56 protein-coding genes, 16 tRNA genes and 2 rRNA genes are annotated in these 54,861 nt (G+C 44.8%); 53 read left to right on the top strand and 21 right to left on the bottom strand.

Annotated features, from left to right (window positions below):
- From M3191_RS17220 to M3191_RS17135, 18 genes are all read left to right on the top strand, one after another.
- Positions 1-125 (top strand): 23S ribosomal RNA (locus M3191_RS17220); the annotation flags it as partial.
- A gap of 147 nt (positions 126-272) precedes the next feature.
- Positions 273-388 (top strand): 5S ribosomal RNA (gene rrf / locus M3191_RS17215).
- Positions 389-441: 53 nt separating this feature from the next.
- Positions 442-516 (top strand) — tRNA-Asn (locus M3191_RS17210).
- 3 nt (positions 517-519) lie between these two features.
- Positions 520-610, top strand: a tRNA-Ser gene (locus M3191_RS17205).
- An 18-nt stretch (positions 611-628) separates the two neighbouring features.
- A tRNA-Glu gene (locus tag M3191_RS17200) sits at positions 629-703 on the top strand.
- A 157-nt stretch (positions 704-860) separates the two neighbouring features.
- Positions 861-936, top strand: a tRNA-Val gene (locus tag M3191_RS17195).
- A gap of 136 nt (positions 937-1,072) precedes the next feature.
- Positions 1,073-1,147, top strand: a tRNA-Met gene (locus M3191_RS17190).
- A 3-nt stretch (positions 1,148-1,150) separates the two neighbouring features.
- Positions 1,151-1,226, top strand: a tRNA-Asp gene (locus tag M3191_RS17185).
- Positions 1,227-1,235: 9 nt separating this feature from the next.
- Positions 1,236-1,311, top strand: a tRNA-Phe gene (locus M3191_RS17180).
- A gap of 13 nt (positions 1,312-1,324) precedes the next feature.
- Positions 1,325-1,397, top strand: a tRNA-Thr gene (locus tag M3191_RS17175).
- Positions 1,398-1,409: 12 nt separating this feature from the next.
- Positions 1,410-1,494: transfer RNA gene (locus tag M3191_RS17170), tRNA-Tyr, on the top strand.
- A 6-nt stretch (positions 1,495-1,500) separates the two neighbouring features.
- Positions 1,501-1,574 (top strand) — tRNA-Trp (locus M3191_RS17165).
- A gap of 24 nt (positions 1,575-1,598) precedes the next feature.
- Positions 1,599-1,674 (top strand) — tRNA-His (locus M3191_RS17160).
- 42 nt (positions 1,675-1,716) lie between these two features.
- Positions 1,717-1,792: transfer RNA gene (locus M3191_RS17155), tRNA-His, on the top strand.
- 9 nt (positions 1,793-1,801) lie between these two features.
- Positions 1,802-1,873, top strand: a tRNA-Gln gene (locus M3191_RS17150).
- 3 nt (positions 1,874-1,876) lie between these two features.
- Positions 1,877-1,951, top strand: a tRNA-Gly gene (locus tag M3191_RS17145).
- Positions 1,952-1,961: 10 nt separating this feature from the next.
- Positions 1,962-2,035 (top strand) — tRNA-Cys (locus M3191_RS17140).
- A gap of 34 nt (positions 2,036-2,069) precedes the next feature.
- Positions 2,070-2,150 (top strand) — tRNA-Leu (locus M3191_RS17135).
- 147 nt (positions 2,151-2,297) lie between these two features.
- Here the strand turns inward: M3191_RS17135 and M3191_RS17130 are convergent.
- Positions 2,298-3,011, bottom strand: coding sequence for a B3/B4 domain-containing protein (locus tag M3191_RS17130; protein ID WP_251701570.1), 714 nt, complete (start codon positions 3,009-3,011; stop codon positions 2,298-2,300).
- 57 nt (positions 3,012-3,068) lie between these two features.
- Between M3191_RS17130 and queG the strand changes: the two genes are divergently transcribed.
- The 3 genes from queG (at position 3,069) to M3191_RS17115 (ending at position 5,834) form a co-directional block, all read left to right on the top strand.
- A complete protein-coding gene (gene queG, locus M3191_RS17125; RefSeq protein WP_251697015.1) occupies positions 3,069-4,196 on the top strand; it encodes a tRNA epoxyqueuosine(34) reductase QueG in 1,128 nt (375 codons plus the stop codon).
- A gap of 13 nt (positions 4,197-4,209) precedes the next feature.
- On the top strand, positions 4,210-4,683 hold the full coding sequence (gene trmL, locus M3191_RS17120; RefSeq protein WP_251701569.1) for a tRNA (uridine(34)/cytosine(34)/5-carboxymethylaminomethyluridine(34)-2'-O)-methyltransferase TrmL: 474 nt from the start codon (positions 4,210-4,212) through the stop codon (positions 4,681-4,683).
- A gap of 320 nt (positions 4,684-5,003) precedes the next feature.
- Positions 5,004-5,834 (top strand): aldo/keto reductase, encoded by an 831-nt coding sequence (locus M3191_RS17115; protein WP_251701568.1) that lies wholly within the window; start codon positions 5,004-5,006, stop codon positions 5,832-5,834.
- Between the two features lie 46 nt (positions 5,835-5,880).
- Here the strand turns inward: M3191_RS17115 and M3191_RS17110 are convergent, their stop codons facing one another.
- From M3191_RS17110 to M3191_RS17100, 3 genes are read right to left on the bottom strand one after another with little or no spacing between them, the layout of a single operon-like run.
- The gene (locus M3191_RS17110; RefSeq protein ID WP_251701567.1) at positions 5,881-6,735 is read right to left on the bottom strand and encodes an RluA family pseudouridine synthase; all 855 of its coding nucleotides are present in this window, start codon (positions 6,733-6,735) and stop codon (positions 5,881-5,883) included.
- Positions 6,735-7,214 carry a thioredoxin family protein gene (locus M3191_RS17105; RefSeq protein WP_251701566.1) on the bottom strand — a complete coding sequence of 160 codons (480 nt, stop codon included), beginning with the start codon at positions 7,212-7,214 and terminating at the stop codon, positions 6,735-6,737. Before M3191_RS17105 ends, M3191_RS17110 begins: the two co-directional genes overlap by 1 nt.
- Before the next feature lies 1 nt (position 7,215).
- Positions 7,216-7,641, bottom strand: a complete 426-nt coding sequence (locus M3191_RS17100) for a disulfide oxidoreductase (RefSeq protein ID WP_251701565.1) — start codon at positions 7,639-7,641, stop codon at positions 7,216-7,218.
- 131 nt (positions 7,642-7,772) lie between these two features.
- Between M3191_RS17100 and M3191_RS17095 the strand changes: the two genes are divergently transcribed.
- Positions 7,773-9,320, top strand: a complete 1,548-nt coding sequence (locus tag M3191_RS17095) for a carbon-nitrogen hydrolase family protein (protein WP_251701564.1) — start codon at positions 7,773-7,775, stop codon at positions 9,318-9,320.
- Between the two features lie 55 nt (positions 9,321-9,375).
- On the opposite strand, the gene M3191_RS17090 is transcribed toward M3191_RS17095, so the two are convergent.
- On the bottom strand, positions 9,376-10,710 hold the full coding sequence (locus tag M3191_RS17090; protein WP_251701563.1) for a hemolysin family protein: 1,335 nt from the start codon (positions 10,708-10,710) through the stop codon (positions 9,376-9,378).
- Between the two features lie 165 nt (positions 10,711-10,875).
- Between M3191_RS17090 and chrA the strand changes: the two genes are divergently transcribed.
- From chrA to M3191_RS17075, 3 genes are all read left to right on the top strand, one after another.
- Positions 10,876-12,057, top strand: a complete 1,182-nt coding sequence (chrA, locus tag M3191_RS17085) for a chromate efflux transporter (protein ID WP_251701562.1) — start codon at positions 10,876-10,878, stop codon at positions 12,055-12,057.
- 619 nt (positions 12,058-12,676) lie between these two features.
- On the top strand, positions 12,677-14,419 hold the full coding sequence (locus M3191_RS17080; RefSeq protein WP_251701561.1) for an ABC transporter ATP-binding protein: 1,743 nt from the start codon (positions 12,677-12,679) through the stop codon (positions 14,417-14,419).
- Positions 14,416-16,167, top strand: a complete 1,752-nt coding sequence (locus M3191_RS17075; protein ID WP_251701560.1) for an ABC transporter ATP-binding protein — start codon at positions 14,416-14,418, stop codon at positions 16,165-16,167. The genes M3191_RS17080 and M3191_RS17075 overlap by 4 nt, the downstream gene beginning before the upstream one ends.
- Before the next feature lies 1 nt (position 16,168).
- On the opposite strand, the gene M3191_RS17070 is transcribed toward M3191_RS17075, so the two are convergent.
- Positions 16,169-16,480, bottom strand: a complete 312-nt coding sequence (locus M3191_RS17070) for a hypothetical protein (protein WP_251701559.1) — start codon at positions 16,478-16,480, stop codon at positions 16,169-16,171.
- Positions 16,481-16,580: 100 nt separating this feature from the next.
- Here M3191_RS17070 and M3191_RS17065 point away from each other — a divergent pair, with 100 nt between their 5' ends.
- Both M3191_RS17065 and M3191_RS17060 read left to right on the top strand, forming a co-directional pair.
- Positions 16,581-16,802 (top strand): transcription initiation factor TFIIIB, encoded by a 222-nt coding sequence (locus M3191_RS17065; protein ID WP_251696993.1) that lies wholly within the window; start codon positions 16,581-16,583, stop codon positions 16,800-16,802.
- A 187-nt stretch (positions 16,803-16,989) separates the two neighbouring features.
- The gene (locus tag M3191_RS17060) at positions 16,990-18,246 is read left to right on the top strand and encodes an MFS transporter (protein ID WP_251701573.1); all 1,257 of its coding nucleotides are present in this window, start codon (positions 16,990-16,992) and stop codon (positions 18,244-18,246) included.
- A gap of 40 nt (positions 18,247-18,286) precedes the next feature.
- Here M3191_RS17060 and M3191_RS17055 read toward each other — a convergent pair whose 3' ends face one another.
- Both M3191_RS17055 and M3191_RS17050 read right to left on the bottom strand, forming a co-directional pair.
- Entirely contained in the window at positions 18,287-18,445 is a 159-nt protein-coding gene (locus M3191_RS17055; RefSeq protein WP_251696991.1) for a hypothetical protein, read from the bottom strand.
- A gap of 47 nt (positions 18,446-18,492) precedes the next feature.
- Complete coding sequence (locus tag M3191_RS17050; RefSeq protein ID WP_251696989.1) at positions 18,493-18,696, bottom strand: YheE family protein; 204 nt, start codon at positions 18,694-18,696, stop codon at positions 18,493-18,495.
- Positions 18,697-18,747: 51 nt separating this feature from the next.
- Here M3191_RS17050 and M3191_RS17045 point away from each other — a divergent pair, with 51 nt between their 5' ends.
- The 4 genes from M3191_RS17045 (at position 18,748) to M3191_RS17030 (ending at position 21,174) form a co-directional block, all read left to right on the top strand.
- Positions 18,748-19,158 carry a ferritin-like domain-containing protein gene (locus M3191_RS17045; RefSeq protein ID WP_251701558.1) on the top strand — a complete coding sequence of 137 codons (411 nt, stop codon included), beginning with the start codon at positions 18,748-18,750 and terminating at the stop codon, positions 19,156-19,158.
- Positions 19,159-19,307: 149 nt separating this feature from the next.
- A complete protein-coding gene (locus M3191_RS17040) occupies positions 19,308-19,535 on the top strand; it encodes a helix-turn-helix transcriptional regulator (RefSeq protein ID WP_251701557.1) in 228 nt (75 codons plus the stop codon).
- A 2-nt stretch (positions 19,536-19,537) separates the two neighbouring features.
- Positions 19,538-19,840: a hypothetical protein gene (locus tag M3191_RS17035; protein ID WP_251701556.1), complete on the top strand. Its 303-nt coding sequence runs from the start codon at positions 19,538-19,540 to the stop codon at positions 19,838-19,840.
- Positions 19,841-19,863: 23 nt separating this feature from the next.
- Positions 19,864-21,174 (top strand): serine hydrolase, encoded by a 1,311-nt coding sequence (locus tag M3191_RS17030; protein WP_251701555.1) that lies wholly within the window; start codon positions 19,864-19,866, stop codon positions 21,172-21,174.
- Between the two features lie 44 nt (positions 21,175-21,218).
- Here M3191_RS17030 and M3191_RS17025 read toward each other — a convergent pair whose 3' ends face one another.
- The 3 genes from M3191_RS17025 to M3191_RS17015 all read right to left on the bottom strand — a co-directional run bounded on the left by M3191_RS17025 (position 21,219) and on the right by M3191_RS17015 (position 24,133).
- A complete protein-coding gene (locus M3191_RS17025; protein WP_251701554.1) occupies positions 21,219-21,998 on the bottom strand; it encodes an ABC transporter substrate-binding protein in 780 nt (259 codons plus the stop codon).
- A 21-nt stretch (positions 21,999-22,019) separates the two neighbouring features.
- Positions 22,020-23,039 (bottom strand): hypothetical protein, encoded by a 1,020-nt coding sequence (locus M3191_RS17020; RefSeq protein ID WP_251701553.1) that lies wholly within the window; start codon positions 23,037-23,039, stop codon positions 22,020-22,022.
- A gap of 74 nt (positions 23,040-23,113) precedes the next feature.
- Positions 23,114-24,133 carry a S66 family peptidase gene (locus M3191_RS17015; RefSeq protein WP_251701552.1) on the bottom strand — a complete coding sequence of 340 codons (1,020 nt, stop codon included), beginning with the start codon at positions 24,131-24,133 and terminating at the stop codon, positions 23,114-23,116.
- Positions 24,134-24,240: 107 nt separating this feature from the next.
- Between M3191_RS17015 and M3191_RS17010 the strand changes: the two genes are divergently transcribed.
- The 7 genes from M3191_RS17010 (at position 24,241) to M3191_RS16980 (ending at position 30,225) form a co-directional block, all read left to right on the top strand.
- Complete coding sequence (locus tag M3191_RS17010; protein WP_251701551.1) at positions 24,241-24,531, top strand: hypothetical protein; 291 nt, start codon at positions 24,241-24,243, stop codon at positions 24,529-24,531.
- A 2-nt stretch (positions 24,532-24,533) separates the two neighbouring features.
- A complete protein-coding gene (locus M3191_RS17005) occupies positions 24,534-25,184 on the top strand; it encodes a glyoxalase (protein ID WP_251701550.1) in 651 nt (216 codons plus the stop codon).
- Between the two features lie 154 nt (positions 25,185-25,338).
- Positions 25,339-26,487: a DUF445 domain-containing protein gene (locus M3191_RS17000; RefSeq protein ID WP_251701549.1), complete on the top strand. Its 1,149-nt coding sequence runs from the start codon at positions 25,339-25,341 to the stop codon at positions 26,485-26,487.
- Between the two features lie 12 nt (positions 26,488-26,499).
- Entirely contained in the window at positions 26,500-26,850 is a 351-nt protein-coding gene (locus M3191_RS16995) for a YlbF family regulator (protein ID WP_251701548.1), read from the top strand.
- Between the two features lie 66 nt (positions 26,851-26,916).
- Positions 26,917-28,425 (top strand): coproporphyrinogen III oxidase, encoded by a 1,509-nt coding sequence (locus M3191_RS16990; protein WP_251701547.1) that lies wholly within the window; start codon positions 26,917-26,919, stop codon positions 28,423-28,425.
- Between the two features lie 127 nt (positions 28,426-28,552).
- Positions 28,553-29,332 (top strand): enoyl-CoA hydratase, encoded by a 780-nt coding sequence (locus tag M3191_RS16985; RefSeq protein WP_251701546.1) that lies wholly within the window; start codon positions 28,553-28,555, stop codon positions 29,330-29,332.
- An 80-nt stretch (positions 29,333-29,412) separates the two neighbouring features.
- Positions 29,413-30,225, top strand: coding sequence for an STAS domain-containing protein (locus tag M3191_RS16980; RefSeq protein WP_251701545.1), 813 nt, complete (start codon positions 29,413-29,415; stop codon positions 30,223-30,225).
- A 6-nt stretch (positions 30,226-30,231) separates the two neighbouring features.
- On the opposite strand, the gene mgsA is transcribed toward M3191_RS16980, so the two are convergent.
- Together mgsA and M3191_RS16970 are read right to left on the bottom strand one after the other, a co-directional pair.
- Positions 30,232-30,663, bottom strand: coding sequence for a methylglyoxal synthase (gene mgsA, locus M3191_RS16975; RefSeq protein ID WP_285853432.1), 432 nt, complete (start codon positions 30,661-30,663; stop codon positions 30,232-30,234).
- A gap of 70 nt (positions 30,664-30,733) precedes the next feature.
- Positions 30,734-30,919: a YhzD family protein gene (locus M3191_RS16970; protein WP_251629049.1), complete on the bottom strand. Its 186-nt coding sequence runs from the start codon at positions 30,917-30,919 to the stop codon at positions 30,734-30,736.
- A gap of 160 nt (positions 30,920-31,079) precedes the next feature.
- Between M3191_RS16970 and M3191_RS16965 the strand changes: the two genes are divergently transcribed.
- From M3191_RS16965 to yhaM, 7 genes are all read left to right on the top strand, one after another.
- Positions 31,080-31,277 (top strand): helix-turn-helix transcriptional regulator, encoded by a 198-nt coding sequence (locus M3191_RS16965; RefSeq protein ID WP_251701571.1) that lies wholly within the window; start codon positions 31,080-31,082, stop codon positions 31,275-31,277.
- Between the two features lie 2 nt (positions 31,278-31,279).
- A complete protein-coding gene (locus M3191_RS16960) occupies positions 31,280-31,591 on the top strand; it encodes a hypothetical protein (protein ID WP_251701544.1) in 312 nt (103 codons plus the stop codon).
- 128 nt (positions 31,592-31,719) lie between these two features.
- Complete coding sequence (locus M3191_RS16955; protein WP_251701543.1) at positions 31,720-32,619, top strand: ABC transporter ATP-binding protein; 900 nt, start codon at positions 31,720-31,722, stop codon at positions 32,617-32,619.
- The gene (locus tag M3191_RS16950) at positions 32,612-33,874 is read left to right on the top strand and encodes an ABC transporter permease (RefSeq protein WP_251701542.1); all 1,263 of its coding nucleotides are present in this window, start codon (positions 32,612-32,614) and stop codon (positions 33,872-33,874) included. The genes M3191_RS16955 and M3191_RS16950 overlap by 8 nt, the downstream gene beginning before the upstream one ends.
- Positions 33,875-33,988: 114 nt before the next feature.
- Entirely contained in the window at positions 33,989-35,218 is a 1,230-nt protein-coding gene (locus tag M3191_RS16945) for a DNA repair exonuclease (RefSeq protein ID WP_251701541.1), read from the top strand.
- Positions 35,215-38,103, top strand: coding sequence for an ATP-binding protein (locus M3191_RS16940; protein WP_251701540.1), 2,889 nt, complete (start codon positions 35,215-35,217; stop codon positions 38,101-38,103). The genes M3191_RS16945 and M3191_RS16940 overlap by 4 nt, the downstream gene beginning before the upstream one ends.
- Positions 38,100-39,038, top strand: coding sequence for a 3'-5' exoribonuclease YhaM (gene yhaM / locus M3191_RS16935; protein WP_251701539.1), 939 nt, complete (start codon positions 38,100-38,102; stop codon positions 39,036-39,038). Before M3191_RS16940 ends, yhaM begins: the two co-directional genes overlap by 4 nt.
- A 58-nt stretch (positions 39,039-39,096) precedes the next feature.
- Here yhaM and M3191_RS16930 read toward each other — a convergent pair whose 3' ends face one another.
- Positions 39,097-39,981 carry a peptidylprolyl isomerase gene (locus M3191_RS16930; protein ID WP_251701538.1) on the bottom strand — a complete coding sequence of 295 codons (885 nt, stop codon included), beginning with the start codon at positions 39,979-39,981 and terminating at the stop codon, positions 39,097-39,099.
- A 140-nt stretch (positions 39,982-40,121) separates the two neighbouring features.
- On the opposite strand from M3191_RS16930, the gene M3191_RS16925 reads away from it, so the two are divergent.
- Positions 40,122-40,214 carry a YjcZ family sporulation protein gene (locus tag M3191_RS16925; RefSeq protein ID WP_153010094.1) on the top strand — a complete coding sequence of 31 codons (93 nt, stop codon included), beginning with the start codon at positions 40,122-40,124 and terminating at the stop codon, positions 40,212-40,214.
- A gap of 46 nt (positions 40,215-40,260) precedes the next feature.
- Here the strand turns inward: M3191_RS16925 and M3191_RS16920 are convergent, their stop codons facing one another.
- The 3 genes from M3191_RS16920 to M3191_RS16910 form a co-directional block, all read right to left on the bottom strand.
- A complete protein-coding gene (locus tag M3191_RS16920) occupies positions 40,261-40,446 on the bottom strand; it encodes a hypothetical protein (protein WP_060210602.1) in 186 nt (61 codons plus the stop codon).
- 59 nt (positions 40,447-40,505) lie between these two features.
- Complete coding sequence (locus tag M3191_RS16915) at positions 40,506-41,105, bottom strand: HTH-type transcriptional regulator Hpr (protein WP_251701537.1); 600 nt, start codon at positions 41,103-41,105, stop codon at positions 40,506-40,508.
- Between the two features lie 395 nt (positions 41,106-41,500).
- A complete protein-coding gene (locus tag M3191_RS16910; protein WP_251701536.1) occupies positions 41,501-42,061 on the bottom strand; it encodes a hypothetical protein in 561 nt (186 codons plus the stop codon).
- Positions 42,062-42,274: 213 nt separating this feature from the next.
- On the opposite strand from M3191_RS16910, the gene M3191_RS16905 reads away from it, so the two are divergent.
- Complete coding sequence (locus M3191_RS16905; RefSeq protein WP_251701535.1) at positions 42,275-42,943, top strand: YybH family protein; 669 nt, start codon at positions 42,275-42,277, stop codon at positions 42,941-42,943.
- A gap of 87 nt (positions 42,944-43,030) precedes the next feature.
- Here M3191_RS16905 and M3191_RS16900 read toward each other — a convergent pair whose 3' ends face one another.
- The 3 genes from M3191_RS16900 to M3191_RS16890 all read right to left on the bottom strand — a co-directional run bounded on the left by M3191_RS16900 (position 43,031) and on the right by M3191_RS16890 (position 44,571).
- Positions 43,031-43,393: a YtxH domain-containing protein gene (locus tag M3191_RS16900; protein WP_251701534.1), complete on the bottom strand. Its 363-nt coding sequence runs from the start codon at positions 43,391-43,393 to the stop codon at positions 43,031-43,033.
- Positions 43,394-43,507: 114 nt separating this feature from the next.
- Positions 43,508-44,032, bottom strand: coding sequence for a tryptophan transporter (locus tag M3191_RS16895; protein ID WP_251701533.1), 525 nt, complete (start codon positions 44,030-44,032; stop codon positions 43,508-43,510).
- 113 nt (positions 44,033-44,145) lie between these two features.
- Positions 44,146-44,571 carry an HIT family protein gene (locus tag M3191_RS16890; RefSeq protein ID WP_251701532.1) on the bottom strand — a complete coding sequence of 142 codons (426 nt, stop codon included), beginning with the start codon at positions 44,569-44,571 and terminating at the stop codon, positions 44,146-44,148.
- A gap of 152 nt (positions 44,572-44,723) precedes the next feature.
- Here M3191_RS16890 and M3191_RS16885 point away from each other — a divergent pair, with 152 nt between their 5' ends.
- The 6 genes from M3191_RS16885 to M3191_RS16860 all read left to right on the top strand — a co-directional run bounded on the left by M3191_RS16885 (position 44,724) and on the right by M3191_RS16860 (position 53,415).
- On the top strand, positions 44,724-45,473 hold the full coding sequence (locus tag M3191_RS16885) for an ABC transporter ATP-binding protein (RefSeq protein ID WP_251701531.1): 750 nt from the start codon (positions 44,724-44,726) through the stop codon (positions 45,471-45,473).
- Positions 45,457-46,668, top strand: a complete 1,212-nt coding sequence (locus M3191_RS16880; protein WP_251701530.1) for an ABC transporter permease — start codon at positions 45,457-45,459, stop codon at positions 46,666-46,668. Before M3191_RS16885 ends, M3191_RS16880 begins: the two co-directional genes overlap by 17 nt.
- A gap of 101 nt (positions 46,669-46,769) precedes the next feature.
- Positions 46,770-47,003 carry an IDEAL domain-containing protein gene (locus M3191_RS16875; protein WP_251696942.1) on the top strand — a complete coding sequence of 78 codons (234 nt, stop codon included), beginning with the start codon at positions 46,770-46,772 and terminating at the stop codon, positions 47,001-47,003.
- A 274-nt stretch (positions 47,004-47,277) separates the two neighbouring features.
- Complete coding sequence (gene uvrB / locus M3191_RS16870; protein WP_251701529.1) at positions 47,278-49,260, top strand: excinuclease ABC subunit UvrB; 1,983 nt, start codon at positions 47,278-47,280, stop codon at positions 49,258-49,260.
- A 7-nt stretch (positions 49,261-49,267) separates the two neighbouring features.
- Positions 49,268-52,138 carry an excinuclease ABC subunit UvrA gene (gene uvrA / locus M3191_RS16865; RefSeq protein ID WP_251701528.1) on the top strand — a complete coding sequence of 957 codons (2,871 nt, stop codon included), beginning with the start codon at positions 49,268-49,270 and terminating at the stop codon, positions 52,136-52,138.
- 116 nt (positions 52,139-52,254) lie between these two features.
- Entirely contained in the window at positions 52,255-53,415 is a 1,161-nt protein-coding gene (locus tag M3191_RS16860) for a DUF4097 family beta strand repeat-containing protein (RefSeq protein WP_251701527.1), read from the top strand.
- A 182-nt stretch (positions 53,416-53,597) separates the two neighbouring features.
- On the opposite strand, the gene M3191_RS16855 is transcribed toward M3191_RS16860, so the two are convergent.
- Positions 53,598-54,593, bottom strand: a complete 996-nt coding sequence (locus M3191_RS16855) for a DoxX family membrane protein (protein WP_251701526.1) — start codon at positions 54,591-54,593, stop codon at positions 53,598-53,600.
- Between the last annotated feature and the right edge of the window lie 268 nt (positions 54,594-54,861).

The following is a 54,861-nucleotide window of genomic DNA, read 5'->3' as shown; positions in this document are numbered from 1 at the left end:
AAGATGAGATTTCCCATTACGCAAGTAAGTAAGATCCCTCAAAGAAGATGAGGTGGATAGGTCCGGGGTGGAAGCGTGGCGACACGTGCAGCTGACGGATACTAATCGATCGAGGACTTAACCTTAAAGTTATTTAAGTACGGTTGAACTTGAAGTTCAGCATCAATGTTGGTTTTATCCGGTTTTGAGCGAACAAAATTATTTATTTTGAAAAAACGCTTGCTTTATTCACCAGATATGATATAATAAATCTTGTCTTGTGGAAAAAATAGTCCAGTGATGATGGCGAAGAGGTCACACCCGTTCCCATACCGAACACGGAAGTTAAGCTCTTCAGCGCTGATGGTAGTAGGGGGCTTCCCCCTGTGAGAGTAAGACGTCGCTGGGCTGTCATTTCTAAAATGATCGTAATAAGATATTAAGTCCTTATTACAGTACTATTCCGCAGTAGCTCAGTGGTAGAGCAATCGGCTGTTAACCGATCGGTCGTAGGTTCGAGTCCTACCTGCGGAGCCAATTGGAGAGCTGTCCGAGTGGCCGAAGGAGCACGATTGGAAATCGTGTATACGCTAACCGCGTATCAAGGGTTCAAATCCCTTGCTCTCCGCCAGTTTTATATTCCACATATGGCCCCTTGGTCAAGCGGTTAAGACACCGCCCTTTCACGGCGGTAACACGGGTTCGAATCCCGTAGGGGTCACCATTTTTAAAAACTTAGATTCAGCGCAGCTCCCGTTAAAATTGGGAGAAGCGAGCAGGACAAGGAAGCGATTGAGAGAGGGAAGGAGCGTACAACGGTACGTGACTGACTGAACGATTGAAGCTGACGCAGTAGTGCGAAGCTTATCGCAATTTTAACTGGAGGATTAGCTCAGCTGGGAGAGCACCTGCCTTACAAGCAGGGGGTCGGCGGTTCGAACCCGTCATCCTCCACCATATATTTCATAATTAGTATTATCGCGGGGTGGAGCAACGAGCATAGCAACGTATGCGAGTAACACCGACAGCGAAGCGTAAGGTGTCCCTTATGCAAATAGCGTAGCAAACATTAAATAGTAAGTATTATCATTATCGCGGGGTGGAGCAGTGGCAGCTCGTCGGGCTCATAACCCGAAGGTCGCAGGTTCAAATCCTGCCCCCGCAACCAAATGGTCCCGTGGTGTAGCGGTTAACATGCCTGCCTGTCACGCAGGAGATCGCCGGTTCGATCCCGGTCGGGACCGCCATTTTTATGTGGCTCAGTAGCTCAGTCGGTAGAGCAAAGGACTGAAAATCCTTGTGTCGGCGGTTCGATTCCGTCCTGAGCCACCATTTTTTATATTATGCCGGTGTAGCTCAGTTGGTAGAGCAACTGACTTGTAATCAGTAGGTCGTGGGTTCGACTCCTATCGCCGGCATATGCTTTTCTTGGTGGGGTAGCGAAGTGGCTAAACGCGGCGGACTGTAAATCCGCTCCCTCCGGGTTCGGCGGTTCGAATCCGTCCCCCACCACCATTATACAGGGGCATAGTTTAACGGTAGAATAGAGGTCTCCAAAACCTTTGGTGTGGGTTCGATTCCTACTGCCCCTGCCATTTCTGTTTAAGCTAAATTTCATGGCGGTCGTGGCGAAGTGGTTAACGCATCGGATTGTGGTTCCGACACTCGGGGGTTCGATTCCCCTCGTCCGCCCCATTCTATGCAGTATACAATTGAAAAATATATATAATTATCATGGCGGTCGTGGCGAAGTGGTTAACGCATCGGATTGTGGTTCCGACATTCGGGGGTTCGATTCCCCTCGTCCGCCCCATTTGTTTTTTGGGGTATAGCCAAGCGGTAAGGCAACGGACTTTGACTCCGTCATTCGTTGGTTCGAATCCAGCTACCCCAGTTTGCGGAAGTAGTTCAGTGGTAGAATACGACCTTGCCAAGGTCGGGGTCGCGGGTTCGAATCCCGTCTTCCGCTCCAACTTTCTTACGGCGGCATAGCCAAGCGGTAAGGCACGGGTCTGCAACACCCTTACCACCGGTTCGATTCCGGTTGCCGCCTCCAACTTTCATGTATGCTGTAAGCAAATTGTTATTATGCCCGAGTGGTGGAATGGCAGACACGTCGCACTCAAAATGCGATGCCGCGAGGCGTGCCGGTTCAAGTCCGGCCTCGGGTATCCACATTGAAAAGATGCAACCCAGGTTGCATCTTTTCTCTTTACCAATTAGGGATTCTCGTTTAAACGTAAAAACGCTCCTTCCGATTTCACGGAAAGGAGCGTTTTCTATGGAATGAGAATGTATTGCTGTTTGGACACAAGTTATCACAGTTGGAAGGGACCAGTTCCGTTCATTAGAATAGAAGGATTCTCTTTATCCGCCAGATAACAAGAGGCTTCTCCGCCGCTGATGGACGTGAACATCTTGCCACATGCCGTAGACAGTTGCAGGGCCTCTTCCTTGGCCATTGAAGGACGGATGAATAGGATATGGAGGGCATCCGTTGTCTCATCGGTGACGGCCGTTCTGATGGAATCTACATAAGGACTGCCGAAAGGGCTGTAATCATCTTTTACTTGAAGTATGTGGTTCAATGAGTTAAAGCGGCCATTCAACCCGTCATAACCGTCGTCCTCCCCCCCAAGGGTCAATTGGACATCGCCTACAACCTTAGCCAAGTCGTAGATGCCTGCCGGAATTTCATACTGAAGAGAGAAGAACGTATTGAGGTCAACCGCAGTATGGATGGTATGCAAGTAATTCTGCTTTTTGATCCTTCGGTAAAGGGCTTCCACAGAAGGTCGGTATCGATTAGGGTCTGCTCCAAGCGCTTTCCACGTCTCCCTCCATTCTTTGATGCCTGGAAAATCGTTGAAAGGTTTGGTGTCCAATTCGAAGTAAAGCTGTTCCTGGAATAATTGTAGTCTTCCTTTTAGCATTTGAGGAGATTCCGACACTGTAATTTTGTTATAATGGATAATGCCCAATTTCAATCCGGGCACCTGTTGAAATAGTTTTTCATCTATAGTTAGTTTCATTTTTATCACCTTTGTCGTCTTTTATTTTCAATCCTAACATAAAGGAGGCGGAACGTTGTGAATGTCGCTCAGCTACAGTCGTCAATAAAAGAATATGCAGCTACGATCGGCATCGATAAAATCGGCTTTACGACCGCAGCCCCTTTTCTAGAATTAAAAAATCGTTTGCGGCGTCAACAGGAGTTGGGCTTTCAATCCGGTTTCGAGGAAAGTGATGTTGAAAAACGTACGGAGCCTGTCATGTTGCTTGATCGTGCTGAAAGCATCATCTCAATAGCAGTCGCATACCCATCCAAAATGACAGATTCGCCAAGAGGGAAGAAGGGGGAACGACGTGGCATCTTCGCAAGGGCATCTTGGGGAATGGATTATCATCATGTCCTTCGCGAAAAGTTGCAACTGCTCGAAACGTTTATTTCCGATATGATGCCGAATGCTCAAATGCGTTCGATGGTGGACACAGGGGAGCTTGTCGACCGGGCTGTCGCGGTTCGGGCGGGAATCGGCTGGTCCGGTAAAAACTGTTCTGTCATCACACCGGAATTCGGTTCGTATGTCTACCTCGGAGAGATGATTACAAATATCCCGTTTGAACCCGATATTCCGATGGAAGACCAATGTGGGGATTGCACACTCTGTTTGGATGCGTGTCCTACAGGGGCTTTGATTCAAGGAGGGCAGCTTAATGCCCAACGATGCATCGCCTTTTTGACACAGACGAAAAAACCGGTTCCCGAGGAGTTTCGTGCGAAAATCGGTAACCGGGTATATGGCTGCGACACATGCCAAACTGTTTGTCCGAAAAACAAAGGGATGTACAATCTTCATCAGCCTGCATTTCAGCCGGAGCCCGAACTGGCAAAGCCACTGCTTGTGCCGATGCTCAGGTTGTCGAATCGGGAATTCAAGGAGACGTACGGGCATATGTCAGGTTCTTGGAGAGGCAAGAATCCGATACAGCGGAATGCCATCCTTGCGCTTGCACACTTCAAAGACGAGACGGCCGTGCCGACTTTGACAGATCTGCTTGTAAACGATCAACGGCCGCTTATTCGCGGGACTGCCGCATGGGCACTCGGACAAATTGGAACGAGCGACGGTATCGCAGCAATTGAATTGGCGATACAGAAGGAAGAGGATCCCGACGTGCGTCTCGAGATGGAAAATGTATTGGAGACTAATTGAAGGAAGTGCTGAAATGGCGATACATGTCGCATTATTTGAACCCTTGATTCCTGCGAATACTGGGAATATCGCCCGTACATGTGCGGGGACAGGAACGAAACTGCATTTGATAAAGCCGCTGGGATTTTCCACCGAAGATAAAATGCTCAAGCGTGCAGGACTGGATTATTGGCAATATGTCGATATTACGTATCATGAAAATATACAGGAGTTTCTTGACGCTTATCCGGAAGCGCAGTTTTTCTTCATTACAAAATTCGGGGAAAGGACCTACTCGGACTTTGATTATTCGGATCCTTCAAAGGATGTCTTTTTCGTTTTCGGGAAAGAGACGACCGGGTTGCCTGACGAAGTGATTGAACAGAACATCGATACTTGCCTGCGCATCCCGATGAATGATCATATCAGATCGCTCAACCTATCCAACACAGCCGCTATTCTGATTTACGAAGCCCTGCGGCAACAATCATTTTTAGATTTGACATAAAAAAACGGGACTGCCATTTAAGGCATGTCCCGTTTTTAGTAGTTCTTATTTTTTCACTTTACCAGGTTTGTCTTCATATCCACCTGTGAAAATCGCCGAGAGGAATGCAAAGGTAACGGCTAGAATAAGGATAAGATTCATCAAATGTACCTCCTGTAAAATCATTAGTCCTTCACATAGTATACCCTAATAAATATTAAATTGAAATGACCGAACTGAAAAATTGTGTCATTCTGATTAACAAATGGCTGGCATTATTCGTCAAAATTATGGAATACGGGTACAATAAATGTATACAAACTGTATAGGAGGGGAACGGAATGCATTATTTTGACGACAAGATGACTCTATCGAACGGTGTGGAAATGCCTCAGCTTGGCCTCGGCGTTTACAAGATGACTGATTCAGATGAGACAATCAGGGCGATTTCATATGCATTGGAAGTTGGCTATCGGGCTATCGATACTGCTGCAATTTACGAGAATGAGACAGAGACAGGCGAGGCAATCCGGCAATCGGGCATTCCGAGGGAGCAGCTGTTCATCACTTCAAAAGTATGGAACACTGATCAAGGGTATGACGCAACATTGAAAGCATTCGAAGCTTCTTTGGAGAGACTTGGTATGGATTATTTGGATCTGTATTTGACCCATTGGCCGGTAGCAGATACATTTGTGGATACATACCGTGCAATTGAGCGGCTCTATGAAGAGAAGCTGATCAGGGCCACTGGAGTGTCCAATCATCATATCCACCATCTGGAGAAGGTTTTCAACGTTGCCAATGTGAAGCCGATGGTGAATCAGATTGAATTGCATCCGCGTCTTACACAGGAGCCATTGCGGGAATTTTGCACTGAACATGGCATCGTTGTCACTTCCTGGTCGCCACTGGCGAGAGGTGGACTCATGGATGAGCCTACGTTGCAGCAGATCGGGTTAACATATGGCAAGACGCCGGCACAAGTCATTATTAAGTGGCATCTGCAACATGGATTGGTGGTCATTCCCAAATCGGTGACTCCGGCTAGAATAAAGTCGAATATCGACGTGAAAGACTTCGAGTTGACACCTGAGGATATGATGAAAATTGATGCCTTGAACCGTGATGAGAGAACGGGGACAAATCCAGAGAAATTCGATGAAGTGTGAATAGAGTCATATGAAAAACCCGCGGAATTTGACTCCGCGGGTTTTTTTATATGACTTCTATTGTTGTCTGCTCTTCTGTAAATGGATGCTTAAATGAAACTTTCTTTGCAACCAAACGATAGTTTCCATCTTCGGTTTCGCTTCCGCCATAGAGTGTGTCACCTGTGACGGGATGCCCAATGTGTGAAAAATGAACTCGGATTTGATGAGTCCTGCCTGTTTCAAGACTTGCTTCAACAACTGTCGACTCATCGTCCCGTTCAATGACGCGGTAGCGGGTGATGGCATCCTGCCCGCCTGGGGAGACTCGGCGTCTCGTCGGATGATGGCGGTCCCGTCCAATCGGATATTGAAGCGTCCCTCTCATCCGTTTTAAACGTCCATCGACTTCTGCGTGATAGATGCGTGTAATAGCACGTTCCTCAATCATCCGATCAAAAAGTGCTTTTGCAATCGGATGTTTCGCAACAAGAACAATTCCGGCAGTACCTTTGTCGAGTCGATTGATATGCTCTGCATACGCTCCTCCGCTTCTTTCAACATATGCCATGATGGCATTCATGAAAGTCCCGCCTTCATCATGTTCATCTGGATGGGTGGCGATGTCGGCAGGTTTCAAAGCCGCAAGTAGATGTTCATCCTCGTAAAGTACGGAAACTTCAACATGATCATCCGCTTTGTATGATGATACGGCGTCTTTGAAATGAAAGACGAGTTCCGTCCCTGTCTCCAGGGGCGTTCGCCATTCGAAAGGTTGTCCGGCTGTATCCGTTACTGCCTTGTCCATCCTCATTTGATGGACGGTCTTTTTGCCGGCCTTCCATTCATCCCTTAGAAGCTCTTCAATTGTCAATCCATCCCGTTGTATCTGGTATCGGAAGGATACATTCGCTCTTTCCATCATTGCTCACCGTATGCATCGAAGAAGGCGCGGATATGTTCCTCGGGATTTTCTTTCGGCAAGCCTTCGGAGCGGGCAACTTCTTTACCATCTTCATAATGGATTAATGTCGGCCATGATGTAATGCCGTACGGCTGGGCTTCCTTCTCGAACTCCTGCATATTGAATTGATATACATGAATTCCTTTTTCTTTTGCAATTGGCATAAGCATTGGCGTCATCTGCTGACAAAATTGACACTCAGGGTGGAAGAAATAAGCTGTGACTGATTCTCCAGAAGTAACTTTTGCGTAAAGGTCATCTGGAAGAATGATATTGCTGTAATTTTTATTGCCGAGCAAGTCGATAGTAGACTGTTTAAGTTGCTTAGTCCCATATGGATTGTCCTTCAACTTTTCTTTGTTGGATTGATTATTCAACACGATGATTAATGCGAAGATGGCGACGATGACACCGCCGATGACTAGTAATTTCTTCAATTTAGTTAGACTCCTTTTGCCATTTCAATAAGAAGAGGCTTGTAATGAGGATCAGCACAAATGCCATCAAAGCCATGAACGGAATTGTGATGAATCCAAGATAGTTCACATACTGGCCTGTGCAGGAAACATTTCCGCAAGCTGGTGCGCTGTCTTGCAGAAAACTCAGTTTCTGGATTCCATAATGGTAAAGCGAAATGGAACCGCCGACAATTGCAAAAACAGCTGTCGTCAACGCGATTTTTGCGTTTTTTTGGTATAAAGCGACACCGGACATCAAAACGATCGGATACATAAGGATGCGTTGATACCAGCATAGAGTGCAAGGTTCATAACCTCGAACAATAGAGAAGTATAAAGAGCCGAGTGTTGCAATGAGGGAAATGGTGAAAATGAAAACAAGCCCATTTTCCAACCGTTTGTGCATAATGTCAACTCCTGTTTCTGAGATTCCTCTTTGATTATACGGTGTGGGCGTATTCATGTAAAATAATCGGAACTACATGACTTTTCCTAGTCAATTATGGGTACATATTATGTAGAAAGGGTGAACTATGGATGAGTGAAGAAATTGATTTATCATCATTTGAAATGAGCATGATCATCCGAGAGATGAGAGAGGATGACATTGTAAAAATAGTAAATATGCAGGAGGTCTGTTTCCCAGGCATGGATCCATGGGAAGAAGAGCATCTGAAAAGCCATCTGTCCATCTTTCCGGAGGGGCAATTCGTAGCTGAGCTGGATGGTGAGATTATCGGTTCCTGCTCGAGCCTGATCATCAATTTTGATGAATACGATGACCGTCATACGTGGGACGATATTTCCGCAAAGGGGTATATTACGAACCACAATCCCGAAGGATATAATCTATACGGCATCGAAGTGATGGTCCATCCGGAATACAGAAGGATGAAAGTTGGACAGCGGCTGTACGAAGCGAGGAAAGAGCTCGTCCAACGATTGAATCTGAAATCGATCATTATCGGGGGAAGGATACCGAATTATCATCGGTATGCAGCAGAGATGTCGGCAAGGGAATACGTGGAGGCGGTGACACGTCATAAAATCTATGACCCGGTGCTCACTTTCCAGATATTGAATGATTTCACCCTCATGCGGATCAATCCAAATTATTTGCCGGATGACAAAGCGTCCAAAAAATATGCGACGTTGATGGAGTGGAATAACGTCGATTATAAAGCGACGACTAAACGGCATTATAAGACAAGCTACCCTGTCCGTATTTGCGTTGTTCAGTATTTGATGAGGAAAATATCGTCATTCGAGGAAATGGCCAATCAATGTGAGTACTTTGTGGACGTCGCGTCCGATGCAGGTTCGGATTTTGTCGTCTTCCCGGAAATCTTCACGACACAGCTGATGTCTTTCCTGGATGAGCCTTCTCCGAGCAGGGCGGTTCGGAAGATGACGGAGTATACACCTCAGTATATTGAAATGTTCACGAATCTTGCGGTCCGGTACAATGTGAATATTATTGGCGGGTCCCATTTCGTCGAGGAAGAAGATGAGGAGATTTACAACATCGCCTATCTTTTCAGAAGGGATGGCTCGATCGAGAAGCAATACAAGATCCATATTACGCCGAATGAACGGAAATGGTGGGGGATCAGCCAAGGGGACGAAATCCAAGTATTCGATACGGACTGTGGGAAAATCGCCATCCAGGTCTGTTATGACATCGAATTTCCGGAACTCGCGAGAATTGCAACGGACAAAGGGGCGAATATCATCTTCACTCCTTTCTGTACGGAAGATCGCCAGGGGTATTTGCGCGTCCGCTATTGTGCGCAGGCCCGTGCGATTGAAAATCAGATCTACACAGTCATTTCCGGAACGGTCGGCAATTTGCCGCAAACGGAAAACATGGATATCCAATATGCACAGTCTGCCATCTTCTCTCCATCCGATTTCGAGTTTGCGCGTGATGGCATCGTTGGAGAAACGAATCCCAATTTGGAAATGGTCCTTATCGGAGATGTCGATCTCGAGATTTTACGCCGCCAGCGCCAGGACGGAACAGTGAAACAGCTGAAGGACCGCCGCCATGATTTGTATCGTGTGGAGTATAAGAAGGATTCTTGAGAATAAAAGACGGCATCTCCCTTTCAAAAGTAGGGAGATGCCGTTTGTATGTTTTTTAAGATTCAACCTGTAAGTCAGCTGACCCGTTCGTTTTTTCATTTTTCATCGCTTCCAAGTAGAGGATGTGATGTCCTTCCACGTCTTTCACGGTGAATTCATAACCTTGTTCAATGATCTTTTCACCCGGAACCGCCTCGAAACGTTCGGACATGAACCAACCGCCAATTGTGTCGATATCTTCTTCATCGATGTCGATATCAAGAACGTCGTTAACGTTTTCAATCAACATTTTTGCGTCCAAAATAAAATGGTTTTCATTGATCATTTGCACTTCAGGCACTTCGTCCATATCAAACTCGTCTTGGATTTCTCCAACAATCTCTTCTAAAATATCTTCGATTGTCACGAGTCCGGAAGTCCCACCATATTCATCCATTAGAATCGCCATATGGATTCGTTCACGTTGAATTTTCAGTAACAGGTCGCCGATTGGCATCGTTTCGATGACTCGGATGATCGGTTGCATATATTCACTGACAGGCTGATTTCCTGTTGTAGGATCTTTTATGAATGCAGTCAACAGATTCTTCATATTGACCAAGCCGATGACATGGTCTTTATCTCCATCTGTGACAGGATATCTTGTAAATTGCTCGACACCCATCATTTCAAACATTTCCCGCAATGTGATGTCCTTCTCGACCGTCATCATTTCGGTTCGCGGTACCATAATCTCTTTGGCGACCCGATCATCGAATTCAAATATCTTATTGACAAATTTATATTCCGATTGGTTGATTTCCCCGCCCTTCAGGCTGTCGGTCAGAATAAGTCTCAATTCGTCCTCGGAATGGGCCACATCCGACTCGGAAGCCGGCTTGAAGCCGAAAAGACGGATAATTGAGCGCGCTGATCCATTCATCCCTTTAATGACTGGGAACATGATGACATAAAATAAAACAAGCGGTTTCGCTGTTGCCAGCGTAATGGCTTCCGCCCGCTGGATTGCAATTGTTTTAGGAGCCAATTCACCTACTACCACATGTAAAAACGTTACGACGGTAAATGCGATGATGAAAGAAAGGATAGTCCCAGCATGCGGGGCTATTTCAAAATGGGAGAAAACCGGCTTCATAAGCAGTTTTACGGTTGGTTCACCGAGCATCCCCAGTCCTAAAGCAGTTATCGTTATGCCTAATTGACAAGCCGATAAATATTCGTCGAGATTGCTGATGACTCTTTTTGCTGTGATCGCCCGGCGATTCCCTTCCGCAACAAGCTGGTTGATCCGTGTTGTTCGTACTTTCACAATTGCAAATTCACTCGCAACAAAAAATGCGGTGAGTGCGATCAAGGCAGCAAATGCTGCCAATCGTATGGCAATTTCCAAATAAGTTTACTTTGTTCCGAACCCGAATGAGGGGTAGAACAAAGTACACACCTCCTGTAAAGTTAAAATGGTTAGTTAAGATAATGATAAATTATTTACAAGAAAAAAACAAATGGTATTGCTTACTTCTTGTATAATAGATGAAGTACATATGGAGGTGTAGTTGTGAAGAAGCAGAAAAATGCGCTGGAAATTTTGCGCACATCATTGCTGCTCGGGTTGACGTCTTTCGGAGGCCCTGCAGCTCATATCGGTTATTTCCGGGATGAATATGTGAAGAAAAAGAAGTGGCTCGACGATAAAATGTATGCGGATATCGTGGCATTATGCCAGTTCCTGCCTGGTCCCGCGAGCTCACAAGTCGGGATTGCAATCGGATTGATGCGCGGGGGGCTGCTTGGTGGAATCCTTTCTTGGATCGGTTTCACATTGCCGTCGGTTTTGCTGTTAATGGCATTTGCCTGGCTAGTTTCCTCGACAGCTTCATTTGATATCGGTTGGATTAAAGGATTAAAGATTGTTGCAGTCGCTGTCGTCGCACATGCATTGGTCGGGATGAGCAAGTCGTTGACACCCGATCGGCCGAGAATAACGCTTGCCCTCGTGGCGGCTGTTTTAACCTTAATGATTCCGACGGCAGTTGGTCAAATCGCGATCATCGTCGGGGCTGGATTCATCGGTTATGCACTATATCGGAAGGAAAAGGCACCGAAGCCCGAATCGATCAATCTCTCATTCGGAAAGAAGACGGGTGTGGCGGCATGGACAATTTTTTTCCTGCTACTAATCGGCGTTCCGGCAATCAGGTCTTTCATTGAAAATACGTTCCTCTCAATCTTCGACATTTTCTACCGGGTCGGTTCAATCGTATTCGGCGGTGGGCATGTCGTATTGCCGATGCTTGAACGGGAAGTCGTTCCGGCAGGATGGATGGACGCTGAGACGTTCATCGCGGGATACGGGGCGGCACAAGCTGTACCGGGACCGCTCTTCACGTTGGCCGGTTATTTGGGGCAACTGATGAATGGACCGTCTGGAGCTGCGGTTGCGGTGATCGCCATGTTCCTGCCATCATTCCTGCTAGTCATCGGTACATTGCCATTTTGGTCCGCCATCCGTTCGAAGCCCGGTATTCAAGCGGCTTTGAAAGGAGTGAATGCGGCAGTCGTCGGAATTTTGCTTGCTGCGCTGTATGATCCCGTGTTTACAAGTTCAATCGGTTCTGCCATGGATTTTGGAATCGCCATCATTGCTTTCGGTCTTTTACTGTATTACAAAATGGCTCCTTGGCTCGTAGTATTGATTGCTGCTGCATTGGGGGCGCTATCCCATCTTTTGGTTGGGTGATACATACGGCAGGCAATATGTGCATACAATAAAAAATGCCAGGAAAACATCTCCTGGCACGCCCGTTTCTCTATATATACTTTGCCGTGGGGTTCTGATGATATACTTTGCTTTATATCATATACAACCGGTAGTAGACCACATCATTTATTTCGATGAGTGGTATATAGTACATTACCCGATTGCTGTTTATTAAAACAAACGATCTGAATTGTGTTGAAAGGTATTGACAAATGGAAATTGTCAATGGTACTGTTGAATTATTCCGAAATCTAAATAGTAAGGAAGGTGCGGGAAATGCAAAGAGTCTCTTTTGTCAAACAACAACCAAATACGAATTCCGTGCTGACCTGCTCTTTTTCTATTGTATGAAATGTACCGGGGTGGCATGACTTAGTCGTCCCTTTTTTTTGAGCACACGCTTATCTTAGGAGGCGTGTGCCTTTTTTGTCTTTGGAATGAATTCCTGGTGTTTCCACGTTTACCAACGTGCAACCATAAAAAACTGTGGGAAAGGAGTGCTGATCATGAAAATTGTCAATCAGCAACGGAAACTATTGAAAAAGGAATCTCTAGAGAGTGGATAGTTTTACAGAATTGAAGGAAGAAGGTTGAAATTATGTTTTCGGTTTTATTTAAATTAAAGTGGTTTTTCAGGGAAAATCGCAAAAGATACACGATTGCACTCGTCCTTTTAATGGTGGCGAATGTGCTCGTCATTTTGCCGCCATGGTTGATCGGGCAGGCGATTGACACCATCTATACAAGGACGATGACAACACATCTTCTTGCACTATTCATTGGTGCAATGTTCCTTATCATGCTTGTCGCGTATGTCGGAAACTTTGTTTGGCAATACCAGCTATTCGGCGGGGCGTATGTTATTGAACGGCAATTGAGGACGCGGCTCATGCGGCATTTCCTGAAGATGACCCCAACGTTTTATGAGAAGAATAAAACAGGTGATCTAATGGCGCGTTCGACGAATGACCTTCGCGCAATTTCAGAGACTGCCGGTTTCGGAATCATGACACTCGTCGACTCGACTGCGTATTTAGGGACGCTCATTATTACAATGGGGTTCGTCGTGTCTTGGAAGTTGACGCTCGCAGCGATTATACCGTTGCCGATCTTAGCGTTCATTTTGCAGGTGCTCGGCAAGAAAATCCACGAACGGTATATGACGGCGCAGGAGTCGTTCGGGGAGCTGAATGATAATGTGCTGGAGGCCGTGGCGGGTGTCCGCGTCGTCCGTGCTTATGTGCAGGAACGTGCTTCGGAGCAACGGTTCGCGGATATGACGGAAGACGTATACAAGAAAAATATGCATGTTGAAAAGATCGATGCACTGTTCATGCCGTTTACGAAGGTGCTCACCGCATTGACGTATATGATCGGGCTCGGGTATGGTGCGTTTTTAGTTTCAACAGGAGAAATTACATTAGGAAAACTGGTCACATTCAATGTCTATTTAGGAATGATCGTCTGGCCGATGTTTGCAATCGGCGAACTGATCAACGTGTTGCAGCGCGGAAATGCATCACTGGACCGTGTTATGGAGACGCTTGATTATGAGGAAGATGTGAAAGATCCTGACAATCCGATTGACGTCGATCAGCCGGAAAGCGTCGGCTTCAACGATGTCAGCTTCACGTATCCGATGTCGCACGCGGTCAATTTGGATCATATCGATCTCCAGTTGGACCGGGGGCAGACGCTTGGCATCGTTGGAAAGACGGGAAGCGGGAAAACGACGTTCGTCAAGCAACTGCTTCGTGAGTATCCGGCGGGTGACGGGGAGATCGTCTTCTCGGATGTCGCACTTCAATCATTGAAGAAAGATCAAGTCCGTGATTGGATCGGCTATGTACCGCAGGATCATGTGCTCTTCTCGCGTTCTGTCCGGGAAAACATTCTGTTCGGACGTCCGGAAGCGACAGAGGAGGATATCTCGGAGTCTATCCGTCTGTCACATTTCGAAAGTGATTTAGAGATGCTGCCGGCAGGATTAGATACATTAGTCGGCGAAAAAGGTGTTGCGTTGTCAGGGGGGCAAAAGCAGCGGATTTCAATTGCGCGTGCTCTCGTCAAAAACCCTGAAATCCTTATTCTCGATGACTCGCTGTCTGCTGTCGATGCGAAGACGGAAGCTAAAATCATCGAGAACATCCAGTCGGAACGTTCAGGAAAGACAACGATCATTACGACACACAGACTATCCGCTATCCAACACGCGGATTGGATCATCGTGCTCGATGACGGACGTGTAATAGAAGAAGGAAGACATGAAGACTTGCTAGCGAACAACGGATGGTATAAAGAGCAATTCGACCGCCAGCAGATCGGGGAGGTTGAAGTATGACTACGGGTAAACGATTAGTGCAGTATGCACTTGATTATAAGAAGCTTTTAATTACAGGAATCGTCCTTCTCGGCTTCGCGGTCGCGGCGGATCTGATGGGGCCGTTAATTGCGAAGAAGATCATAGACGATCATATAGCAACATCACTTGATAAAACGATCAATTTTACACCAATCGCCAAACTGTTGGCTGTATTTTTCAGCTTGGCAGTCGTTACGGCGATTCTAAGGTATTTCCAATATTTATTGCTGCAGCAAGCGGCGAACCGGATTATCCAGAAGATGCGGAACGAATTGTATGGGCATATCCAGACGTTGCCGATCCGCTATTTCGATGATCTGCCTGCTGGGAAGGTCGTCGCACGGATTACGAACGACACGGAAGCGATTCGTAATTTGTATGTGACGGTCGTTTCACAGTTTGCGATCAGCGGCATGTATATGCTTGGAATCTTCATCGCACTCTTTTACTTGGATCCGAAAATGGGTGCCATCACGCTTTTCGTCTTGCCGGTCCTTTATATTTGGATGAAGTTATACAGGCGATTCGCAGCAAAGGTAAACCATATCATCCGCAGCAAAAACAGCGAGATGAATGCGATGATCAACGAATCGATCAATGGCATGACAATTATCCAGGCTTTCCGCAGGGAGAAGCAGATGGATGGGGAATTCAATGAATTGAATGATGAGCATTATAAGTACCAAAGCAAATTATTGAAAGTCGAAGCGGCGACGTCCCATAATCTTGTCGACATCATCCGGTCGCTCGCTTTCGTCTTTCTGATCTGGTATTTCGGCGGTGCTTCACTGTCGGCGGAAAGCGTCATTTCTGTAGGTATGCTGTACGCATTCGTCGATTATATTACCCGGCTGTTCAACCCGATCACGGGAGTCGTCAATCAGTTTGCGCGACTCGAGCATTCCCTCGTCGCCGCAGAACGCGTTTTTAAGCTGTTGGATCGACCAGGGGAGCCGGTCAGCGATGAGAAGATTGCCCGTTATCGCGGAAATGTCCGATTCGAGGATGTCTGGTTCGCTTATAAGGATGAGGAATATGTGTTGAAGGACATATCCTTCGAGGCGAGACAAGGAGAGACGGTCGCGCTCGTCGGTCATACTGGATCGGGGAAAAGCTCCATCATGAATTTGCTGTTCCGTTTCTATGATGTTTCGAAAGGGAAGATAACGATAGATGGAATGAACATCGCGAATATGTCACGCCAGACAATACGTGATCATATGGGAATCGTCTTGCAGGATCCGTATTTATTCAGCGGAACCGTGGAATCGAACATCAGTCTGGGCGATACGCGCATTTCACGTGAAAAAGTCCAGGATGCCCTTGATGCAGTCGGCGGCGACCGTGTGTTGAAGCATTTACCAGGCGGGATTGATGAGCCGGTCGTGGAGAAGGGGAGTACGCTTTCATCCGGCCAACGCCAGCTCATTTCATTCGCACGCGCACTAGCCTTTGACCCGGCCATCTTGATATTGGACGAAGCGACTTCCAATATCGATACGGAAACCGAGGAAATCATCCAGCACGCTATGGATGTGTTGAAAAAGGGACGGACGACGTTCATCATCGCCCACCGTTTATCTACGATTAAAAACGCAGATCGCATTTTAGTGTTGGATCGCGGCGAAATCGTTGAGCAAGGCAATCATGATGAATTGCTCGCGCTTGGCGGACAGTATGCACAGATGTATAAACTGCAGGCGGGAACTAGTTCGAGAGTTGGTTAAATTATAGGTAGGGGCTGTCACGGAAAGTCGGATAAATGACTTTCTGTGACAGTTTTTTTGTAGTTAGATTGCGCGAGTCCAAAGCGCGTGGTTTCGCGTCCAAAGTGAAGGGTTCCGCGTCCAAAGGGAGTGGTTGTGCGTCCAAAGCGAGTGGTTGTGCGTCCAAAGCGAGGTGTTGTGCGTCCAAAGGGAGAGGTTGCGCGTCCAAAGCGAGGTGTTGTGCGTCCAAAGCGAGGTGTTGCGCGTCCAAAGCGAGGTGTTGCGCGTCCAAAGCGTGCCGCTCCGCGTCCAAAGCGTGCCGCTGCGCGCTCAAAGCAAGCCCCGCCGCGCTCAAAACAGGTAGTCCGCACAATTTTGCTGAAACTTTCAAGTAGTCGAACCGTAAATGTATTAGTAGAAGAGGGGAGATGATAGTGGTGAAATTTAATGCGAAGGAATGCCCAAAATGCGGCAGCCACGAGATAGGCAGAGGTAAGCAATCAGGATACGCAGGCGTGACACCTTATGAAAAAATGGGTTTTAACCACAGTTTGATACATCTGATTTGCACGGATTGTGGATGGGTAGTCGGTAGTTATGTTGAAAATCCAAAAGTTTTCAAGAAGACTGTAAGTGATTATATCCGTGGTATTTAGCAGAGCTGACCACATTGCACAGGGGAGAATGAGTTGCTTTTATATCACGTTAGATGTGATATAAAATCGGCTCTCTTTTCTATTTCAGGAAAAAATTTGACTATCCTAAAAACTCTATTGCAGAATGTTTCGCAAACACGTATATTTAGAGTGTCGAAGTAATTGTTAGGGAAAGTTGGAAATGTGGATGAAATGGTTCAGTGAATGGGGACGTAAATTCTCCTCCTTCAATCGGAATGTTAGGCTTTTTATCATAGGAAATGCGCTCATCCAGATTGGGATGGGTGTTTTTATGGTCATGTACAATTTATACATACGGGAGCTCGGAATGCCGGAAACTGTAAATGGCAAAGTCATTTCTATGACGGCAATGGCATCTGCTATCATGCTCGTCCCTGCAGGCTTTTTAAGCGATCGATTCGGTCGGAAATGGATGATTGTGGGCGGTGCCGTCTTAACAGTGGCGACTCTCTTCTATCGAGGGATTGCAGTTGCAGAGTCGCCGATTATTACGGCTGCGTTTTTGACAGGCTTATTCATGGCATTTGTTCAAGTATCGGGCATCCCGTTTCTTGCAGAGAACTCATCTCCGACAGAGCGGGTAAGGCTATTCAGCGTCAATTTTGCAATCATTACAATTGCGAATGTCGTCGGCAGCTTGGCAGGTGGGATTATTGCGGACGTACTGGAAACTGTCTTCAAAATCGGCACAGTGGAAGCGATCCGCTATGCATTGCTTTTGGGCTCAGCAATTTTTACAATCGGTTTGATCCCTTTATTCAAATTGCAGGAGAAATCAACTGAATCTGATATGGTGGAGAAGGAACATATAGAGGAATCTCCAACAGCGGATGTTAGCTTCAAGCGGAATCTGATTGTCATCTTCCATTTTTCATTCGCAAGTCTACTGATCGGTTTTGGTTCAGGTTTGGTCATACCATACTTGAATTTGTACTTCGCGAACCGGTTTGACGCGTCTAATTCTTATATCGGGCTTGTTCTATCATTAGGTTCGGCGATGACTGCGGTGGCGGCGATGATCGGTCCAGCACTTTCGCGGAAAGTCGGCAAGGTGAAGGCGATAATTTTATTCCAAGCATTATCAATCCCTTTCCTGCTATTGACAGCGTACACGACGTCGCTCATGTTGGCGTCGCTCGGCTTCCTCCTGCGTCAGGCGCTCATGAACGCAGGCAATCCGATTCAAAGTGCCGTGGCGATGGAAGTCGTGTCGGATAAATACAAAGGGCTCGCCAATTCGATGAACCAGATGGTTTTTAATCTGGGTTGGGCAACGATGGGCCCTATTGCGACTGGGCTCGTTGTCGCGAACGGATCCTATTGGGGCTATGCGTATGCCTTCACGATTACAGCAGGATTGTATATTGTTTCATCCCTTTATTACTATTTCATATTTGGAAGAAGGAAGTTGGTTGGAGAATAAAAATAGGCAATCCCAGTTTGTTTCTGGGACCGCCCTTTTTTTATTCGCCTCTTTTATACTGGGTTTCCTTCCAAGCATTTTGCTCTTCAGGCACCCGGCTTTTATCCTCAAAGACGTTTTCAGTTTTCTGGTTTTGAATCTTCAATTGTTCTTTTTCATTGTGTAATTGCTCAGGGGTCTTTTCTTTATCTTTAGCCATACATATCGCCTCCTTATCGAAGGATAGTATGTACGTAAAGTATGTCATCATTCATAAACGTGGAATGTCATTAGCTCATGAATCATTTTTTTGACGTTTTCTTCATCAGACGGTGTTCCACTTGTCCAGACGATCGTGCCGTCCGGCTTGTAATCGCCTGTGAATCGTTCATTTTGATAAAAGAATGAAAATGTCCAGCCTGGCAAGCTGCCGCCGGCAAACATCGGTTTATAGCTGAAATGCTGTAGCATCGAATTGCTCCTTTCATAGACAAGCGCCCAACCGCATAAAGTGTACAAAAGATGCGAAAGGGTGCTGACGTGTTTGTTGATAAATTAAAACAGGCAATTGAGGGTGAATACAAAGACTATTACTTTTACAAGTCGATGTATGATAAAACGGACGATCCGCTTTGGCGGGATTTCATCCAGCACGCGTATGAGGATGAAAAAAGCCATTATGAAATGTTGCAACAACTCTATTATATGATGACAGGGACATTTGTACAAAATCCAAAGAAGCCGATTCCGTGCTACAACTTTAAGCAATGCGTTAAACAGGCGCTTGTCGATGAGTTGGATGGGGTGGAGACATATAAGGAAATGCTGTTGACAGTTCCCATTCAGCAAGCGTACAATCCAATTTTTATCGCCATGCATGACGAGATGGAGCATGCAATCCGGATGTCAACGATCTATAATTCATTGAGATAAATGCAAACACGAGACCATCTTTACGATGCTCCCGTGTTTTTTTATTCGAAAAATATATGGGTTGTGTAAAGTATTTCACACAATAGGTTAAAAATACTTTACATAAGGTATGAAATATATTACACTCGTTTTATAAGAGGTGATTCTACATGTCGTTAAATGATGAAAGAAAGATTCGTAATCGAATTGTTGTATTAAGAGCTGAAAGAGGACTATCCCAAAAAGAGGTTGCTGATATGCTGGGCGTGAGCCGACAAACGATTATTTCACTTGAAAAAAACAGGTATAATCCATCTTTAAAGTTAGCCTTTGAAATATCACTACTGTTTGGTGTGGAATTACACGAAGTTTTTCAATATGAAATAGGGGAGGAATGAAAATGGAGGTTTTTTTAGCTGTTCTACGTATTATATATGTACTCATTTTCTTTATCGCGGTCTTTATTTCACTGAAATTCGAAATGGGCGACGAGAATAAAGATGAGCGGGGGAGAAGCATTTCAAATAAATCCTATGGATTAGTGTTCCCTTTAATGCCGTTAGGATGGTTTTTAATCGAGTTGTATGATCATTTCATCAGTCACCTAGATTACGATACATACAAATTAGTTATTTGGTTTTTAATTTCAGGTTTAATGATTCTTCATGGTCTCATCATATCGGTGTTAAAAAGAAAATACTAAGTTGCCAATAGGGGAGTGACTGTATGAACATTTATGCTTGGATTGGGATGTTGGGAATTATTATTGTTACGCCTTTGTCTTTACTTAAAAAAGAGAATAGGACGAAAGAGGAAATAAGAAGAGTTATTGTGACAGAAGTAATCGCGCTATCGATTATTATTGCGGTCCTATTGTTTAATGTGAATTATTTGTTTGCCTTTGTTGTAGGGATTATTGCTATGATTCTCTTCAATAAAAAGACGTATACAAAGAAGAGATTACTAACGTATGGGGCAATTATTCTTGTTATTGGGATTGCAGTCTATTCCGTGTTTCGAGATAATCCTGATTATGTTTTAAAACATTTAAAAGAAAATCCGCAAACTACATCTTTTTACTTGGCGGAAAATGGCGTTGAATTAATCACTTATCAATCGGATGTAGTACGTCCATTGGCAAGCACAGTAAAGATGTTGATTGCTGTCGAATATGCGCTGCAAATAGATGAAGGATTGTTGGATAAAAATAGCCGAGTATCCTTGGATGAGCTATCCCGGCATTATTATAAAGGGACGGATGGCAATGCACATGAAGAGTGGCTGAAAGCGATGGGTAATGAAGGCAAAGTTAAGGGAAATGAAGTAACACTGCATGATGTCGCAAAAGGAATGGTAACCTATAGCTCCAATGCCAATACAGATTATTTAATTGATTTGCTAGGCATAGATGCGATTAATGATCAGGCAAAAGCACTTGGTCTTACGAAGCACGAGGAAGTTTATCCGATTGTTAGTGCGCTTCTTATTCCGGAATACTGGAAAAACGAGTCGCAGAACAACGAGGAACTAATTAGCGAGCTTGAAGCAATGCCGCCTAAGCAATATCGAGAGTTAGCGATGCATTTAAGTACTCAGCTGAAGGAAGGGGTAATCAAGATTGAAGATTATACTTTTGATTTGCCATTAAAGGTACAAAAAGTATGGTCGAATCGCCTAATCGGCGCATCTGCAAATGATTACGGGAAGTTATTAGGGATGATTTCGAATGATCAACTTCCTGAGGACGCTGCTGAAACAGTAAGGGATTTACTGGAGTGGCCGATGCAACTCAACGAAGGCAACAAGAAGCGTTTTGTACATCTTGGTGCAAAAGGCGGATCGACTGCATTCATATTAAACGACGCAATGTACGCAGAAAATCATAATGGCGATAAAATTGAAATGGTTATCTTCACCGATGAATTAAGCATTTGGCAAGGAATGCTCATTCGAAACAATGTTAATTCGTTTGAATCAAAAGTACTTGGAAATGAAGAGTATCGCCTAAGGATTCAGAAAGAGCTCTCCGATTTGTAATGAATCAAAAAGCCAGCATCGAAGTTGATGGTGGCTTTTGTTTATTATATTTCTAAATGTTTTTGAAAGTAAGTTGCGGCCTCTAACATCCTCGGTCCATACCAGAACATTTCCCCATCGATAAGGACCGGTTCAGTTTCTGGCATCATATCTAAAAACTCTTTTAAATGCTTTTCTTTGAATGGGAAGGGCTCCGATGACAGGAATACAAAGTCCAATTCAGCCCGCAGAAATTCATCCGCCGTGACGGCTGGGTATCTGCCATCCGCTTCAGTGAACGGATTGATGAATCCCATCTTTTCGAGTAGCGAATTAATATATGTATCTTTCCCGACAACCATATACGGTTTCCGCCAAATGACGTAAGCAATACGCTTCCCAGTGGCCTTAGGTAAAGATTCAAATTGTTCTCGGATAGCACCCGCCAATTCACTGGCGGCTTCGTTCCGATCCGTCAAGCTTCCTATATCCTCGATCATCCGGAATGCGTCATCCACCGATTGCACTTCAGCGACATAGACAGGGAAGTGCTTCTCCAACTCTTCCACAATCTCTTTCGTGTTTTCCTCTTTTTCAACGATGATAAGGTCAGGTTGTACTTCTAGAATTGCTTCCAGTTTAATGTCCTTAGTACCTGCAACTACCGGTACATTTTCAACCTTCCCTTTCGGATGGATGCAAAAACGGGTCCGACCGACAATTTCCGCATCCAGGTTGAGCGAAAATAATGTATCGGTAATGCCAGGACATAATGAGACAATCCTTTTTGGCGGGAAGCTAAAAGTGACACTTCGTCCGACTCGATCCACAACTGTTTTATTCAAAACTACGCTACATTCCTTTCTTCAAAAGAACTTTGCTGCATCGCCAGCTACCACTTCAGGAGCTTTCAAAGATAAAGGTTCCCCATGCAAATAATTGAACACATTCATATCACTTGTTTCTAAAGCTCCTATTGTCATGCGGGGAATCAGGCGGAAATGGACTTGCTCTGCGCCATGCTTGTTCACAGGGATGAACATAGCGGCATTGAAGCTTTCCAATCCAACTTCCTTGAAATAGCTGAAGAAACGGAGAAGGCTTTTTGCAAGGTCTTCATAGCTGTCACTTGTCAGTTCATTGAAGGAAGCCGCTTCGAAAACTCCGATGAAGTCGCAATGGCTCTTCGGAGCAAATGCATGCATCCAGTCAATGGAGCCTGCTTTGCCGATCCACCGTTCGCCAATTGTTCTTTCTTCAGCTACAAGCGAAGTGAAGTAATTTACACCTTCCACTTCATAGAACGCATGACTATTAGATGTGACCGCCGCCTGATAATTCGTCGGCTGCTCCGAAGCCAACACATGGATATGCGGATGAAGGATGCTTCCTCCCGAAGGCGGCAAGTAGTTCCAATTGATGGAGACATATTCGGTTTTCGCGTCGAACTCCAATACCTTTTCGATATACTGATGTGCAGCTTTAAAAGAATCCGAAATGAGTTCTTCCGTAAATTCTTCGGGCTTCACATAATGTTGCTCGGACATGCGAACAACGGCATTATGCTTGCTGTAAGGGAATAAATTCGGAAATACGACCGCTTCTTTGCCGACAAACCGTCCGCCCTCCACAAGCTCATCCGGGAAACGTGGCGTAATTTTTGATACGTTTTCAGCGCAGAAAGGGCATTTCTTACCTTCCGTCGCCTTAGCGAGTTCCGAATAATCCTTCGGCACAAATGGCGCACCCGGGTCGAAAATGATACGGGATGTTTCACCGGTTAACGGATCAAATCTGATTTCAGTTTTTCTGTCGATCAACTTCCCGTCTTGCATCGGGTCATGGAAAGTGAAAAATTCATCATGTTTGCGAAATGAAATTGGCATAGGCGTACTCCCCCTTAAAAACATCTTTCTTCCATTCTATCGTTAACTGACAGAAAAGTCAGCCGGTTGAGAGGTTATCGAAGCGTAGTTTTGACTTTTCCTTTTCCGTTTTCCACAGTCACTCTTCCGCTTGCCCCGTTTACAAATGTAATTTGCGGAGGCACATGACCTACATCGGCATCGTAAACGATCGGCAATCCGGTCAGCTCTTTTATTCTTTCCATTGAATCCAATACGGTGAATCCTTTAACTTCTTGACCGGCAGGGGAGCGACCGAAGATGATGCCCGTTGAGTTTTCAAACCATCCTGCATAGACAAACTGAAGCATTGTCCGGTGGAAATCGGTGGCGTTCATTTCACAGTTCTCGAAATACCATAAAATCGGCTCTTCGTTCAAAAAGTTTTTCTGGAATGAAGCAATATCACCATAGGGGCTTCCTACAAGGTGACGGATCGTATCCATACAGCCCCCTAAAAAGCGCCCTTCCAATTCAACGTTTCCTGATCCGAGCGACTTCCATTCAGTCGGTGAATCCAATTTATAGACATACGGATCATCCGGCGCATCATGTTGCCATTTGGATTGGAACTTTGCAGATGAATGTTGCTCAATATCTGATCCCGCAGTCGCTTGTAAGATATCCATGAATTTACTTGCAACAGGCTCCCATACATCGCTGCGCAATTCGACGAAGTTCGGTCCGTGCGCGGTCGCAATACCGGTTTTCACTGTCAGCGCAAAAAGGAAGGTGCTCGTATCTGAATAACCTAAAATCCATTTAGGGTCAATGTCCTCCCAGTTAATGAGAGGCAAAATCTCCATCAGGATTTCCCCGCCCCATGGAGGAATGATTGTACTGATTTCCGGATTTTTGAACATAGCCATTAGCTCAGCCGCACGGATTTCTTTCTCTGCTGAAGCAGACTTGTTTTGTGTCCACACAGTATCACCGACATTCACTCGGTATCCCCTTTTCTCAAACTGGCGTTTTGCATGATGAACAAGATGGTGAAGACTTTCATCAACACCTGAAGACGGCGCCGTCACGCCAATTGTATTTCCCTGTTGCAAAGGATTCGGATAGCGGATCATAAGAATCACTCCATTTTCTTTCATAATTTATGGTAAGATAGTTGTATAGTAGTTTATCAAGAATTCTTAAAATTGTCCCGCACTATTCCTAGAGGGGGGAAGAGAGTTTGTTGAAATACAAAAAGATGTTTGCACTGAGTGTCATCCTTGCTGTGGCTTCAGCATTAATCCTTCCGGGAACTGAATATGGATTCGGATGGCCGTTGGTATGGATAGAGTATAATGGACAGACTCCTATTTCATTCGCATCGGAACTATTTCATCCAGACCATTTCAGATATGTTTTCTTCGACTTATGGAACTTAGTAATTGGGGCATTACTTATTTACGTTGTTCTTTTATTGATTTACAAAGGGTTGAATAAAATAAATAAAGAAGTAGAGATAGGGGAAAAGTGAAGATGATCAAGGCCGCTACATTATATACAAACAACCTAAAAGCATTACGACGTTTTTACGGAAACGTGTTGGAACTTGATGTGATGGAGTCGACAGCTGAGCAGTTCACCGTGAGGATCGGCGAATCACATCTAACATTCAAGCAAAGTGAAAAACCGGCATTCTATCATTTCGCCATCAACATCCCAGGCAATCAATTTTCCATGATGAAATACTGGATGCTGGATCGCGTGACACTGAACCGTGAAGAAGGACGGGACGAAGTGTACTTCCCGAGCTTTGACGCAGATGCAATGTACTTTGAAGACCCGGTCGGCAATATCGTTGAGTTGATTGGCCGAAGAAAACGGGATCTATTTGGTGATTTGACAAAAGAATCATTCTTGAATATTAGCGAAGTCGGTATAACGACACCGCATGTCGTCGAAGTGGGCGATGAACTGCAAGATCTCGGAATTCCGCTCCGTAATGGCACCGAAGTGGAACCGGATGAACTGAATTTTCTTGGACGCGGTGATAATTACATCCTTCTCGCTCCGTTAGGCCGTCGCTGGTATTTTTCAAAAAAAGTATCGGAAGCATATCCGCTTGAACTGACCTGGAATGAGGCATATTTAAAAGTGGATGAAGAAGGAAGACTTTCATTCGAATAAATGATGAAAAGCCGATTGCAGTTTTCTGCAAACGGCTTTATTCTTTTGTTTTTGATCACTCAGATACAACAAGCTCTACCATATCGAAAACTTTTTCCAAATCAACTCCTTCTGTTATAATGAAAACCGAACGAATCGGAAATAAGGTGAAGCGATGAATTTCTTATGGACATTGTTGTTTATGGCTTTAATCGGGGCGTTGATTGGGGGATTTACGAATCACTTGGCGATCAAGATGCTGTTCAGACCCCATGAGGCGAAATATATTGGAAAATGGCGTCTCCCTTTTACGCCAGGGTTGATTCCAAAGCGGCGTGATGAACTTGCCGTGCAACTAGGGAGGACAGTCACGAACTATTTAGTGACTCCCGATGTATTGCGCAATAAATTATTGACACCTGAAATGGAAAGAAAAGCAGAGGCATTCCTCCAAAGCAAGATGGAAGAGCATGTGCTTCATTCGGACAAGACATTGCATGATTGGCTGCAAGTGGCGGGCGCTCATGACATTGTCGAGAAAGCCGAGCGGAGAATCGAATCACTTATCGATGCCCAGCTCATTAGCGTGCGCACGAAATTTACATCGGGCACGATTGAAGAGATTGTCCCTGTGGAGTGGCAGGAACGGGCGAAAGCACATATTCCTGTAGTGACAAACTATATCCTGCAGCGGGCCGGGCAATTTGTGGATTCGTCTGAAGGGAAAGTGATGTTCCAAAAACTGATCAATGACTTTCTCGAGTCGAAAGGGACATTTGGCGGCATGTTGAACATGTTCTTCGGTGATTCCAACTCGCTCGTTGAGAAAGTGCAGCGCGAAGCATTGAAATTCATCAATGCGCCAGGCACGTACGATCTGCTGCATTCATTGATCGACAAGGAATTTACAAAGCTGCAAAAGCGTCCGATGGAAGAACTGCTTGCCGGATTCGATTGGGAGGGACTGTTCACTTCCATTAAAGCATATGCTAACAAGGAACTTGCGTTAGATAGCCGTTTGGATAAAACAGTCCATGATTACTGGCCAAAAGGTTCCGAGTGGACCGCAGAAAATTTGACGCCGAAAGTGATGCAATTCGCTTTCGATCAAGCCCAAAAGCAACTGGAGGAATCGTTGAAAAAGCTGAAGCTAGACGAAATTGTCAAGGAGCAGGTAGATACGTTCCCGGTTTCTGTACTGGAAGATCTCGTCCTTGGCATTTCGAGGCGCGAATTTAAAATGATTACAGTCCTTGGTGCTTTTTTAGGCGGCATCATCGGGATTGTGCAAGGCATGATCGTCTTTTTCACAAACTTATCATAGGGGGAATAATTAATGGCTGTTAATATTTATGATGATTTGAACAAATTGGAGTCGACACTACGGAAGACTGACGAATTTGCAGAGGTGAAAAACGCGATTGAGGAAGTGAAGAACGATGAGCAGGCGCTTGAGCTCTTCAAGAGCTTCCGTAAAATTCAAATGGATCTTCAGCAAAAGCAGATGCAAGGCGAAGAAATTGCGCATGAAGAGCTGGAGTATGCACAAAAGACAGCACAACTAGCCCAGCAAAACGTAAAGATCATGCAAATGCTTCAAGCAGAAATGAAGCTGAGTGGCCTGATTGAAGAAGTGAACCGTGTCTTAATGAAGCCGGTTCAGGAAATGTATGAAAGTATGCAATAAAACCGGCTCAGCCGGTTTTTTTGTGTTATTATTTCAGTTAGTCAATGATGAAAGTTGGAGTAAACCATGCAGAAAATAATCCTTACAAAATCATTTGAACAAGATTGGATCCGGATGTTCACCCATCTAGCTAATCTATTCTTCGAGCAATCTAAAGTGAGTACTGATCCCGACGAAGAAGGAATACTTATAGATCTATCCATAAATAAAGACGGTTCAGCAATTGTAGGACACGCCCATCTAACGCATGACGGCAATGAATTCAGCGCCACTTTTTCTGAACAATTGACAACCGATTCTACGGAAACCGAGACCCGTCAGCTGAAACGGATTTATTCCCACGTTTTCCTTGAAGTTTTGGAGCAGCTCACCGGAATGAAACAATCATGGGGAATCCTCACCGGAATCCGTCCGATGAAACTTTTCCATAAATACCGCCAGCAAGGTCACAACGTCGAAGAGGCAAAACATCTTTTAATGGAAAAACACCGGATTTCCGAAGAGAAGAGTGAGCTGTTGGCAACGATTGAAAATGTTCAGCTCCAGGCGATTCCGGACTTGCATCAGATTCAAAACGATGTGAGCATTTACATCGGCATCCCGTTCTGTCCGACAAAATGTGCATATTGCACATTTCCGGCTTACGCCATCCATCGGAAAAACGGACGTGTCGAATCATTTCTCGACGGTCTGCATGAAGAAATCCGCGAAATCGGGAAGTGGTTGACGGAGCGTGACATTAAGATTACGACAATCTATTTCGGCGGAGGCACGCCGACTTCCATCGAAGCGGACGAAATGGATGCCCTTTATCAGACAATGTATGATTCGTTCCCACATATGAAGGAAGTAAGGGAAGTTACTGTCGAAGCAGGACGTCCGGACACGATCACTCCTGCCAAAATCGATGTTCTGAAAAAATGGGGAATTGATCGGATCAGTGTCAATCCGCAGTCGTATACGGATGAAACGTTGAAAGCGATCGGAAGGCATCATTCCGTTCAAGAAACGATCGATAAATTCTGGCTGTCCCGGAATATGGGGATGAAAAACATCAATATGGATTTGATCATCGGCTTGCCGAATGAAGGGCTGGAAGAATTCCGCCACTCGCTTGACGAAACGGCGAAAATGCAGCCGGAGTCTCTGACAGTCCATACGCTTTCATTTAAACGGGCTTCCGAAATGACGCGGAACAAAGAGAAATATAAAGTGGCTGACAGGGAAACGGTTGAACAGATGATGGAGATGGGGGAGCAATGGACGAAAGAAAACGGCTATGTCCCTTATTATTTGTATCGCCAAAAAAACATCCTCGGCAACTTGGAGAACGTAGGATACGCGAAACCCGGCGAAGAAAGTATATACAATATTATTATCATGGAGGAAGTCCAAACGATCATCGGAATCGGTTGCGGGGCATCCAGTAAATTCATGGATCCGGCTACTGGGAAAATCACTCAGTTCCAAAATCCGAAAGACCCCGCTGCATATATCCTTACGTTTGAAGAATATATAGAAAAGAAAATCGAACATCTTGAACGGATTTTCCCTCAAGCCATTCAAGTAGACTGAAGCAGAAGTAAACCTTGGCACTCTAAAAGTGTTAAGGTTTTTATTTCGATTTAAGAAGGAATTTCTCGATAATCAACGAATAAGTACTAATGAATGTTTATTCATCTTTTAAAGGGGGTATTTAACTTTGTATTCTACAATCGAATTGACAATGGAAGGCCGGCTTGCTCGGCTGACAATGAACAGGCCGGAATCCATGAATGCAATGGATGACACGATGATGAAGGAACTGGCAGATGCCTTTGAATCTCTAGCATCCAATGACGAGGTTCAAGTGTTGATTATCAATGGGGCGGGCCGCACATTCTCGGCGGGCGGGGACATAAAGAAAATGATCGATCCCAATGCACCAATGGATATTGAAAAAGTGATGATTGATGTTTCGCGCCTCGCAAAGGCATTATACGAACTTCCGCAAATTACGATTGCCGCAATCCACGGAGCCGCTGCAGGACTCGGCTTCAGTATGGCGCTCGGCTGTGATGTCATTGTTGCAGAAGAGAATAGTAAACTCGCAATGAATTTCATTGGAATCGGGCTAGTGCCTGATGGAGCCGGCCATTTCTTCTTGAAAGAGCGGATCGGTGTGCCGCAAGCTAAGCAACTCATCTGGTCCGGGGAAGTGATGCATGCGGAAATCGCTAAGGAGAAGGGGCTTATCGACCAAATCGTCCCGGATGGAAGCGCCAGTCAAGCATCCGAGACGCTAGCCCGACAGTTTCTGTCTGCTCCAATCGCGGCAATGCTTGCTTCCAAAAAGATTTTACATGATCAAAAAATCGGTGAAATGGAAAATGTATTACGCATGGAAAGCGAACAGCAAGTCGCTATGCGCAAAACAAAGGATCATTTAGAAGGAATCAATGCCTTTGTAGAAAAACGAAAGCCTGCATTTATAGGAGAATGAATACATGTACAGCTGTTTCCTTCACTAGAGGGAAACAGCTGTACTCGCGTGAAAAAATGGGATTACACCGGAGGATACTTATGACTATCGATCTTACTTTAGAATTGAAAAGATTCATTCAGGATAACGGGGAGAGTTTTGAAGAGGAATTATTATTCGAAGCGTCAACAGTAAGGGAGAAAATTAATACGATCCTAGAAGTGGGCAATATTGACTTAATTAATAATGCACATAAACTTGTCAGTTATGCTTTGGAAACTAAATTGGATGAACTTCGGCAATTCGCCAAAGTGGAAGGGATTGCTTGGGCGACCCATTCCTTGACACTCTCGTTCAAATTGGAGTGGGTGCAGGCGATTCGGAGGACACTTTGGACATTCCTTCAACGATATATCGCGGAAAATAATGTGCAAATCAAGTTCTTTCAGTTTGAAAGACAGATTAACAGCTCGATCGATCAATTCCTGAATGCGTTTTTCATTAGTTACTCTGCTTATAAGGATGAGTTGTTGAAAGCGCAAAGGGATTTGGTGGAAAACCTATCCGTGCCTATCATCCCGATTAACCCGACTGTTTGTATTCTGCCTATAATCGGCTCAATTGATTACTACAGGGCGAAAGTGATGGAAGAGAAAGTATTGACGGAAGTCGGCCGATTACATATTCAAACATTGCTCATGGACCTATCTGGAATCGCTGTCATGGAAGCTGAAGTGATTGATCAGTTAAAGAAAATTATTGATGGGGCAGCCATGATGGGATGTACGACTGCAATTACCGGTTTACGGCCGGATGTCGTCCGGAGCATGGTTCGTCTCGGCGTACAATTCGAGAGGAATACGCAAATGGTCGGTACGCTTCAGCAAGCTCTGAGCATTTATTTCACAAATTAAAAAAACTTAATCCTCTACAGGATCAAGTTCTTTTGATTTGTATTTATCTGCTGTGTCCCGCCAAGTGAAGTATCCTCTTTCTACCGACGCAATCAACAATTCGGCAGTTGCGATATTCGTGGCGAGCGGTATTCCGTATACATCACAAAGTCGCAGTAACGCGCTTACATCAGGCTCATGGGGCTGTGCGGTCAATGGATCGCGGAAGAACAGGATCAAGTCCAGCTTTCCTGTGGCGATCATCGCACCGATCTGCTGGTCCCCGCCTAAAGGTCCTGACATCATCCGGTTAACTTTAAGGCCAGTCTCTTTCATAATTCGTTTGCCAGTGGTACCTGTTGCATACAACTCGAATTTCGAAAATACGTGTTCATATGCAATCGTAAAATTCACCATTTCGTCCTTTTTCTGATCATGTGCAATGAGTGCAATGTTCAAGGAAGCACCTCCATACTATGGCTTGCTCCATTAACATATCATAGCGGCAACATTGCCGCCAAACTTTACATCAGACATGAAACAACAATAATTTTCCTGCTGGCGAAGCAAGGCGATGTGTTTGTTCAAGAAGATTTTTTTCTTCGAGCAATGCATGGCCTTTTTCTTTTGCCAAATCATCATTTTCCGCTGTAAACGTTTCTTCTGTAAGTAATTTTCCCGTCTTTTCATACGCCGTCAATTTATAAGTTCTCAAGATGCTCATCCTCCCGTGCTTTTCTCCATTATACTATGAATGTCTTAAAAATGAATAGTTATTCATTTTAAAATGTTTGTAAAGGTTGCTTGACATCCTGCATATAGTAAAGTAACCTTTACGTAAAGCTACCTTTACAATTGAAAGGGGGAGCATGTAACTGAATAACTTGATTAAAGAAATGCGTACCGAAATGGGATTGACGCAGGATGATCTTGCGGAGAGGTTGGAAGTGTCAAGACAGACAATTATCTCTCTCGAAAAGGGAAGGTATAATCCATCATTGATATTAGCGTTTAAAATTGCCAAACTATTCAATTGCAGTATTGAAGATATTTTCATACCGGAGGAGGAGTGAGGATGTACGAAGGGTTTGATATTTGGGCGTTTTTAGTTGGTTTGCCATTGGGGTTAGTCATATGGGCAATCGTCTGGTTTTTTGTAAGGAAAAAAGGGATGAAAGAGCGCATTTTTGATGAAAGGTATGCAAATCTCCATCGACACGCGAGATCAATCTCCTGGAAGGTGATGACTGGTGCAATTATAATTGCTTGGATTATCGTCATGATAGTTGAAGGGGCGAAATTGGCGTTTTTCATCCTAACCGCGCTTTGGCTCATTCATATGCTTTCATGGGCGATAGGAGCAGCGATTGTAAATAAACATCATTGATCGAAAGGCGGGGAGTTGCTCATTTCATATATTATCGGTGTTCTGCTTATTAATAAGCGGATTTAACGAAACTATCCATCTAGTAATTACGTAATAGAATGAAGCCTGTAAAGGGAAGGGGATAAACAATGTCATTGCAACTCGAAAATGTAACGAAGCGGTTCGGGGTTTTCACTGCTGTAGATCATTTAAATCTGACAGTTGATAAAGGCTCCATGTACGGATTCCTTGGCGCAAACGGGGCAGGTAAGACGACTACGTTCCGGATGATTCTAGGGTTATTGAACGCGAATGAAGGTAATATCACTTGGAACGATAAAACAATCTCTTATGCAACGAGTCCTGAAATCGGCTATTTGCCTGAAGAGCGGGGACTGTATCCCAAGATGAAAGTTGAAGATCAGCTCATTTTTCTTGGCGAGCTGCGCGGAATGAAAAAGGCGGATGCGAAGAAGTCGATCGATTATTGGCTCGAACGGTTCGAAGTTTCGCAAAACAAAAACAAAAAAGTGGAAGAGCTGTCGAAAGGGAATCAGCAGAAGATCCAAGTCATTGCAGCACTTATGCATGATCCTAAGCTGCTCATCCTCGATGAACCATTCTCAGGCCTTGACCCGGTGAACGTGGAAATGTTGAAGAAAGCAATCACCGATTTCAGGAATAACGGCGCGACCATCCTATTTTCGAGCCACAGGATGGACCATGTGGAAGAATTATGCGAGAAGCTGAGCATCATCCATCACGGCAAGCAGATTGTAAGCGGCTCGCTCCGGGACGTGAAACGCTCATTCGACAGGCAAAATGTGCGAATTCGTTCCGATTATGATCTGACGGAACTCGGCAGCGTTCCGGGAGTCCTTTCCGTCGCTCATTCGATCGAAGGAGCTGTATTCCAAATCGAGGATGAAAAAGTCGCGAACGATTTGCTTTCTGCAGCATTGGAAGCGGGGCCTCTCCGTCATTTTGAAATCGAAGAGCCTTCCTTGCAAGACATATTCATCGCAAAGGTGGGGAAAGAATATGCGTGAGTTTTGGATCATCTTTAAACAGGCATTTACGTCAAAGGCAAAATCCAAGTCTTTCATTATTACTACTGCACTCATGATTGCAGGTATATTCCTGCTCTCAAATATATCAAAGATCATCGATACGGTGCAAAACGTAACGGGAGCAGGAGATTCACAAGAAGTCCTTCAAGTCGTGGATGAGAGCGGCATCATCGTTGACAGGCTTCAAGCGCAGTTGGAAGCTGGAGAATACGATATTTCAGTCAAAGCGGCTACTGAATCGGAGGCAGTTCTTGACGATAAAGTATCATCTGGCGAGATCGAGTCATTCCTAGCTCTGTCAGTTGATGAACATGGAACAATCCATGCTAATTATACGACAATGAGCATGATTGACTTTTCAATACCGAGACGCATCCAGGAAGCATTGCAATCAATTCAGACTGAACTGAAAGCCGAGGAGCTTTCACTGACAGGTGCACAAGTGCAAACGTTGTTTACACCGATCCAGTTTGAGCAGAAGAATGTTTCGAGGTCTGCAAAATCGGAAGAGGAGCTTGGCCAAGCGAGAGTCCTCGTCTATGTCCTCATGTTTGTCATCTATTTTGCAGTCATCTTGTATTCGAGCATGATTGCGATGGATGTAGCGAACGAAAAATCTTCGAGAGTGATGGAAATCCTCATCTCGAGTGTCTCTCCTGTGAAGCATATGTTTGCAAAGGTGCTAGGTATCGGATCACTAGGGATTTTACAGATCATCATTTATGGAGTAGCAGGCTTTATCGCTTTGAAGACGTCTTCTACGGGAGTGCCTGGCGAGTTTTCCGATTTCTTGAGCATACAGGATGTTAGCATCAGCACATTAGTATACGCAGCAGTGTTCTTCCTGCTCGGCTATTTCCTCTATGCAACACTTGCCGCATTATTAGGTTCTTTGGTCAGCAGGACGGAAGATGTCCAGCAGATGATCATGCCGATGTCCTTACTCATTGTGGCGGCATTCCTCATTGCCATGACAGGCTTGGGCAATCCTGAAGTCGGCTATGTCACGTATTCATCATACTTCCCGTTCTTTGCACCGCTCGTCATGTTTTTACGGGTAGGCATGCTTGATCTTCCTATGTGGGAACCGTTGCTGTCAATCGCCATTATGCTGTTGACAATTTTCATCCTCGGTTGGTTCGGAGCGAGAGTGTACCGTGGTGGCGTACTCATGTATGGACCTTCTCGTTCACTGAAAGACATCAAAAAAGCGATCCAATTAGGGAAAGAATAATAGAAAGCCGCTTTTCGTCGGAAGTTTGACGGATAGCGGCTTTATTCTTTTCTATAACACTTTCACATATGGTAAAATTAGAACAAATATTCGTCACGAAAGTGGGAGGTAAACATGTCTACAATCCGATTCATACATACAGCTGATTTGCATCTCGACAGTCCTTTCAAAGGGATGACGGGAATGCCGCCAGCACGTTTGAATGAATTGCGGGAGAGCACGTTCACCGCATTCAACCGATTAATTGACTATGCCGTGGAAACGTCTCCGGACTTTATTGTAATTGTGGGAGATCTATATGATGGCGAAGACCGTAGCTTACGGGCACAGCGGAAGTTCCAAGATGGAATGGAAAAGCTTCATGAAGCGGAAATTCCTGTCTATATCACGTATGGGAACCATGATCATCTGAGTGGGAATTGGACCCGTTTCGAACTGCCGTCGAATGTCCATGAGTTTTCCGGTGACGTGGAAGAAGTATCATTGACGGTGAGAGGCATGGACGTTGTGCTCCATGGCTTCAGTTATCCGAATAGGCATGTCCGGGAAGAAATGATTAGCAACTACCCGACCGCGTCGGACAATCAATCCTTCCATATCGGATTATTGCACGGCAGTCTCGCCGGAAATGAAACGCATGCAGTCTACTCGCCTTTCACGATCGGAGAGCTGCAATCGAAGCATTATGATTACTGGGCACTGGGCCATATCCATGTGCGCCAGCATTTATCGGAAGATCCCCCGATTGTCTATCCGGGGAATATCCAAGGACGCCACAGGAATGAGTCAGGTGAAAAAGGGTTTTACGAAGTGGAGCTCAGTAAATCGGAGGCGATCTTGACATTCATTCCGACATCAGCCGTTCATTTCGCGAAAATCCAAATCCCTTGTGTTGATATCCGGCATGCGAATGAATGGCTTGCCGTCTGTGAGGATGCGCTTCTTTCATTCGTTTCGGAACATGGGCCGTCTGTCGTCGATGTTGAAATTCTCAATCTCGACGAGGAAACCGCCGCCTTTTTTGCACAAACAGCCGAAGACATATGGCTGGAAACAATCCGTGAAATGTTGGATATGCATGAACCTTTTGTGTGGGTACAGCGTTTGACCGTACTAAACACATTCCATAGGCAAGAAAACAATGCGCTCCTGGAATCCGTCCTTGGACAAGTCGACAGCTGGTCAGAAAATGAATGGAAACGTGTGCTTGGAGACGTATATCAACATGTCCGGACAGCGCGATACCTTGACCCGTTGAAGGAAGAAGATATAAAAGATTTACGGAATGAAGTAGAGAAACTCCTGTTGAATGAATTGCCGACAGTGATGGAGGTGAATAGGTGAAAATTCGAAAGTTAGTCATTTACGGCTTCGGGAAGCATGAAAACAAGACAATCGATTTCACGGATGGCATAAATGTAATTTACGGCCACAATGAAGCGGGCAAGACGACAATCCAGCAATTCATCGTGCAGACGCTTTTCGGCTTTCCGCAAAAGAATAGCGCGCAGCTTCGATATGAACCAAAAGCGGGCGGCAAATTTGGCGGCCAAGTCCATTTGTATGATGAAGTCCATGGAAATTGCATCATTGAACGGGTGCAAGGTAAATCATCTGGTGACGTCACCGTCTATTTCGAGGATGGCACGACAGGCGGGGAAGAGGCTGTACAAATATTGGTACGGCAATATGACCGTGCTTCATTTGAATCGATCTTCTCGTTTTCTATTCTTCAATTGCAAGGCTTCGAACGGATGGACGAGACCGAATTGAGCCGGACGCTCCTATCTTCGGGCACGACAGGGGTCGACACATTATTGCGAGTTGAAAAGAAGATGGAGAAGGAAATGGGGGATTTATTCAAGAAATCCGGCCGTAATCCTGAAATGAACGTCCGGGCCATCGAGTTGAAGGAAATGGAGAAAGAGCTGAAAAGCGAACAGGAGCGGATGTCAACATTTGCTCCGAAAATGGATAGGATCCATGAAATTGATAGGGAATGGCAGGAAGCGAAAGCGGCATATGAATCGTTGCGGGAGCAATATCGTGCTCTCGAACTGGAGCTGCAATTATCGCCGTTGAAAGAGCGGAAGCGCAACCTTTCAAGAAGGCTGGACGAAGTACGTAAATCTTCCTTTCCGTCTGACGGCATACGTCGCTATGAGATGATCAGCGGCAGATTGACGGAGATGGAGGCGAAGAAGCGCGGTCTGGAAGCTGAGCTAACTGCAATGGCGGAGAAAATCCCTACTTATCCGCGACCCGAAATGCTTACGGAAATGGAGCGATTGCTTGCACGAGAGCCGGAATGGCATGAGTGGCGGTCAGCTGTCGGCTCCATCCGTGAAAGGTTAACTCAACTGAATGTGAAGAGGATGCGGATGCTCGATCGATTAGGCTTGGATAAATCGGACGAGCTGTTGCAGGCTGACGTTTCTATTCATCAGGAAGAGTATCTATACGGGCAACTGCAGGAACTGAATGATATGAATCAACAGATCGGGTATATAGATCGGCAGCTTACTCAATTGGAGAACGAACTGCGCGACATTCGAACCGACCAGCTTTCATTGCAAAAGAATTCCCCTACCGAAGCGGAGAGGAAACAAGCGGAAGAGTGGCCGTCGATCCGAAGACGATTGGCTGAAGCGAAAGCATATGTACACATGAGCCGCTCAAGCCGGGATGACGGAAACCCGCAACTGCTATGGATACTTCTAATTGTCGCAGCCGTCATCTCCATAGTAGGGTTGATCGGGGACCAATGGATAGTCGTCGGACTTGGCGCGTGCCTAGCGGTCATTGCCGCACTTTCAAAACTTGGGAAACACAGCGGTCAGCCGTCACCCAATAATGATGAGATGGAGCGGCTCATCAACGAATATGCAGGACAGGAAGCGGAGATGGAAGCGCTCATCGGAAAAGTGCAAGACTATGAACAGAGGCACAGACTGCTAGAGGAGGCAGCAAAGACGAACGAACGGAAAATGGGTGTGCTGGAGGAAGAGTACGGGGCAATCGTGCAGGAGAAGGAACGTCTTGAAGGATCAATTAGAGAATTCTTTGTTGCGTATGGCCTGCAAAAAATCCCGAACCCGGGCATCCTTCATGAGTTTTTTGGCATGGCGCGCTCGCTGCAGGAAGTTGAACGCGAGCTGGAAGACGCCGCTCGGCAATCTGAAGAGTTACAGGGGAAAATCCGCATGAGGCAAACCGAGGTCGAACGGATTGTTACCGCGGGGGCACCTGAATCATCGATTTACGAAAAATTACGGTCTGACTATCTATCTTTACAAGAAGAAGCACAAGCGTTTAAAACTTTAGCGCAGAAGATTGAAGAACTCCAAATGCAGAAACAGGAAGCGGGAGAACTGCTATCTTCCTTGCACAGCCAACAACAGGATTTATTCACAGAAGCAGGAGTGGAGACGGAAGAGCAGTATTACAAAGCTTATGCCGACTATCAGGAAACGTTGACGTTGATGCAGCAACTTGAAGATCTCGAATCCCAGTTGTCAGTGCATGGTGCTGTTGAGGATGAGAGCGGCGGTTCGGAAAGAGAGCTAAGGGAAGAAGTCCACAAAGTTGAAAGACGTCTTGCAGCCCTCGAAGACGTTATCAATTCGCTTGTGAAGGAAAAGGCCACTTTGGAAGTTGAAACTGAGAAGCTGTTGACGGATGACTCCTATCAGCGGAAACAACAACTGTTTGAAATGAAGAAGGCGGAGTTTGCCGAGCTTGCGAAACAATGGTCGGTTCGTCAAGCAATCGTCGAAGCGATTAAAGGCATGATGGATGAATTGAAGGAGAAGAAGCTGCCCGAAGTGCTGGATAGAGCGGAAAAACTGTTTAGTGAACTGACGGGAGGCACTTACATGGCACTCGCATTATCGGAAAATGGTTACTTCCAAGCCGTTGCCCAAGATGGAAGGCGGTATCCGATCATTGAACTGAGCCAGGCGACGAAGGAACAGGCGTATATTGCATTGCGCTTGTCGCTAGCAACTGCAAAGGAGAAGACGGCTCCATTTCCACTGTTGTTGGATGATCCTTTTGTCCACTTTGATGAAATGAGATTTTCACGTATGTTGAAAATAATGGAGCGGCTAAGTGCGAAGCATCAGTTCATCTATTTCACATGTCATGATAAGATAGTAGAATACTGGACAAATGCAACGATTATTAACGTTTCCGACATTGGAAGCGCCAAGGGGGCGATGATAAGGTGAAAAAAATATTGGAACATCAAGTCGGGGAGCCGGTTGAGCTTTATTTACTCATTAAACAATCGACGAAGGGCATCACTCAACAGGGAAGCCCATTTATGACACTCATTTTGCAAGATAAAAGCGGTGATATCGAGGCGAAGCTGTGGGATGCCGGTGAAGAGCATGAACGTCTGTATGCAGCTGCAACAATCGTCAAAGTCGGCGGAGAAGTTCATGAGTACAGAGGAAAAAATCAGCTTCGCATTAAAAGCATCCGCCCTGCGAAGGAAGATGAAGGTGTGACGATTTCTGATCTCGTCCCATCTTCCGCAAAGAGCAAGGAAGTGCTTTATGAAGAGCTGCTGCAATACTTCTTCGAAATGAAAAATCCGCAAATCCAGCGGATCACGAGACATCTATTGAAAAAACACCAATCAGATTTCCTTGTTTACCCTGCTGCGACAAGGAACCATCATGATTATGTGTCTGGGCTTCTCGATCATGTCGTATCCATGTTGAAGCTCGGAAAGGCGATTGCCGAATTATATCCTTCTTTGAATAAGGATCTTCTATATGCTGGCATCATCTTGCACGACGTCGGGAAAGTGATCGAGCTATCCGGTCCGATCGGTACGCAATATACGGTGGAAGGGAACTTGCTCGGCCATATTACTATCATGGTGAATGAAATATCGAAAGCGGCGGACGAACTCGAAATTCATGGGGAAGAAGTGATGCTTCTTCAGCATATGGTCCTCTCCCACCACGGTAAAGAAGAGTGGGGAAGCCCGAAACGTCCGATGTTGATGGAAGCGGAAATTCTTCATTATATCGATAATATCGATGCGAAAATGAATATGCTTGATCGGGCGATGTCTAAGACGGCGAACGGTGAATTCACGGAAAGAATTTTCCCACTGGACAACCGATCTTTCTACAAACCGAATATTGAATAGAAAAAAGGGCTGTCTGCAAGTCGATGGATGATCGATTTGCAGACAGCCCTTTACAATCTTATTTCTTTTCTTTATCTTCCTTATCAGCTGTTGCTGGCAAGTAGCTGTCCAAAGCTTTCTTGAACTCATCGACTTTAATATCGACGTCAGCCGCTTTAATCAATTCTTGAAGCTTCTCTTCGAATTGGACACGTTTCAATCCATCTTCGATTTCTGTATTTATTTCTTCTTCTGTCTTTTCAGTTTCAGCTTTACGAGTGTCAAGCAATTCAATGATATGGTAACCGAAGCTTGTCTTTACAGGTTCGCTAATTTCACCTTTTTTAAGGGAATATGCCGCATCTTCAAACTCTTGTACCATTTTGCCCGGGCCGAACCATCCGAGGTCTCCGCCTGTTTGTTCTGCAACAGGTTCAGTGGAATATTCCTTCGCCAAATCAGCGAAATCTCCACCTTCCTTCACTTTCGCCAATACCTCTTTCGCAGTATCTTCGTCTTTAACAACGATATGGCGAGCATGAAGTTCCGTTTTTGCACGTTCCACGCCTTTAGCGACATCTTCTTCGGACACTTTCAATGACTCGATCATTTTCTTCTGGATCATTTGAGATTTTACGTTCTTTTCAAAGAATTTTTCTGAGACGCCTTGTTGTTGGAGATACATCTCGAAATTATCTCCAAGTGCCTCTTTTTGTGATTTAACTTCATCTTTCCATTCCTTGTCCGAAACTTTGTACTCCGTTTCCAACACTTGTTGAAGAAGCAAGTTTTCCATTACTGGTAGGCCAACTGCATCTTTCATTTCCTCATATAGATCTTCTTTTGTAATAGTTCCGACTTTAGTTGTGGCGATGATTTCCTCATCAGCCGCTTTTTGATCACTACATGCAGCCATTGTTAATACTGAGGCCGCCATTGTCATAGCAAGGACTGTCTTTTTCATGGTTTTTTCTCCCCTAACTTTTCTCTACAACAGTTGATACTATACCATAAAAACGATCATAAAACAAAAAGGTTCCTTGCCAAATGCCTAAAACGATGAATCCTTGGAGCATAGGATACAAGGAGAGAGGAGGTGCCCCAATGAGTGGATATGGCCAAGGCTCTTCTGGATTCGCTTTGATTGTTGTGTTGTTCATTTTGTTGATCATCGTCGGAGCTGCGTTCATTTACTAATAGAAAATGCCCAACTCCCTGTTAAAGGGGTTGGGCTTTTCTGCTTTTAAACATTCAATAGCACTTCTAAATAGAACGAAAGAATCAAGATCGTAATTAGGATATTGACAGTGCGATATATTTTTGGTTGCTTTTCTTCTGGGATTTCCCGCGATTGACATAACGCGAAAGTCATCTTGTTGATTTGGAATAAATAAAACAATGAGAACATGACTGTAACGATAAGGATCAAATCAATTCCTCCTCTTTCAACCTTCACTTCATCATAGCAGAATCATGGTGTAAATGACATTATTTTTCATCGGCCGTCTGCAATTCAGCGGTCTCTTGCGATTCTCTTTCAGAATGGTTCAAAGAGGCCAGGTCATCGTCAAAAGAGTGATCGATCCGTTTGAAACCAAGTTCGAATATTTCCATGAAATCTTCCCCGTAAATATTCCGGATGACGGACATGACTTCCAAAAACTCAGGGAACTTCCCGTAGATGCTTTTCATCGGAAGTGAGCCGTCCAGGATTCCATGATCTGAGTCGTAATAGCGTTCATTCATACCATTGAGTAGTTCTTCACCTTCCGCGGTGACAGATACATATGTATTCCGACGATCGTCGTCTTTCTTGAAGAATTGAAGGTATCCCCGCTCTTCAAGCTTTTTTGAAAAGTTGAAAGCTGTAGAAACGTGCATGACGCCGAATTTTGCGACGTCTGAAATTGTGGCGCCTTGAAGGTGGTATGCGATCCATAGAATATGGTGTTCATTAATATTCAAGTCATAAGGTTTTATCCATTGCTGCCAATCCTTTTCTACTGCTTTCCAAAGTGCTTTTGACATCTGGGCAACGCGTTGACTATAAATCATTGCTTCTTTTGGGGAAAAATTTTGCTCAGTCATGAAATACCTCCAACATCAAATAGTTTGTCTTTTTTCATTATAGCAGGAAAATATCAAATTAAAAAGTTGAAATTCCAAAAATACTATATATTCTTAAATGAATTGATGAGACACAATGATGGTAGGTAGGTTTTTCATGTAGTTCTGATAATAAATAAGTATTGAGTACGCGTTGATTTCCGTTTCAGGCGGACGCTTTCCGGGGGCGTCGCTTCAGCCTCCTCACTTCGCTTCGCTTCGTTGCGGGGTCTTCTGCCGACGCTTTTCCCCCAGGAGTCGCCGCCTTCCACTTCAATCAACTAATAGAAGTTTTGCAAATGAATACATGTTTACTTCTTCTGAGCATATCGATACGAAGGACAGTTGTAATAAATCATATTAAATAGAATTTGTAGTTATTTTTCTTCTGTAAAAGAATAATATCTAAATGCCTGAACAGGACTTTTTCGTTTACTGAAAATTTCAGGGTCATGGTAAGGTGGATCTAATTGACTCATATCAAAGGTGTCATCCGTGCATGAAATATATAAATCAAATGCTTCATTGTCTTCTGGATAGAATAATTCACGTTTTTCACCATAAAGTAATGCTTGGTCTATTGCATCTCGTAAGCTTTTCAAAGCTGTCCGATTACCAATAATGAAAGCGTCACTATGCCACATTTGTTGACCATATATTTGTAGCATCCCTGCTTCTTCAGGCAAATCTATAGCATTCTCTATTGCTTCTATCATCTTAGTTGGATTTGTTTCAACGAGAAATACATCTAAATTTGCGTCGTGATAATCATTGGTTCTCAAGTTTTCAATAAACCAGTTTTTTATCTTGCATTCCTCTATTAACAAATAGAGCTCTTCTTGAATGCTACTTGAATAAAGTAATACCTGAATAAATTGATGATCCTTTTTGAAGTGAAAACGTAGGAAATTAGGAGCTAGAGACTGTTCTTCAAGCAAAGTAAAACCTCTTGGATAAATTTTTGACTTTGAAAATGAAGAAAAGCGTTTGGAACTTCGATATATGTGAAATAAGGTAGACAATTTATAACCCTTTCTAAGCGTTTATAAGCTTTCATATTTTAATGTGCTTTATTCAACTTATTTTAATATAGCATCAAATCCTAATCCTTGTTCAACTAAGCGGGGAAGATACCTATAAATAATAGGTAGGTGGGATTTATTGAAGAAAAAAATCTATACAACGATGGTTTTCAAGAACACATACTCAGAAAAATGGCCTACTGGCTTAATAACTCTAGCCGAGTGAACGGGACAATCGAGGTATCTATAGATGTCCAACTTAAGGAGTCATTAGAAGAAGGGAAAAGGTGTTTGAATATAGAATTCATTTATAGTAACATACTTCCATTTTTGAAATTAGTAAAGGGGATGCACGAAATGACCAAGGGTTTTTTGAAAGTTCAAGATGTACTTGAAAATTATAGAACGGCAATTTACGAAAAAGATGTTGAAAAGTTCCTATCCATGTATGCTCCCAATGTGCATATTTATGATTGCTGGGGGAACTGGGAGAGCAAGGGTATTTCTTCATGGAAGGAAAATGTGGTGGACTGGTTTAATGGACTGAGTGAGGATGGTATTTTACTAAACGTTGAGTTTAATGATCTCGTTGTGGAGGAAGATTCAGATCTCGCATTCGTACATTGTGCGGTAACATTTGCTGCTTACCAAGAAGATTCTGGTGAGAAACTTCGACAAATAACAAATCGGTTCACATATGGTTTGAAAAAAGTGAATGGATCATGGGTCATCGCTCATGAACATTCATCACTGCCTATAAGTATAGAAACTGGTAAGGGGATTTTTAACTTGAGGTGAAATAGGAACACTGCTGGAAAGCAACGTTTTAATAAAAAAACGATAGACAAACTCAATAGATATCGAGTTTGTCTATCGTCATGTCTATCATTTCTGTTGTTCTGCGATTGATTGTTCCAGTTCTGCAAGCGATGTCTGAATCGCCGTTAGTTCCTTTTCAAGCTTGAGTCTGTTAGATTCAGTCGAGAGTTGCCATTGTTCGATTGATCCCTTAATACCATTGACTGCATCAGGAACCAACTCTTTCGCTTCCTTCGTCATATGTGTGATAGAGTTTTTCAACTCAGCGATCCTTCCTTTAACGTCACTCAATTTATGCTTCATGTCAGTCGAAGCGCTTCTAACAGACGAGCGGATTTCGCTGCCCGTTTGTGGAGTGGAAAATAATACAGTGACAGCGGCCGTCACCGAACCTGCAAGTAAACCCGCCAAAAACGTAGATGCTTTCATGGAGTGCACTCCTTTCATTTCGAATAGTATTCCTTTTCATAGTTTAATTAAAACATGGTAAACTGTTTCGGGCAAATGAAAAAAGCTTTCCCCCTGAGGGAAAAGCTTTAAGTATCAATTGGATAATGCTGTTTTAAATGAAGTACGCTTCAACAAAGTTGTAATGATCGGGTAGATTATGAAAAATACTATCCCGTTCATAGCGATTGCGGGTAGGACGACTGTTACGAACAATAATCCGAAAGGTACTTTTGCGCCAATGACGAAAATGGCGACGGATAGGAATATTGTTCCGGACAGCAGTGTTCCGCAGCAAGCGATGATTGTTGAAACGATTATATGGTTTGCGGCTTTTCTAAGCAGTACAATGACCGCAAAAACAACAAACGCCGTAATGAACTTATCGATGATGTTCGGTATGAATCCACCTGGAAAACTTGTAAAGATTCCTGAAAGTACTCCGGTCGTCGCTCCTAGCAGAAAGACACTCTTGACGTCCGGGAATAAAAAGATGCCGATAAACATCATCGTCAACATGAAGTCCGGCTTCATGCCTTCACCATAACCCGGAATGACCAAGTACAAAGCTGCACCAACAGAAACCAATAGTGCCATCAACATAAGATTTTTCGTATTCAATTCTCATCTCTCCTCAACTGGACTCTATTTTTTGTTCTCCTGACGTATCCTCGTGATCGTCAGCGAAAACTTATGAAAAGTATACTGGTAATTTCATGGAATTGCAAGTCTTATTATTCGCTGAAACGGCTTCGGATCTGATTCGCGATTTCTTGGATCCGTTCTTGGGGAAATTCCTCCACCTTCGGATTCCAATCTGACTCGAAACCGTCCGTTTGGTCATATCTCGGGATGAAATGCATATGGAAATGGAACACGGCTTGTCCAGCTGGAGCTCCATTGTTTTGAAGCAAGTTCATTCCGGCAGGCTTGAACTCCTCTTTTAATAGGTTCGCGATTTTCGGGGCGACCGAAAACAGTTGCGAAGCTTCTTCTTCCGTCAGATCATAAAGGTTTTCCCGATGGATTTTCGGGATGAGCAATACATGCCCTTTCGTTACAGGCATGACATCCATAATGGCAACGACGTTCTCGTCTTCATAGATTTTCTCGCTGGGGAGGGTGCCTTCTACAATTTTACAAAAGATACATGATGTCATTTGCGGTCATCCTTTCCGATTGTCAGTCTCCGTAAAAGGAGAAGTATTCATTAATGACACAAGTGTAGCATATTTTCATTTAATACGTGAAAGATGGACAAAGCATTCCGGTCTGATGTTTGGTAAAATGGAAACTAGAATGGAGGATGACTATGGCAATTCTAGAAGTAAAAGAAGTGACAGGCGGGTATACACGTAAGCCTGTTCTGCATGAATTATCATTTGAAATCGGCAAGGGCGAGCTCGTCGGCTTAATCGGCTTGAACGGTGCCGGGAAAAGTACAACGATTAAGCATATTATCGGACTTATGAATCCGCATGAAGGCGAAATTGTTGTGAATGGCGTCACCTTTCGCGAAAACCCTGAAGTTTACCGTAAAGCGTTCACATACATTCCGGAAACACCGATCCTATATGAAGAGCTGACGCTGAAGGAACATCTTGAATTGACAGCGATGGCATATGGACTAGATCGTGAATCGTTCGAGGCGCGTACTGAAATACTATTGAAAGAGTTCATGATGGAGAAGCGGCTGAATTGGTTTCCATCTCATTTTTCAAAAGGGATGCGGCAAAAGGTCATGATCTTATGTGCATTTTTAGTGGAGCCTTCGCTGTATATTATCGATGAGCCATTTGTCGGACTCGACCCGATCGGAATCCGTTCATTGCTCGATCAAATATCTGAACGGAAAGCGAATGGCGCTTCCGTATTGATGTCGACACATGTGCTTTCCACTGCTGAAAAGTATTGCGACCGGATTATTCTGCTGCATGAAGGACGGGTAAGGGCACAAGGGACGATGGATGATTTGCGGAAAGCCTTCAACAGGCCAGGTGCCACTTTGGACGAGCTCTATATTTCAATGACCGGGGATCATGATCATGAACAACTTGCGTGAGATTTGGGGCGATCGTTTTATCCGTTATATGAATGAACTGCAAAAGTATATGAGGTTCGTCTTCACCGGCCATTTGGCAATTGTTCTTCTCTTTACGATAGGGGCGGGCGGGTACGCCTACAGCGAGTGGTTGAAGGAAGTGCCATCCGAATTTCCTGCAGCAATCTTAGCTGCAGTCCTCATCGGGGCGGCATTATCCATCGGCTCGCCGATTACGTTGCTGAAGCCTGCAGATATCGTCTTTTTCCTTCCGATGGAAAATAAGCTTGAGGACTATCTGAAACGGTCACTGCGCTATTCACTAGTTTCCCAGCTGCCAGTGCCCTACATTCTATTCATCGTCCTCTTGCCGTTGTTGGCGGCAACAGAAGTCGCAGGGAAACCGCAATTCATTCTGACGGCCATCGTCATTTTCCTTGTGAAATGGCTGTACGTCGAGACGGAATACCATTACCGCCGTGCCAATGAAGGGGTGGGTGTTTGGAAAGATCGCCTTGTCCGGTTTGTGTTGGCGGCGCTTATTCTATATGTGATGCTAGCTGGCAGCCCATATTTCATCCCCCTCGTCGGTGTGCTGATGGCAGTCTATTATTTATTCTGGAAGAAAAGAAGCGTTGCAAACCCGTTTCCTTATGAACATTTCATAACGCTAGAGCAAAATCGCATGATGCGTTTTTACCGTTTCGCAAACTATTTCACGGACGTTCCACATTTGAAAGGATCGGTCAGCCGCCGTGCATGGCTCGGATTCCTTATGCGTCCTGCAAAATTCGGTCAAGATTCGCCTCAACGCTATTTGTTGCGAAGGACTCTTGTGCGCACAGATGATATTTTTTGGCTATGGGTCAGATTGACGGCATTATCGGTAGGAGGCGTCGTTCTCATTCCTTTCCCGATCGTCGTCTATATTTTCATCGGTGCATTGGCATTTGCGTCATCTATCCAATTGGTCCATGCATTACGGGCGGGGGATGACTTCAGGATGGACATGCTCTTCCCTGAAACGGAAAATACGAGGGTGCCTGCCATCCGCAAAACAGTTAGCGGCGTTCAACTGCTGCAGTCGATAGCTGTTCTCGTGGCGGGGCTGATGACATTCGGCGTATCATTGCCGCCAGTCATCATGGCGGTCATTGTCTTCGTCATTTCCGAAGCGACAATCCGGATTTCTAATGAAAAACCGGAAGAAGCATGAATAATTGATGTTAAAAAAATAAAAATAGAATATTCCCAAAAACCTTGCAACTGATGCCCCGTGTTATGTATAATGAAAAAAAGGCATCAGGGGTGAGGGAAATGGAAAACAATTATTCATATGCCGAGTTCTTAAAAGCCGTGGGGAAAAATAGTACTTCGCTTCAAGCAGAAAGATTGTTGAATGATATTTATATGGATCTATTCCTGAATCATATTCATCGGGAGCAAACGAAAAAACGCCTCCTGCGGCTGATTGATCTTGCACTTGATGATAAGGACGAGTACGCCTTCAAAAGTCTGACGGATGAACTGATGAAACTTGAAGAAAATTGATCAACTAAAGCGGGCTGCCTGCTAATCGTCAATCGATTAGCTGTGCAGACCCGCTTTTTAATTTATTCGACTGGCCAGTTCCGGCGGCCAGCTCCTCGAGTCGCTTCGGTCTTGAAGCAAAAGGCAAAAAGCGCCTTTTATTCAAGCCCTCCATCGCTTGTCGGAGCTAAACGGGCCGCCTTCACTTTTATTTTGAACGTATGTTCTCTTATTTCTTTGGTCTTGGACTTGTCTATGGTAAAATGGAGATAATTCATTTGGGGAGGGGCTTGTTATGGTCCAGAAATTCGATTTGCACGCTCCTTACGTTCCGCTAGGCGACCAACCTGCCGCCATTTCACAGCTTGTGGAAGGCATCAAGGAAGGCAAAAAGCACCAGACGCTTTTAGGGGCGACCGGAACAGGGAAGACGTTCACCGTTTCAAACGTTTTAACAGAAGTCAATAAACCGACACTAGTCATTGCACATAATAAAACACTCGCTGGCCAATTGTACAGCGAGTTCAAAGAATTCTTTCCGAATAATGCGGTCGAGTATTTTGTCAGCTTCTATGATTTCTACCAACCGGAAGCATACATGCCGCATACGGACACTTATATAGAGAAGGACGCGACAATCAACGACGAGATTGACAAGCTGCGCCACTCCGCTACGTCTGCCTTGTTCGAAAGGAATGATGTACTGATCGTAGCATCCGTATCTTGCATTTACGGCCTCGGTTCGCCGGAGGAGTACGGGAAGCATGTCGTTTCGCTTAGGTCAGGCATGGAAATCGGTCGGAATGAGCTACTACGACGATTCGTCGATATCCAATATTCAAGAAACGATATTAGTTTCACACGGGGGACATTCCGTGTCAGGGGAGACGTCGTAGAAATATTCCCTGCTTCACAGGACGAACATTGCATCCGCATCGAGTTTTTTGGCGATGAAATTGATCGTATCCGTGAAGTCGATGCTCTTACAGGTGAAATTTTAGGCGAACGTGAACATGTCGCGATCTTCCCTGCATCCCACTTCGTCACGGGCGAAGAGAAAATGGTGAAGGCAATCGCGAATATCGAAACGGAATTGGAAGAGCGCCTCGCCGTGCTGCGCAAGGAAGATAAACTCCTAGAAGCACAGCGGCTCGAGCAGCGTACCCGCTATGATTTGGAAATGATGCGGGAAATGGGCTTCTGCTCAGGGATCGAGAACTATTCAAGGCATTTGACATTACGACCTGCAGGGGCAACCCCCTACACGCTGCTCGACTACTTCCCGGAAGATTTTCTGATGATTATCGATGAAAGCCATGTCACCTTGCCGCAAATCCGCGGCATGTATAACGGAGACCAGGCGCGGAAACAAGTATTGGTCGATCATGGTTTCCGTCTTCCGTCCGCCTTGGACAACAGGCCGCTCATGTTTGACGAATTTGAGGGGTATGTCAACAAAGCCATCTACGTATCTGCAACACCAGGTCCTTACGAACTTGAGCATACACCGGAAATGGTTCAACAGATCATCCGGCCAACCGGTTTGCTTGATCCGATCATTGACGTACGGCCGATCGAAGGGCAGATCGATAATCTGATCGATGAAATTAATGAGCGTACAAAGCGCAACGAAAGGGTATTGATTACTACATTGACGAAAAAGATGTCCGAAGATCTTACCGACTATCTCAAGGATATCGGCATCAAAGTCCAATACTTGCATTCGGAGATCAAAACATTGGAGCGGATTGAAATTATCAGGGAGCTCCGATTGGGCACCTACGACGTTCTCGTAGGGATCAACTTGCTGAGGGAAGGGCTCGACATACCCGAAGTTTCGCTTGTCGCGATTCTTGATGCCGACAAGGAAGGGTTCCTCCGTTCCGAACGCGCCCTCATTCAAACAATCGGCCGGGCTGCTCGTAACTCTGAAGGAAGAGTTATCATGTATGCGGACCGTTACACGGATTCGATGAAAAAAGCGATTGATGAAACCTCGAGACGTAGGGAGATCCAAATTGCGTACAATGAAAAGCATGGAATCACTCCGACGACGATCAAGAAGGAAGTTCGCGCCGTCATCAGGGCGACCCAAGTAGCGGAAGAGGATATCTCCTTCTTGGAAAAAGCGACGAAAGGCAAGAAATTGTCGAGGGACGAAAAAGTGAAATTGCTCGCGACTCTTGAGAAGGAAATGAAAGAGGCGGCTAAAGCGCTTGATTTCGAAAGGGCTGCTGAATTGCGTGATACGATACTAGAATTGAAGGCTGAAGGGTGAAAATGCGATGAAAAACACGGAAATAGTCATTCAAGGTGCAAGGGTGCACAACCTGAAAGATATTGATGTCCGCATCCCGCGTGACAAGCTCGTCGTTATGACCGGCTTGTCCGGCTCGGGGAAATCGTCCCTTGCATTCGATACGATTTATGCTGAAGGGCAAAGACGGTATGTCGAATCGCTCTCTGCTTATGCGAGGCAATTTTTAGGACAGATGGACAAGCCTGACGTAGACGTGATTGAAGGGTTATCGCCCGCAATCTCGATCGATCAGAAGACGACAAGCCGCAATCCGCGTTCCACCGTCGGAACCGTAACTGAAATCTATGATTACTTACGATTGCTATTTGCACGGGTTGGCAAGCCGATCTGTCCGAATCACGGGATTGAAATCTCCTCCCAAACGATCGAGCAGATGGTCGATCGGATCATGCAATTGCCGGAACGTTCAAGGCTTCAAATCCTGGCGCCTGTCATATCCGGCAGGAAAGGGACACATGCGAAGCTGATTGAGGATATCAAGAAACAAGGTTATGTCCGGATTCGCGTCAACGGTGATGTAATCGATCTCGATGATAATATTGAACTGAATAAAAATAAGAAACATACGATTGAAGTCGTTATCGACCGGATTGTGGTGAAAGAGGGGATTGAAGCCCGTCTGAGTGATTCCCTCGAGTCGGCATTACTTTTAGCTGAAGGAAATGTATTGGTTGATGTAATTGATGTCGAAGAATTGCTGTTCAGCGAGCATCATGCATGTCCGATCTGTGGATTTTCCATCGGGGAACTGGAACCGCGTATGTTTTCATTCAACAGTCCATTCGGGGCATGTCCGGATTGTGATGGCCTTGGGACGAAGCTAGAGGTGGATCCCGATCTCGTCATCCCGGATAATTCACTCTCTTTGAATGAAAATACCATTGCGCCATGGATACCAACGAGCTCCCAATACTACCCCGAGCTGTTGAAAACAATCTGCAAGCATTTCAAGATACCGATGGATGTGCCGGTGAAAGATTTGCCGGATGATGATCTGAACATCATCCTCTATGGTTCGAGAGAAGAAAAGATTAAATTCCAATATACGAATGAATTCGGCAATACACGGGTGAATAACATTTATTTTGAAGGCGTTCTTGCAAATGTGGAGAGACGTTTCAAGGAGACATCCTCCGATTATATACGAGAACAAATGGAGAAATACATGGCAAGCCGCGCATGTCCGGCATGTCACGGATACCGATTGAAAGAGGAGACGCTCGCAGTTAAGGTGAACGGGACGCATATCGGGGAAGTTACGTCATTGTCCATTACGGAAGCGGACCGTTTTTTCAACAATCTAGTCCTATCTGAAAAGGATATGCAAATCGCAAGACTCATCTTGCGGGAAATCGCCGAGAGACTAGGATTCCTCATCAATGTCGGCCTGGATTATCTGACGTTGTCAAGAGCGGCGGGCACATTATCAGGCGGAGAGGCGCAGCGTATCCGGCTTGCCACGCAAATCGGATCTCGCTTGACAGGCGTCCTCTATATATTGGACGAGCCTTCGATCGGCCTTCATCAGCGTGACAACGACCGTCTCATCGGCACACTGCAGAGCATGCGGGATATCGGAAATACGCTCATTGTCGTTGAGCATGATGAAGATACGATGATTGCTGCGGATTATTTGATTGACATTGGTCCAGGAGCAGGTGCTGCGGGAGGACAAATCGTTTCTGCCGGTACACCGGAAGAAGTGATGAATGATCCTAAATCATTGACCGGCCAATATTTGAGCGGCAAGAAGTTCATCCCATTGCCGATAGAACGGCGCCAGCCTGATGGCAGGATCGTTTCAATCAAGGATGCGTCAGAGAATAATTTGAAGGATGTTGATGTGGACTTTCCATTAGGACAGTTCATTGCCGTGACAGGCGTTTCAGGCTCCGGGAAAAGTACACTCGTAAATGAAGTGCTATACAAAGTGCTTGCCCAGAAGTTGAACCGCTCCAAGCAGAAGCCTGGGAGATTCACATCCGTAACGGGTCTTGAGGAATTGGAAAAGGTCATTGAGATTGACCAATCCCCAATCGGACGGACTCCAAGATCGAACCCTGCGACCTATACAGGGGTGTTTGATGACGTTCGTGATGTCTTCGCCATGACAAACGAGGCGAAAGTGAGAGGCTACAAAAAAGGGCGATTCAGTTTCAACGTAAAAGGCGGACGCTGCGAAGCTTGCCGCGGTGATGGAATCATCAAGATTGAAATGCATTTCCTTCCTGACGTGTATGTCCCTTGTGAAGTATGCCACGGGAAAAGATATAACCGTGAAACGCTTGAAGTGACGTACAAAGGGAAAAATATTGCGGATGTCCTTTCGATGACTGTCGAAGATGCACTTGTCTTCTTTGAAAACATCCCTAAAATCAGCAGAAAACTGCAAACGATTGTCGATGTTGGCCTTGGGTACGTTCAACTTGGACAACCCGCCACGACATTGTCAGGCGGTGAAGCGCAAAGGGTGAAACTTGCCTCGGAATTGCATAAGCGTTCCAACGGCAAATCGTTTTATATACTAGACGAACCGACAACGGGACTGCATGTCCACGATATTGAAAAACTGCTTCTCGTCTTGCAGCGGCTCGTTGATACCGGAAATACCGTCCTTGTCATCGAACATAATCTCGACGTCATCAAAACCGTCGACCATATTATCGATCTCGGACCTGAAGGCGGCGACAAAGGCGGCCAAATCATTGCAATCGGAACTCCAGAGCAAGTGGCTGAAAATAAAGTCTCCTATACTGGCCACTATTTAAAACCGATTTTGGAACGTGACAGGCAAAGAATGAAAGAGCTGATTGAAACCGCCGCCGGAAAAGAATGAAACCTTCTGATTAATGATTCGTATATATAGTAAGTGTTGAAGAAGTCTCCATCGGTTTGCAATTGGCGGGGACTCTACTGCAAAGGAAATTTCAAGCATACCTAGGAGGCGGAAAGATGCAGAACGAACGCAAACGTATCTTGACAATGTTGGAAAACGGCACAATCTCAATGGACGAAGCCTTGACTCTATTGGAGACGATGGAGAAGAGACAATCCACGACCGATTCATCACAAATGGATGAAACGAAGGTCTATAATGAAGAATTTCAGCAAGAAAGCTCGAAGGATTACTCCGGAAGATCGCAAGACAAGGACCCATCGATGGATGAATTCATTGAAGATATCCGGAAGGATTTTGTGACGGTGGGAGATCGTTTCATGCAGTTCATGCAATCGACAGTTGAAAGAGTGAAAGGATTCGATTTCGACGCTCCGTTTGGTGGAAGCTCTATTTTCCAACACACGATTGTGAAGCAAGCGGACGGTTTGAATGAAATCCTTGTCGATGTGGATCATGGAAGCGTCTCGATCCATGCAACGGACAACTCGGAAATTCGAGCTGAATTCACTGTGAAATCCTTTAACGGCCGATCAGAAGAAGATGCAAAGAAAGAATTTCTTGATAAATTGATTTTCCTGAAAGACGAAGGCAAACTGCGTTATTTAAGTGATTTGAAATTAAGTCAGGTCAATGTCGACCTTTTCATCCCAAAACAGGAGTACCGGAAGTTTTCTGTGCGGCTGCTCAATGGTAACTTCAACATGAAAGACATTTCTGTCGATCGACTCTATACGAAAACGGCGAACGGTAAAGTGGATGTTGAGCGGATCAACTTTAAAGAGGCAGAGTTGGAAGCGGGGAATGGATCAATCCGTTTAAATGATAGTACAGGCGAAACGTTGGAAGCCGAAACGATCAACGGTCGCGTCTACGTAGCCGGAAAATTGAAAGATGTCGAGGCGAAATCGTTGAATGGCCATGTAGTCGTGACTACGACTGATGCCGCAGCACAAAAAATCGATGCCAAAACAGTGAGCGGTTCCGTTGAAATCTACATTCCATCCGACGCTCCTCTTCGTGGTGAAATCTCCACAAATATGGGCCGTTTGGATCTTCAGCTGAATGATGTCAGTAAAACGACTGAGCAAGAACAGTTTCTGCACCGAACAATCATCTTCAACAAGGACGTGGAAGGCGACGCCACACCAATCCATATCCAAGGAGAAGCGAAAACAGGCTCTGTTATCGTTTGCTACAATGTAAAACATGATTAACAAAAGCGTAGGGCGCCTGCATAGCGGCGACAGGCATAAGGCGAAGCTCCGGCGTGGCGCTTTTTGCCACAGAGCAGCTTTGACTTATGACCCCGAGCCTCTGGCGCCCGAAGTCTAGACGTAGACGGCAAAAAAGACTGCCCAGAAAGTCAGTGAAAACTGACTTTCTGTGGCAGTCTTTTTTATGCAAATCGGTAATAGATCAATAAAAATGTACTAAGCACAAATAAAAAGTTCAAGAAAACAAATATCATTTGGTCCATTCTATTCTTATGCATTTTAACGGGAGGGTGATAAAAAGATATCCCTTCGATGATAAAGATTAATAAAACAATATGAATCATTCCATGTCCTACTACTTCGGTATAGCCAAATATGGTCGTTGTCAGGATGAATAAAATTGTTACGACAACAGCCAATAAACGGTTGAGAATACCGACGACTAATAGGTAGCCAACAACGAATTCTATAAAAGCTGAAAGAACAATAAATAGTTCTGGGGGAAAGCCAAATGTAGGAACATCATGCCGTTGAATAATATCGATCGTCATGCCAGGATATACCCATTTTTCCACTGCAACCCAACATAAACTTAAACCTGTACCGAGGTAAAGGAATGGAAACCCCGCCGTCTCCAATTTCGTTCTTCCAACCAATAAAACGCCGATAATAGCTAGGTAAAACCCATAATCCAGCATATGAAACCAACCGGAATAACTCCAAATATAGAGAAATAAACCAAGCATTAGTAGAGATGCAATTTTTGTTGCTACGTGATGCGGAATTAGCAGTAAAACAATAATCGCCCACATAACAGCCGTTTGCCAACTATGGTGGATAGTGAACTCAGGTGCAAACATCGTTCTGTTTACTACTTGCAGGATAAATGCGGCAGCTGTACCGTATTGAAGGATATAACGAGAGTATTTCCGGTATCCATCTAATTTCATATCGATGGTAGCGACACCCGGGATCTTCATCAGCTGTGGTATGAATTGAGACAATAACGCTAAGAAGAGAGCAATTAGTAAGGATAACACGATGAATTCTCTCGAAAGAATTTGCTCAATAGATACCTTTTCTGGCTCAATTTCTGTAAACCATTTTACATGGGCATTTGCAATAATCGGCGAAAAGCAAAATAGCCCTATTAGTAGTATGAAATTGTATTTCTTCAACGTATATCCCTCTCCTTTTGTAACAGAGCATAAAATTTATTATTCCCTAAGAAAACGCCGATTATGCTAACGGTTACTGTAGGTTGCTCGCGCCGAGAGCAAGCCGCTCCGCGCTCAAGAAATCGGATCCGCGCTCAAAAATTGATTGAGTCCATATAATTGTGTAAATAGGAAAAGGCCTTTTCCATCCCCTGTGATAAAATGTTTTCAACCACGATAAACATTTGGAGGAATGGAAAATGGCCCAACTTAATTTTAACCTAGATAT

It is taken from the genome of Sporosarcina luteola, assembly GCF_023715535.1.
In the GTDB taxonomy this organism is placed as follows: Bacteria; Bacillota; Bacilli; order Bacillales_A; family Planococcaceae; genus Sporosarcina; species Sporosarcina luteola_B.
Note: the sequence above shows the minus strand (reverse complement) of the source record. Positions and strands in the feature narration are given on the sequence as shown.

Excerpts from the sequence above, each read along its gene's own strand:
- M3191_RS17130 (WP_251701570.1), bottom strand. The coding sequence starts at position 3,011 with ATGAAACTAACTATAGATGAAAAACTATTTCAACAGGTGCCCGGATTG.
- trmL (WP_251701569.1), top strand. The coding sequence starts at position 4,210 with ATGGCGATACATGTCGCATTATTTGAACCCTTGATTCCTGCGAATACT.
- M3191_RS17115 (WP_251701568.1), top strand. The coding sequence starts at position 5,004 with ATGCATTATTTTGACGACAAGATGACTCTATCGAACGGTGTGGAAATG.
- M3191_RS17110 (WP_251701567.1), bottom strand. The coding sequence starts at position 6,735 with ATGGAAAGAGCGAATGTATCCTTCCGATACCAGATACAACGGGATGGA.
- M3191_RS17100 (WP_251701565.1), bottom strand. The coding sequence starts at position 7,641 with ATGCACAAACGGTTGGAAAATGGGCTTGTTTTCATTTTCACCATTTCC.
- M3191_RS17095 (WP_251701564.1), top strand. The coding sequence starts at position 7,773 with ATGAGTGAAGAAATTGATTTATCATCATTTGAAATGAGCATGATCATC.
- M3191_RS17080 (WP_251701561.1), top strand. The coding sequence starts at position 12,677 with ATGTTTTCGGTTTTATTTAAATTAAAGTGGTTTTTCAGGGAAAATCGC.
- M3191_RS17075 (WP_251701560.1), top strand. The coding sequence starts at position 14,416 with ATGACTACGGGTAAACGATTAGTGCAGTATGCACTTGATTATAAGAAG.
- M3191_RS17060 (WP_251701573.1), top strand. The coding sequence starts at position 16,990 with ATGAAATGGTTCAGTGAATGGGGACGTAAATTCTCCTCCTTCAATCGG.
- M3191_RS17055 (WP_251696991.1), bottom strand. The coding sequence starts at position 18,445 with ATGGCTAAAGATAAAGAAAAGACCCCTGAGCAATTACACAATGAAAAA.
- M3191_RS17050 (WP_251696989.1), bottom strand. The coding sequence starts at position 18,696 with ATGCTACAGCATTTCAGCTATAAACCGATGTTTGCCGGCGGCAGCTTG.
- M3191_RS17045 (WP_251701558.1), top strand. The coding sequence starts at position 18,748 with ATGCGAAAGGGTGCTGACGTGTTTGTTGATAAATTAAAACAGGCAATT.
- M3191_RS17040 (WP_251701557.1), top strand. The coding sequence starts at position 19,308 with ATGTCGTTAAATGATGAAAGAAAGATTCGTAATCGAATTGTTGTATTA.
- M3191_RS17035 (WP_251701556.1), top strand. The coding sequence starts at position 19,538 with ATGGAGGTTTTTTTAGCTGTTCTACGTATTATATATGTACTCATTTTC.
- M3191_RS17030 (WP_251701555.1), top strand. The coding sequence starts at position 19,864 with ATGAACATTTATGCTTGGATTGGGATGTTGGGAATTATTATTGTTACG.
- M3191_RS17020 (WP_251701553.1), bottom strand. The coding sequence starts at position 23,039 with ATGCCAATTTCATTTCGCAAACATGATGAATTTTTCACTTTCCATGAC.
- M3191_RS17015 (WP_251701552.1), bottom strand. The coding sequence starts at position 24,133 with ATGATCCGCTATCCGAATCCTTTGCAACAGGGAAATACAATTGGCGTG.
- M3191_RS17005 (WP_251701550.1), top strand. The coding sequence starts at position 24,534 with ATGATCAAGGCCGCTACATTATATACAAACAACCTAAAAGCATTACGA.
- M3191_RS17000 (WP_251701549.1), top strand. The coding sequence starts at position 25,339 with ATGAATTTCTTATGGACATTGTTGTTTATGGCTTTAATCGGGGCGTTG.
- M3191_RS16995 (WP_251701548.1), top strand. The coding sequence starts at position 26,500 with ATGGCTGTTAATATTTATGATGATTTGAACAAATTGGAGTCGACACTA.
- M3191_RS16990 (WP_251701547.1), top strand. The coding sequence starts at position 26,917 with ATGCAGAAAATAATCCTTACAAAATCATTTGAACAAGATTGGATCCGG.
- M3191_RS16980 (WP_251701545.1), top strand. The coding sequence starts at position 29,413 with ATGACTATCGATCTTACTTTAGAATTGAAAAGATTCATTCAGGATAAC.
- M3191_RS16960 (WP_251701544.1), top strand. The coding sequence starts at position 31,280 with ATGTACGAAGGGTTTGATATTTGGGCGTTTTTAGTTGGTTTGCCATTG.
- M3191_RS16955 (WP_251701543.1), top strand. The coding sequence starts at position 31,720 with ATGTCATTGCAACTCGAAAATGTAACGAAGCGGTTCGGGGTTTTCACT.
- M3191_RS16950 (WP_251701542.1), top strand. The coding sequence starts at position 32,612 with ATGCGTGAGTTTTGGATCATCTTTAAACAGGCATTTACGTCAAAGGCA.
- M3191_RS16945 (WP_251701541.1), top strand. The coding sequence starts at position 33,989 with ATGTCTACAATCCGATTCATACATACAGCTGATTTGCATCTCGACAGT.
- M3191_RS16930 (WP_251701538.1), bottom strand. The coding sequence starts at position 39,981 with ATGAAAAAGACAGTCCTTGCTATGACAATGGCGGCCTCAGTATTAACA.
- M3191_RS16925 (WP_153010094.1), top strand. The coding sequence starts at position 40,122 with ATGAGTGGATATGGCCAAGGCTCTTCTGGATTCGCTTTGATTGTTGTG.
- M3191_RS16915 (WP_251701537.1), bottom strand. The coding sequence starts at position 41,105 with ATGACTGAGCAAAATTTTTCCCCAAAAGAAGCAATGATTTATAGTCAA.
- M3191_RS16900 (WP_251701534.1), bottom strand. The coding sequence starts at position 43,393 with ATGAAAGCATCTACGTTTTTGGCGGGTTTACTTGCAGGTTCGGTGACG.
- M3191_RS16890 (WP_251701532.1), bottom strand. The coding sequence starts at position 44,571 with ATGACATCATGTATCTTTTGTAAAATTGTAGAAGGCACCCTCCCCAGC.
- M3191_RS16885 (WP_251701531.1), top strand. The coding sequence starts at position 44,724 with ATGGCAATTCTAGAAGTAAAAGAAGTGACAGGCGGGTATACACGTAAG.
- M3191_RS16880 (WP_251701530.1), top strand. The coding sequence starts at position 45,457 with ATGAACAACTTGCGTGAGATTTGGGGCGATCGTTTTATCCGTTATATG.
- M3191_RS16875 (WP_251696942.1), top strand. The coding sequence starts at position 46,770 with ATGGAAAACAATTATTCATATGCCGAGTTCTTAAAAGCCGTGGGGAAA.
- uvrB (WP_251701529.1), top strand. The coding sequence starts at position 47,278 with ATGGTCCAGAAATTCGATTTGCACGCTCCTTACGTTCCGCTAGGCGAC.
- uvrA (WP_251701528.1), top strand. The coding sequence starts at position 49,268 with ATGAAAAACACGGAAATAGTCATTCAAGGTGCAAGGGTGCACAACCTG.
- M3191_RS16860 (WP_251701527.1), top strand. The coding sequence starts at position 52,255 with ATGCAGAACGAACGCAAACGTATCTTGACAATGTTGGAAAACGGCACA.